Raw genomic sequence first — 41150 nt, 5'->3', positions numbered from 1 at the left:
GCATGGTGGATTTGTATATCCGGGATCTGGCCGTTCTTTAACTTGAGCGTGCAAACGTACTTCCTTTGAGACAGTTGAAGGATCTTTCCCGATTATCCTTGCTATCTCAGCAAAGGACTTGTTTTCGGTCAATCCTTTTTCAATCTCTACACGTTGTTCAAATGTTATATGTTTCTGATTGCCTTTATTCATAATAAATCTCCAATCTGCACAGGCAGGCAATCAGCTGCCCGAACATTATATAGAGATCTATATGTGAATATCAATATGGCAAGTATATATGTGTAAGAGTAACTTCCATAACCCTAGAATTTACTCTTGCAAACTGGAATTAAAAATTACATTTAAGTTAGTCACGATAATTATATGTAATCGTGACAAAAAAACGAACACTCGTGCGGCTATAAGAGAGGATTATTGGACTTCATTTTCGATAGAATTGAAGATGAGGAGGAGCCCAATAATCCTTTTTGGTTTAGAAAAATAAGGTGGGTTATTTGGCTACATGTGACATATATTTTCAGCATGTAATGCACTATTATAATCTTATCTTAACAACATCGAACAGTGCAGAAAAATTAGAAGCGAGCATAGAACCGGTCATGGACGGGGGACCAGTAAAGCGCGTTCTACTCCGCTGATACATGCGATCACAGAGATTACTTTTAACAACGAGATTGCAAAGACGGAGGTATTGATTATGCAGGAATTCATGATTGACAATGGTATAGTTATCGACGATATCGAAGGTGTGATGGAGGGTATTGCGAAGCTTAGCGGCAAACAGATGCCAAGTCCTCAGACTATCAAGAAATTTATCACAAATGAAAAATCTACAAAATTTTATATAGACGATAAGTGTTCATGCAAAATGCAGCCGGACCGGGATACAGTTTATCTGTGGCTGGACAGTGGCTTTACCAGCAGCTATGGGGATCCGATAATGATATCCCTTTTAAATAAGGGTGCCGGCGGATACACAGGTCATTTTTACGGAACAATGGATTCTCTGGCAGGAAGTATTGGCAACTTTTTCCCGCAAAACAGAAGGAACATAAACAAGAACCTTGGATCACTGAGGATTAAGTATGACAACAAGATATCCGGAAGAGATCACGCACATATAAATGACGAGCAGGAATATCTCATTAAGACAAGAGCTATGACTACTACGGAGTTCATAACTACAAATCCGCGCAGGATTTTGCGGACGATAAGTATGAGGAGTTCTACGACTACGAGGATGATTACGACGATGAGGACGAAGCATACGATGCAGCGGAAGATTACTGGAATGATAATTATTGATGGAATTTATGATATAGATAATTTGTGAGAAAGCTCTTACCGGTGCAGAATTGGTAATTGTGATTCATAAATAAGGAGATTTACTATGGGATTATTCGGATTGTTTTCAAGTGATGAGCATGATGTAAGGCTTACAGATAAGGAAATGGAGAAGCTTACCAAGAATATGTCCAGGTCAGAGAAAAAGGAATTCTATCGAAGGCAGGAAGAGCTGGAGAAGGATCGCGCTGATAAAGAGGCATGGCTCTGGGCTATGAGCGATGATGATGATTTTTGATGACTGATGTAAAATATAGAAAAGGAGGTCAGCTATGAGAAATATTCGTAAGTCTAATTTCATATGGATACTGGTTCTTGTGGCTGTCATCTTTGTAGTCAACATGATGGGCAGCAGGGTCTATGCGGATAAAAAAGAGCCCGAGATCCCTGCTTATAGTGGCAGTCCGTCAGTAGAGATAAATGATAATAAGCCCGAGTTTTCAAAGAGCGAGATTACGAAGGTATCCTTTGAGAGTTATGGTGAGTTTGACGATCTTGGCAGATGCACTCCGGCTACAGCCAGCATTGGCAAGGATCTTATGCCTACAAAGGATCGCGAGTCCATAAGCATGGTAAAGCCTACAGGCTGGGAGCAGGAGAAATATCCGGGACTTGTTGATTCGGATCCGCCTTTTCTCTACAACAGATGTCATATGATAGGCTTCCAGCTCACCGGTGAGAATGCCAATGAGCAGAACCTGATAACCGGCACCAGATACATGAATGTGGAAGGCATGCTGCCTTATGAGAATGAGGTTGCTGATTATGTAAAAAGCACCGGCAACCACGTAATGTATAGGGTTACTCCCGTATTTGAAGGCAATAATCTTCTTTGCGATGGCGTGAAAATCGAGGCGTTGTCAGTTGAGGATGATGGCAAGGGCGTAAGCTTCAATGTGTTCTGCTACAACGTTCAGCCCGGGGTAATCATAGATTATTCTGATGGCTCCAATAAGCTGGATAAGAATTATAAGGAAGGTCAAAGTAATAAGCCCGATAAGACTTATTCATATATCGGGAACAGGAATTCTCATGTGTTCCACTATCCTGATTGTGACAGTGTGTCGGATATGAAGGAGAAGAATAAGGTCTATTTTGAGGATTCTACCAGAGATGAAGTTATGGAGCAGGGCTATAGGCCTTGCGGAAGGTGTAAACCTTAATAGCATAAATACAATGTGTATGACACGAAAAAGCCGGTTTCAAACCGGCTTTTTTCGTAGTGTCGTCCTTTCGCGTGGAGAAAACTCCTTTGCAGTGGATGATTGTTTATATGATATTTTTGGGTGAAGCATCGCCGCCCTTAATATCTTTCCACTCAATAATGAACCGCAGGCTTTATTCCTTGGCTCCGGTAAAGCATCGCTACCTTTGCTGGAATTATATCCTTTAAGACTTTCGACTCCACCTTGGTGAAGCATCGCTACCGTGGCTGTCCTTGTCTTATGTTCTGAGTTAATAATACTCCTACGATTATCACAAAAGTGTCACACAGGCTGAGATAAAGAAATTTGGCAAAGAGATTTCTGATGACTTGACAAAATTACTTGCGTGGAGTAAATTGATTGTACGCAATCTAATAATGATAAATGAAACGTGTATATAGAGAGGAGACCCCGACATGACTTACGCAGTAAGATATTATACAAAGACAGGTAACACAAAGAGACTTGCTAAAGCAATTGCAAAGGAACTTGGAGTAGAAGCGCTTCCCATAAGTGAAGCTATTGAAGAGCCTGTTGATATTCTTTTCCTTGGTAATTCTTATTATGCATTCAACATAGATCCTGAGGTTAAAGCTTTTGTGGGATCACTTGATAAGAACAAGGTTGGCAAGATAGTTAACTTTGGATCCGCAGCTATGCTTAACTCAACATACAAGAAGGTTAAGGCTGAGGCAGATAAGGTTGGCATTCCCATGGATGAGAAGGAATTCCACTGCAAGGGCGAGTTCAAGGGTATCCACAAGGGCAGACCTAACCAGGATGACATTGACGCAGCAGTACAGTTTGTAAAACAGTATAAATAAATTCAATGTACCCATACATATATGACATGAAAAAGTCGGTTTCAAACCGGCTTTTTTGCGTAGTCTCGCCCTTTCGCGTGGAGAGAAACTCATGAATCCTCTGCGTAGTCTTTCGTCATGCCAATATTCTTGTGACATTGTAATAACGTTTGATATAATAATTGTCTGGGGGGATGCTGCAATATTGCAGAATGAATTAAAGTTGGGGGTATTTTGTAATGAAGAAGTATTTGGGGAATCTATTAGTAGTCATCGCATCTGTGATGTGCATGACAGTCTTGTTTTGGAGTTCATCCATCAGCTCTGAGGCCGCAGCAGCAAAAGGCGCCAAGGATATAAAACTTGTGGAAAATTATTGCCAGTTTACAGCTGCTTCTGACGGATATTATTCCTTGTGGATTCAATTTGGAGACGACAAATCCGATAAGTGGATGGATTTGGAAACAAACAAGAAACTCTCTGCCAATGAAACCTATAAAGAACAGTTTTGGTTAACTAATGGATATAATCCCGGAAAAGTAACGGTTTATGTCGTATGGAGAGCTGAGAAAAAGGGTATTATCGTATTTGATATTGAAAGATATAAGAAAGACCCAAATTACGTAGTAAAATCATACTCTACAACAATCAGCAAAAGGGAAGCACAGCCCCAGGACGTAAAAGTGGAAGTTTCCAATGATCGTACTTACATTTACAGATATATGATCAGTTGGAAGGATGATGGCTTAAGCCATACGTTTTGTTATCCCGACCCCAAAGGAACAAGTGGCGGTTTAATAAGTAAAGGGAGTAACTATGTATTAATAGCAATGGACGACTATGAGAAGAAGGTAGAACTCAGAACTCTATCCCGTGATTATAGTACTTACGCAGATTCAGAACCTGTGAGCGTTACACTTCCTGCAGTTGATACCAAGGCATTATTCGACAAAGGTGAGTTAACAATAGATCTGTCAGAAGGTTCTACTGAAGTATCAGATCCTATGGATATGATCAGGCGTTCATTTTATGGATATGATTCCTTAGATTTTCTTAAAGTTAAGGTAGTAGCATCTCCTGATAGAAATGGAAGAAGACAAATTGATTTAGACCTTGACGGAGAAATGGACATTGAAATAGTTGACAGACAGGAGACTGATACATATAAAGTACTGTCGACCAATTCTGTTAAGGATGAAGTTACCTTCACTTTAAGTGATGAAATAAAAACTCAATTCATCAAAGAAAGAATACCGTTTTACTCACCTATGACTATTATCCTTCCAAAGGAATCTACGCAGGGTTCTGGAGGCATGACAGAAGAAGAGTTGTATAAGAAGTATGCAGGCAAGTCACAGGCTCCTGTTGCCAACGACAATGCAACTGATACTGCAAGCGCTCCGAAGAAGGTAATCGTAGATGACATCACCTATTTAATTGATGTTAACGGAAAAGCTACCGCATTAAAAATTGATTCCAAAAAGAAGGCAGGCCTTAACACAGTAACTGTAGCGGGAAAAACATATCCTGTTGTAGCTATCGCAAATAATGCCTGCAAAAATAACAGGAAAATCAATACAGTCACTATCGGCTCAAATGTCGAGTCAATCGGAAATAAAGCATTTTTTAAATGTAAAAAGCTTGGTAAAGTAACTATCCAGGCAAACAAATCCTTGAAAATCGGTAAAGGCGCTTTCAAGAAGATTGGCAAGGACGCTACCATCAAGGTAAAGGGTGTGAAAGGTAGCACCAGGAAAAAGCTTATAAGAGCTATAAATAAGTGATTACATAAAAAACTCCTTTGAATTGGAATGGTCAACTCCGGGTTGACCATTTTTATTTGCCTTTTTTGTAACATGACATTGTAAAGAAAATGATTGTTGCAAAGGAGGTAGCAAAATGAGTAAAGGTTATACAGAGATCGTTTATATACTGGACAGATCAGGATCAATGGGAGGGCTGGAGCTGGATACGATAGGCGGCTTTAACTCCATGATAAAGAAGCAGCGACAGACCGGTGAAAAGGCATATGTATCAACTATACTGTTTGATGATGTAACTGAGGTTTTGCATAACAGAGTAGATATCAGAGAGGTTAAGGATATTACGCCAGAAGAGTATTATGTGAGAGGGTGCACAGCTCTCCTTGATGCAGTTGGCGGAGCTATCAAGCACACGGCAAACGCCCACAAGCATGCACCAAAGGACAAGAGACCTGATAAGACTATTTTCGTAATAACAACCGATGGAATGGAAAATGCCAGCTGCAGATATTCATATGACCAGATAAAGAAGATGATACAGCATGAGCAGAAGAAATATGGATGGCAGTTCATTTTCATAGGTGCGAATATTGATTCTTATGCTGAGGCGAAGCGTTTCGGCATTAAAAAGGAAAGAGCGGTCAACTATATGCACGATTCTGTTGGAACAGCAAATCTTTACGCCGGAGTTTCAAAGGCCGTCTGCTCAGTAATGATGGCAGAAAGCGCAATGGATGCCGAGGAAGAGCTCAACTGCTGTGACTGGGACGAAGATATCAGAGAGGATTACGAAAGACGCAGTGGTCAGCGTAGATAATTATTTCCATGCCGGATAAAAAATTTAAGCGTCAGAATCTTTTTGTTGAAGATTCCGGCGCTTTTGTTTCGTTATCTATAATAGAGGATTAGAAATGGTTATTTTGCGTCATTCGATATACATAATATCGTAAATTTGAAATATTATTTCATTATAAGGAGGCTTAAAACCGCATGAATTATGGATTTAAGACATTTGTTGGACAGAGAGTGATAAAACTGTGATAGAAGGATTGATAATATGATTTCATCACAAGAAAACAACGAAACAAAACATAAATATGAGAGAGGGATTTGAAATGAAAAAGGGGAACATGATGTTAAAGGAAATAGTAATGATAGTTACAGCAGTAGCAATTGTTTTAGGCTCAGGCTTAAACAAGCATATGACAGCAGAAGCAGCAAAGACACAGATGATGGAAATCAGCTGCCCTCACTGCCAGGAGTTAACAACAGTAGATGTTATGCAGGATGATGTGGAGTGCACACATTGCGGAGAACACATTCACATTGATGGCTGATAAAAATTGAAGGTTTATGGTTTTGTATTGGAGGTAAAAGATTATGCTTAGATTATTTGAGAGTTTCATGGAAGAATTTGGTTTCATTGATGCATCAGCTACATACAGAAAGCCCTTTGGCAGACTGGATGCTTCAGACTACAGCAGAATCGAGAGTGAGCTTATAAGATTCGCTGACAGCCTTGCTGCTGCAAAATAATGAAAAGGAAATGAGATACTAAAATGAAAATATGGATGTACTAAACGCCGGGATTGTTTACAAAAATCCCGGCGTTTTCTATTATGGATTAGGGGGATAAGATTATGCCGTTTTCAATAATCAGAAATGATATTACAAAAGTAAAAGCAGATGCCATTGTAGATACTGCCAATCCGGAAGTAGCTATAGGCGATGGCGTTGATGCCGCAATATATAAGGCTGCCGGTGAGGAGAAGCTTCTTGCTGCCCGCAGTGAAATTGGCGTGCTTGAGCCCGGTGAAGTTGGGATTACTCCGGCCTTTGATCTGGATGCGAAGTATATTATCCATGCCAGCGGTCCCTGGTGGGAAGGGGGAGATCATGGTGAAGAACAGCTTCTTAGGCAGTGCTATGATAAGTCCCTTGCGCTTGCTGCAGAGAATGGCTGTAAGTCAATTGCTTTTCCGCTTCTGGCGACAGGAACCTATGGATTTCCCAAGGAGCTTGGAATTCAGATTGCTATAGATTCTTTTACTCAGTTCCTTATGGATTATGAGATGGAGATTACGCTGGTTGTTTTCGGCGAATATGCATATCATGTATCAGGAAAAATCTTTGATGATATAAAGAGTTTCATTGATGAAGAATATGTAAGCTCTGCTCTTAAGGCTGAGTATTATTATGGCATACCTGAAGCGTTCGGAATGGAGGCGATGCTTGGGGCGAGAGCTGAAAAGACACAGGTTCCGAATGAAGATTTCGAAGATGAGGCGGAAGAAGCTCAGGATGAAGATTTCGAAGCTGAGGCGGAAGATGCTCAGGATGAAGATTTCGAATGCGAGATGATGTTTCTTGCGGACGATGAGGAGCCCCAGTCCCTTGATGATGCCCTTAAGGAGATGTACACGGATTCCTTTGAGAAGCATCTGCAGCAGCTTATTAACAAGAAGGGCCTAAAGAATTCCGAAGTTTACACGACTGCAAATATATCAAAGCAGTATTTTTCAAAGCTCTTAAAGGGTCAGGTTAAGCCATCCAAGGAAAAAATGCTGGCACTGGCTGTGGGACTTAGGTTAAATCTGGATGAGACGGTGGACTTTTTGGGGCTTGCGGGATACGCTTTGTCGCCCATTTCACAGACGGATATTGTGGTCAGATATTTCATTAGCCGCGGGGACTACAGCGTTATTAAAATTGATATAGCGCTGTTTGATTACGGCCTTGATCCGTTATCTAATAAGTAGAGTAATTTTATTGAATTAATCTCTGAAAAATGTAAAACTTACATATGGAAGTTTAAATAAAGGAAATTTTACTGAATGAAAATATACGTTGATTTTGATGATTGTCTTTGCGAGACAGCAAAGAGCTTTTCCAATCTTGTGATAGGGCTTTTTGGAATTCATGTACCCTATGAAAACATGAAATATTTTAATCTCCAAAAGACCTTTTCTCTTACAGATGAGCAGTATGAATACATGATGATAGAGGGGCATAAGCCGGAGGTTTTGCTTTCTTATGATGAGACCCCGGGTGCTTCAAAGACCATAAACAGCTGGATAGATAAGGGCATAGATGTATCTATAATAACCGGGCGGCCCGCAAGTGCTTATGAGCCTTCAAGACAGTGGCTTGATGAGCACGATCTGGACAGGGTTAAGCTTTTTTGTCTTGATAAATACGGACGGGATAACTTCATAAAAGGCAGCTCCTTTACTCTTAAGCTTGAGGATTATTACAAGATGCATTTTGATTATGCAGTAGAGGATTCGCCCATGGCCTTTGGCTTTTTCAGCCATCTGCCGGAATTAAAGGTGCTTGTTTACGACAGACCCTGGAACCGCGATTGTGAGTTCCCTGAGGGTGATTTCAGACGTTGTTATGATTGGGAGTCGATAAGAAATATAGTGGGGTAAAGGAAATCTAATATGCGCGGAAGAGGATTTGACTGGAGAGATTTTCTTAAGAAGGTTGCAGTGATAGCAATACCTGTTGCACTGCAGAATTTACTTACTACCACCGGATCTATGGTGGATACAATGATGATCGCATCGCTGGGGCAGATGGAAGTCGGTGCGGTGGGACTTTGTGCGCAGTTTTCATCACTTATGTTCAGTGGCTACTGGGGCTTTGTAGGCGGAGGAATGCTTTTCATATCCCAGTACTGGGGAGCGGGGGACGAGGATGGAATTAACAGATCCTACGGTCTTACGCTGACCTGTATGATGACTGTTGCTGCGCTGTTTTGTTTTATGGGGACTTGTTTTCCGCAGCTTGTCATGAAGTTGTACACGGACAAGGAGTCCATTCAGCAGATAGGTATCTCATATCTTAGAATTGCAGGATTTTCATATCCGCTTATGGTATTATCCATGGCCATGGCAGTTATGCTAAGGTGCACTGAGAGGGTGAGGATACCGCTGTATAGTTCTATAGCGTCAGTTCTGACAAATGTATTCCTTAACTGGGTTTTGATATTTGGACATTTAGGCTTTAAGCCCATGGGCGTTCGCGGAGCAGCTCTTGCAACGGTGATCGCACAGCTTGTAAGCGTGGCTGTTTTGACTGTTCTTGGAATTTGGAATAAGCACCCTTATCTTCTTGCGGTTAACAGGCATTTTGGATGGAAGGGTTCATTTATCGGAGAGTATTTTAAAAAGTGTGCGCCGATCATTGCCAACGAGGTTTTAATTGGCCTTGGAAACATGGTGATAAATATAGTCCTTGGAAGACAGCCGGAGGAAGCTATTGCGGCCATCGCTGTTTTCAGAACTCTTGAGGGACTTGTAATTGGATTCTTTGCAGGCTTTTCCAATGCATCCTCCATTCTTGTGGGAAAAGAGGTTGGAAGCGGCAATATCGATACAGCCTATGCAAGGGCGTGGAGGCTTATCTATCTGTGCCAGTCTGTAATCGGACTTGTTGTACTGTCGCTGGTGGTTCTGCATACACCTATTTTGACGCTGATGGGAATGAGCGGAGAAAGCTTCAGAATTGCCTTTGGTTTCCTGTGCATTTACGCTGTTGCAGCCTTTATCAGAATGGGTAACTGGACTCAGAACGATACCTTCAGGGCAGCAGGGGATGCCTCCTACGGAACAATCCTGGAAATCGCTTTCATGTGGGCAATGGTAGTACCACTTGTCTGGTCCACGGGTATGATTTTTAAGCTTCCTACACTTTTTGTATTTGCCTGCTGCTACATGGATGAGCCCATCAGATATGTCCTTATGCAGGTTCATCTCTATAGGGGTAAGTGGATTAAGCCCGTTACACCTGAGGGTATAGCAGCCATGAAGGGCTGGAAACCGAAGAGAGGCTGAATTCTTTTATGAAAAATCCGGCAGTGGCCGGTAGAAATAGCTTACATAACACATATTTTTCTTAATAAGGAGGGACTATGGATAAAAAGTGGTGGAAAAATGCTGTGGTATATCAGATATACCCCAGGAGTTTTAAAGACAGTAACGGTGATGGAATCGGCGATCTTAAAGGCATAACGGAAAAACTTGATTATCTTAAGAATCTTGGCGTGACTATAATCTGGCTTTCTCCGATTTATAAGTCCCCCAACAAGGATAACGGATATGACATCAGCGATTATCGCGACATCATGGCTGAATTCGGAACCATGGCTGATTTTGATGAAATGCTTTCCGAGGCCCACAAGAGAGGTCTTAAGATCGTTATGGACCTTGTTGTAAATCATTCCTCGGACCAGCACAAGTGGTTTTTGGAGAGTAAAAAATCAAAGGACAATCCCTACAGAGATTATTACATCTGGAAGGATCCCGTAGATGGTCATGAGCCCACCAACTGGGGTGCATTTTTCAGCGGCTCCGCATGGCAGTTTGATGAGACCACAGGACAGTACTATCTGCATCAGTTTGTTCCGGAGCAGCCTGACCTTAACTGGGAAAATCCCAAGGTAAGAGATGGCGTTTTCGACATGATGAACTGGTGGTGCGAAAAGGGAATCGACGGCTTTAGAATGGACGTTATCAGTCTGATTTCAAAGCCCGAAGTTTATGAGGACGGTCCCGTAAGACCCGGAGAAAAGTACGCATTTTGCGGAAACATCACAGCAAACGGCCCTCACGTTCATGAGTATTTAAAGGAGATGAACCAGAAGGTTTTAAGTAAGTATGACCTTGTTACTGTAGGTGAGGCAGCAGGCGTAACCATTGAAGAAGCTAAAAAGTATGCGGGCTTTGATTCAAAAGAACTGAACATGGTATTCCAGTTTGAGCATATGGATCTTGATTCCGATGAGCACGGTAAGTGGACCATGAAGAAGCTGTATCTGCCTGACTTAAAGGTGAATCTCACAAAGTGGCAGAAGGAGCTTGCAGGCGTAGCATGGAACAGTCTTTTCTGGGATAACCACGACCAGCCGAGAATCGTATCAAGATGGGGCAATGATTCCGATGAGTACAGAGAAATATCTGCCAAGATGCTGGCTACATGCCTTCACATGATGCAGGGAACTCCTTATGTATATCAGGGCGAAGAGTTTGGAATGACTAACTATACATTCAAGGAAATTTCCGATTGTGATGATGTAGAGGAGATAAACATCTACAAGGATCTTGTTACGGATGCAAAGGTTTACACCCATGAAGAGATGATGAATGTCATCAGCGCAAAGGGCCGTGACAACGCAAGAACCCCCATGCAGTGGGATGATTCTGAAAACGGCGGATTTACCACAGGTAAGCCCTGGCTTAAGGTTAATCCCAACTATAAGACCATCAATGCCGCAGCAGAGGTGGATGATCCTGATTCAGTATATAATTACTATAAGAAGCTTATCGGTCTCCGTAAGGAAAACGACATTATAGTTGATGGTACTTACGAGCTCTTAGAGGCTGAGGATGAGAATCTTTTCATTTATACAAGAAGTCTTAACGGCAGAAAGCTTCTTGTTGTATGTAACTTCACGGATAAGACTCTTGATGTTCCAAAGAGCATCGAGGCTATGACCGGAGGAGATATTCTCATCAGTAATTACAAGGAAAAAGCTTCCTCTATCAGACCTTACGAGGCAACGGTTTTTGATCTGAAGGATTAAGTATTGCCCGTTTGGAAAAATGAATATTTACTATCCGAGGAACAAAGGCGTTTCGGTAAACTACCGAAGCGTCTTTTTTTTATCAGAATTTGGAACACAATACCATCGATGGGAAACTTGATTTTTTTTATTAAAAAACTTGATGAATTTTATTGTGATATAGGAAACCATCTGATATAATCCATTTAATCGAATTAACGCTTTAAAACGTCAAAACGTCAAAGGAGGAAAGTAAATGAGAAAGTTTATTAGCGTAATGACCGCTACAGTTATGCTTTCTACAATGCTTGCAGCATGTGGAAACACTGGCGGCGCAACTATCGAAACTGTTGAGGAAGATACTGCAGCAGTTGAGACCAGCACTGAAGAAGCTGCTGATACTGCAAGCGAAGAGCCCGCAGCAGAAGAGGCTGCTGAGGAAGTAACTGAGGCAGCAGGCGATTACCACATCGGTATCGTAACAGGTTCTGTATCACAGTCTGAGGACGACAGAAGAGGAGCTGAGGCTTTCCAGGCTAAGTATGGTGAGGACAGAGTTATCCTTGCAACATATCCTGATAACTTCACAGAAGAGCTTGAGACAACAATTCAGACTATCGTAAATCTTTCTGATGATGCTGACATGAAGGCAATCATCGTAAACCAGGCAATTCCCGGAACAACAGAAGCATTCCGTCAGATTAAAGAGAGAAGACCTGACATCATCTGTATCGCAGGTGAGTCACACGAGGATCTTCCTGAAATCGGAAGCGCAGCTGACCTTGTTTGTAACAACGACTTCGTAGCACGTGGATACCTTATCATCCGTACAGCTCACGAGCTTGGATGTGACACATTCGTACACATTTCATTCCCTCGTCACCTCTCTTATGAGACAATGAGCCGTCGTGTAGCTATCATGAAGGCTGCTTGCGAAGAGTTCGGTATGGAATTCGTTATGGAGTCAGCTCCCGATCCGACAACTGACGTAGGCGTTCCCGGAGCACAGGCTTACATCGCTGAGCACGTTCCGGAGTGGGTTGAGAAGTACGGTCAGAACTCTGCATACTTCTGTACAAACGACGCTCACACAGAGCCCCTTCTTCGTGGACTTCTTGAGAACGGCGGATACTTCATCGAAGCTGACCTTCCTTCACCTCTTATGGGATATCCCGGAGCACTTGGTCTTGACCTCACAGAAGAGGCCGGTGACTTCTCCAAGATCCTTGCAAAGGTTGAGAGCGCAGTTGTAGAAAAAGGCGGCGCAGGCAGATTTGGTACATGGGCATACTCATACGGCTACACAGTTTCTGCAGGTCTTGCACAGCACGCTATGAACGTTATCGACGGAACAAGTGAGCTTACAAATATCGATGATATTTCAAAGGCTTACGAGGTATTCTCACCCGGCGCAGCATGGAACGGTTCCAACTACACAAATGCTGACACAGGTGTTAAGGCTGACAACACATTCCTTATTTATCAGGATACATACATCATGGGTGATCCCGGTAAGTACATGGGTTCAACAGAAATCGAAGTTCCTGAGAAGTACTTCACAACAAAATAAGTCATACCTTAGTGGGGAGATTCTTATCTCCCCACATTTTGAGAAAGAAAGGTTTTAGTAAAAAATGGGTAAAGCACCACTATTAGAAATGAAAAACATAAAAAAGGACTTTTTCGGAAATCAGGTCCTTACCGATATAAACCTTACTCTTAATGAGGGCGAGGTTATTGGTCTTTGCGGAGAAAACGGTGCAGGCAAATCCACACTGATGAAGATTCTTTTCGGAGCAGACGACATTCGTGAAACAGGGGGATACGAAGGTGAGATTCTGCTTAATTCTGAAAAGGTTTCTTTCCAGTCACCCTTTGATGCAATCGCTAAGGGAATAGGAATGGTTCACCAGGAGTTTTCTCTTATTCCGGGATTTACAGCAACAGAAAACATTCTTTTAAACCGCGAATCTAAGAAAAAAAGTGTACTTTCAGAACTTTTCAGCGACCGTATGGATACGCTGGATCGTAAGGATATGGACAAACGCGCCGAAGAAGCAATTAAGAAAATGGGCGTTAATATAGATCAGAATATGCTTACCTCAAATATGCCGGTAGGTCATAAGCAGTTTACAGAGATAGCAAGAGAGCTTTCAAAGGAGCAGCTTAAGCTCCTGATTCTTGATGAGCCTACAGCTGTTTTGACAGAAAAAGAAGCAGAAGCTCTTCTTGATTCAATCAGAGGAATGTCAAAGCGCGGCATCGCCGTTATTTTCATAACACACAGACTTGGTGAGATTCTTTCTGTATGTGACAGAGTTATCACCATGAGAGACGGTTATGTTGTAAATGAATCAAAAACCGAGGACACCAGCGTTCAGGATATCACAAAGTGGATGGTAGGACGTGATGTTAAGGGTTCCGATGCAACTTATGTTACTGAGGACACAGGGGCAGATAAAAAGACAATCCTTTCTATCAGAAAGCTTTGGGTTGATATGCCCGGTGAAACAGTCCGCAACGTAAACCTCGATGTCAGAGAGGGAGAGATCCTTGGTATCGGTGGTCTTGCAGGACAGGGTAAGCTTGGAATCCCCAATGGTGTCATGGGACTTTATCAGGCAGGCGGAACAGTTACCTTTGAAGGAAAGGATATTCCTCTTAACAATCCAAGAAGATGCCTTGATTCATCCTTTGCTTTCGTATCAGAGGACAGAAGAGGCGTGGGACTTCTTCTTGATGAATCTCTTGAGTGGAATGTATCATTCCCTGCAATGCAGATTCAGAATAAGTTCCTTAAGAAATATCTTGGCGGTCTTATCAAGTGGAGAGATGATGCCGCAATCAAGGAAGTAACCAAGAAATATATCGATGAGCTAAAGATTAAATGTACAAGTTCAACCCAGAAGGCAAAAGAGCTTTCAGGTGGTAACCAGCAGAAGATTTGTCTTGCAAAGGCCTTCGCTCTTGAGCCGAAGCTCCTGTTTGTAAGTGAGCCTACAAGAGGTATTGACGTAGGTGCTAAGGCACTGGTACTTGATGCACTTAAGCAGTTCAATAAGGAAAGCGGCGTAACAATCGTCATGGTTTCATCAGAGCTTGAAGAGCTGAGAAGAACCTGCGATAGAATCGCAATTATTTCCGGTGGTAAGGTTGCGGGAATTCTTCCTGCCGGCGAACAGCTTGAGAAATTTGGCGAATTAATGCTGCAAAACTGTTAAGGAGTTATTAGTGATGAGTGAACAAACAGCGACAATCACATTTAAAGACAGGGTGAAGGACATAGCTCAGGATTTCGGGCTTCCAAGACTTATTATTACAGGCTTCCTGGTGCTGCTCCTTGTAGTATCACCCTTTGTGGGAGCGGATCTTCCCACTCAGATTTCAAATATTATAAATCGTTTCAGTTGGAACGGAATTCTCGTTCTTGCTATGGTACCTATGGTACATTCCGGATGCGGACTGAACTTTGGTCTGCCCCTTGGAATTATCTCAGGTCTTCTTGGAGCCACACTTTCAATCGAGCTTGGCTTCACAGGAACAATGTCATTTTTCATGGCAGCACTTTTGGCAACACCCTTTGCTCTTGTTTTCGGAAGCGTATATGGATGGCTTCTTAATAAGATCAAGGGCGGCGAGATGATGATCGCAACCTACGTTGGATTTTCATCTGTATCACTTATGTGTATGATGTGGCTTCTTCTTCCTTACCACAGCCCGAATATGGTATGGGGTATGGCAGGAAAAGGTCTCAGAACAACAATCTCCCTTGAGGGATATTACACACAGGCACTTGCAAAGATTCTTCAGATCAACATCGGCAATCTTTCAATTCCTACAGGCGCGCTTTTATTCTTCGCGCTCCTTGCATTTTTGATGTGGGCTTTCCTTCACACCAAGACAGGAACTGCTATGACCGCCGTTGGATCAAACCCTGAATTTGCAAGATCTGCAGGTATCAATGTAAACAAGATCAGACTTATCTCAGTAGTAATGTCCACATGGCTTGCTGCTATCGGAATCCTTGTTTACGAGCAGGGCTTCGGATTTATACAGCTTTACATGGCGCCTTTCTACATGGCACTTCCTGCTGTATCAGCAATCCTTATCGGTGGTGCTTCAGTTAATAAGGCATCCATCATGAACGTTATCATCGGAACAATTCTTTTCCAGGGAATTGTTACAATGACACCTACAGTAATGAACAACATGATTCATCTTGATATGAGTGAGGTTATCAGAATAATTGTTTCCAACGGTATGATTCTGTATGCACTTACAAGAAAAACGGAGGGAACGAAATGAGTAATAAAAATATAGGCGATTACCTTAGAAGATTTTCTGTTCCCCTTATGTTCGTGATCATTTGTGCGGTGTGTGCGCCGATTTCAGGCCTGTCACCCAGCTATCTTGCAAATGAGATCGTAACAAGAATGGGAAGAAATGCCTTCCTTATTCTCAGCCTTCTTATTCCTATCATGGCAGGTATGGGTCTTAACTTTTCAATGACTCTCGGTGCTATGGCAGGTGAGATTGGCCTTATTCTGGTTTGCGACTGGCAGATAGTTGGCATTCCCGGAATGGTACTTGCGATGATTATCTCTGTACCGATCTCAGCTCTTCTTGGTCTTTTTTGCGGAAAAGTCCTGAACATGGCTAAGGGTCGTGAGATGATCACAAGTTACATCATAAGCTTTTTCATAAACGGTATTTATCAGCTGGTAGTGCTTTACCTCATGGGACCTGTTATTCCCATCAAGCACAGCACAATCAAGCTTCCCCGCGGATATGGTGTAAGAAATACGGTTTCACTTCTTTCCATGAGACAGAAGCTTGATAACCTTATTCCCTGTTCAATCGCAGGCGTTAAGATTCCTGTTGCAACATTCATCATCGTGTTCCTTCTTTGCCTTGTTATCATCTGGTTCAGAAAGACAAAGCTCGGTCAGGACATGAGAGCGGTTGGCCAGGATATAGGCGTTGCAAGAGACGCAGGAATCGATGTTGAGCGCACAAGAATTATTTCTATGGTGCTTTCAACAGTATTTGCAGGCATCGGTATGATCATCTACCTCCAGAATATGGGTAACATTGCAACCTACAGCTCACACTCACAGATTGGTATGTTCTGTATCGCAGCCCTTCTTGTAGGTGGTGCATCAGTAGATAAGGCGTCCATCGGAAATGTTTTCCTTGGTATCGTTCTTTTCCACACAATGTTCATCGTAGCACCTAAGGCAGGAACAGTCATTACCGGCGATTCAATGATCGGTGAGTATTTCCGCGTATTTGTATCCTATGCGGTTATCACGGTTGCTCTTATCATGTATGAGACCAACAAGAGAAAAAATAAGTCCAGAGCCAGTGAACAGCTTGCTCTTGAACAGGAGGAGGAAGTAAATGGCTGATTCTAAGAAAAGAATTTGGATATTCAGAATAGTAGCGATTGTAGTCCTCGTTCTGATAGCTGTAGCAATGTTCATCATCGGCAGAGGCCATACGGTTTATTTTGATAATAAATCCCTTGAGTATGGCGGACAGACTGTTGATAATGTTCCTTACAAAATTGATGTTGTGATAAATGGTGAGAAGGTAGCATCCCTTAAGGCAGGGGAGCGCGGCATGGTTGATACCATGGGTCAGAGCTTCAATATGCAGCTCCTTGTTACCAACGAGAAGGATGGAAAGACCTCCAAGGTTCAGGTAGGACTTCCCCTTCCCTATAGCATGGATGGTATTATCCTGAACCTTCCTGCAATGCTTGCAGGTCTTCCTCAGGATGCATATCTTACAGAATTTATTCCTACACCTTCCGCAGCTGAGCTTGAAGATGAGGAAGTAGTAACTGATGAGACCGAAGGACTTATGGACTTTGGTGAATAAAAAACTAAATATTTTTATGTGATAATACTGTGACATATGAGATAATGAAAGAGCAGGAAAGATTACGCCTTCGCAGACCCATGGAGAGACCCATGACAGCAGGAGGCATGGCTATGTAAAGAAAGGCATCGGAATATGGAGACATGGTATTACGTAGTTGAAAGTATCGACGGCGACTATGCGAATTTAAGGAGAACGGATATCGAGTCCGATGACCTTAAGCTGGTGGCACGAGCTCTTTTACCGGACGGAATAGCAGAGGGAACTCAGCTTAAGTACGAACTAATGCAATATACAATCATATGAGAAGGATGGTCATCTGACGGATGACCATCCTTTGCTGCATAAAAAGGAGAAAATGCATGGAAACAGCTATTGGAATCATGATACCCTTTGTTGGAACTGCCCTTGGATCATTTCTTGTTTTTTTTATGAAAAAGGAACTGGATACCCAGGTTCAGCGCGCGCTTACAGGCTTTGCCAGCGGAGTAATGGTGGCGGCTTCGATATGGAGCCTTATTATTCCGGCTCTTGATCAGTCGGTGGGAATGGGGAAGCTTTCGTTTTTACCGGCAGCCATTGGCTTCTGGCTTGGAATATTGTTCCTGTTATTGCTTGACTGCGTGATACCTCACCTTCACATGAATGCGGAAAAAGCAGAAGGACCAAAGTCAAAGCTGCAAAAGACAACCATGATGGTACTGGCTGTTGCTCTTCACAACATTCCCGAGGGAATGGCGGTAGGTGTGGTTTATGCGGGATATCTTGCAGGGAACTCGGTAGTTACGGCAGGCGGAGCTCTGGCACTGGCAATCGGTATCGCAATTCAGAATTTCCCTGAAGGAGCCATTATTTCAATGCCCCTTCATGCCAATGGAAAAAGTAAATTATGGGCATTTCTGGCCGGTGTATTATCCGGTGCAGTAGAGCCTCTTGGAGCACTTTTGACCATAGTTGCGGCGGGGCTTATTGTTCCGGCAATGCCATATCTTCTGAGCTTTGCGGCCGGTGCCATGATGTATGTGGTAGTGGAGGAGCTGATTCCGGAGATGTCGGAGGGTGAGCACTCAAATATCGGTGTTCTTATGTTTGCTCTTGGATTCACAGTCATGATGGCCCTTGATGTAGCTCTTGGATAATTTATAATGCAGTGTAAAACAGACCATAATCCGTGCAGGATGGGTCTGTTTTTTATTTGTCGTTATAGTTAATGTCAGAGTACTGTGAAAGGAAAACACGCCCTAAAAGACGATAACTGTTAATGACATGATGTAAAAGATTAAGGGGGATTTTGAGATGTTAGAGATAAAACATTTAACCAAAACCTATGGTGATAAAAAAGCCGTGGATGATCTTAGCCTTGAGATTAAGGAAGGAGAAATCTTCGGATTTATAGGACATAACGGTGCAGGAAAAAGTACTACACTTAAGAGCGCCGTCGGCATCCTGAATTTTGATGAAGGCGACATATTGATAGATGGGATTTCCATGAAAACGGATCCCATTCGTTGCAAGAAGGATCTTGCTTACATTCCGGACAATCCGGATCTGTACGATTTTATGAGCGGAATCAAATATCTGAATTTTGTAGGAGATATATTTGAGATACCCTCAGAGCTTAGAAATGACAGAATCGGAAAATATGCTGATTTATTTGAGATCACTGATGATCTGGCACTTCCTATCGCAGCTTACTCACACGGAATGAAACAGAAGCTTGCACTTATTTCTGCATGGATGCACGACCCTAAGCTCATTATTATGGACGAGCCCTTTGTTGGACTTGATCCCAAGTCATCACATCTTTTGAAGGAAATGATGCGTTTGCACTGCGATAAGGGCGGAGCGATTTTCTTTTCAACGCATGTACTTGAGGTGGCTGAGAAGCTTTGTGACAAGGTTGCGATAATCAATCATGGCAAACTGGTAAAGGTTGGAACCATGGATGAAGTCAAAGGCGATGATACGTTAGAAGAAGTTTTCCTTGAACTGGAGGCGGTCTAAATGCTTAGGACACTACTTAAAAAGCAGCTATTTGAGGTTTTCAAAGGATATTTTTATGACGCTAAGAAAAACAAGATGCGCTCGCCCCTTGCTATTGGAGCGTGGATTGTATTTTTCTTTGTGATTATGGTGGGACTCCTTGGTGGAATGTTCCTTGGATTATCATTTACTTTGTGCGGCCCGCTCGTAGCGGCGGATATGGACTGGATGTATTTTCTTATGATGGGCGGAATCTCGATTCTGCTTGGCTGCTTTGGAAGCGTGTATAACACCTATACTGCTTTGTATCTTGCAAAGGACAATGACCTTCTTCTTTCAATGCCAATTCCTGTTCGCAAGATTGTCGGGGCAAGACTCCTTAATGTTTACCTGATGGGAACCATGTATCTGCTGACGGTTATGATCCCCATGGATATTGTGTATCTGATGGTATCAGGGGTATCAGCCCTGAAGCTGGTATGTTTGTTTTTGCTGTTCTTTATCCTGTCATTTTTCGTACTTGCCCTTTCATGTCTGCTTGGACTTTTTGTGGCAAAGATTAGTCTTAAGATAAAGAATAAGAGCTTTGTGACTGTGGCTGTTACACTGCTTTTTATAGCCGGCTATTATTTCTTCTATTTCAAGGCAGGATTCTTTATCAGAGATCTGCTGCTTCATGCGCAGGAATACGGCGAAAAGATCAAAGGTGCGGCTTATGTGCTTTATCTCTTTGGCCTTATAGGAACAGGTAACATTGTCTGTGCAATCGGCTTTACAGTGGCAGTTTCTGTATTGGTTGGATTTATCTGGATGAGGATGCTTAAGAGCTTTTCGGCTATTGCCACGGCAACAGGAAGGGTTAAGACTGAGCACTATGTGGAGAAAAAGGTAAAAGAAAAGAGCATTTTTGGAGCAATGCTTTCAAAGGAGCTTGCAAGATTTACATCAAGTCCCAACTATATGCTGAACTGTGGCCTTGGAATACTGCTAATTCCTGCTTCGGGAGTTTATTTCCTGCTGGAAGCCGGAGAATTTATGCCTCTTATAAACGAAGCTATTGGTGAGCGCCCCCAGTGCGCAACGATTCTTGTATGCATGGCGCTGTGCCTGTTATCTTCCATGAATGGTATGGCAGCTCCATCGGTTTCTCTGGAGGGAAAGAATCTTTGGATAAGTCAGTCACTTCCTGTTAAGCCCTGGACTGCGCTTTCTGCAAAGGCAGGACTACAGATTATTCTTACGGGAATACCAATGCTGCTTGGAAGCGTGATGACGGCTATCGGCGCGGATGCATCTTTAGGAGAGAGAGTTTTACTGGTGCTTATGCCCATGGTATATGTTCTGTTTTCGGGAATACTTGATACAGTAATAGCAGTGAAGATGCCGCTTCTTAACTGGACTAACGAGATTGAACCCATAAAGCACAGCGGAGGTGTATTCCTTGCAATGTTCGGAGGCTGGGCGATTTGCGTGATATTTGCAGCCTGCTATATGTTTTTTGGATACTTGGTAGGAAACGTGATTTATATGCTGATCTGGACGGTGATTTTTGCGGTGCTTTCAATTGCTTTGGCATTCTGGTTAAAGAGCAAAGGGACAAAGGAATTCGCAGCACTTTAATTTAATTATATATGCGAAGAATACTTCTGAAATTCTCCATCTTTTGATATCATAAATATGTATGACTAAAAGAGATGGAGATTTTTTTATATATGGGCTGTTGTCGCAAATATAGAAGTTTTTTTGCAAATATCGGAAAGCGTATTTTCAGTCTTTCCTTTTTGATAATTCTTATAACTGTTTTCATGTATCCCGTAAACGTTAGGGCTGAGGATGGTTCCGGGGCGGAGGCTCAGGATAGGACCGTAAAGGTTGGATACTATGAGAACGAGGTTTTTGAAGAGGGTGCTGCAATCGGTGCCGTTAAAACAGGATATGCATACGAATATTATCGTAAGCTTTCGGAGTACACAGGCTGGAAATATGAATATGTCTACGGAAGCTTTCAGGAGCTCTATGACATGCTGGTTGCAGGAGAGATTGATCTCATGGCGGGACTTGCTTATAAGGAGGAGAGAACATCTCTTATAGCATATCCGGATGAGCCAATGGGAAATGAGACCTATACGCTGGTAAAGCATGACAGAGACGGGACGGTATCAAGAAATCCAAAGACTCTCAGGGGTAAAAAGATCGGCGTTTTGCGAAGCGCCATGGTGGATGAGCTTGAGAAGTATCTTACTGCCAACGGAACCACGGCAAAGGTAGTTATCTTCGAGGATTATGATTCTCTTTTCAAGGCCTTTGATACCAAGGAGATAGATATTCTTGCAGCCGAGGGCTATGGTACCAGGGAGAGAGAGCATGCAGAGGTTATCAGTAATTTCGGTGCAAATGACTATTATCTTTGCGTGAATAATAAAAGAAAAGATCTTCTCGATGAGCTCAATTATGCGCAGATGCAGCTTTCTGTAGAGGAGCCCAGCTATTTAAACACCCTTAGAAGTAAATATTACGCATCAACAATCTCAAGTAGATCTTTTTCCGAATCAGAAAGAGAGTGGATGAGCAGTCATTCAACTCTTGAGGTTGGATATCTTGAGAATTATCTGCCTTACAGCGATACCGATGAAGAGGGCAATGTTACAGGTGTAATTAAGAATCTTATTCCTGAGATTTTAGATGGTTTGGATATTTCCGGAATTAATGTAAGTTATGTGGGGTATCGCAGCTATGATGACATGATTTATGATGTCACAAGAGGAGATATCGATGTAGCTTTTCCTGTGGGAGGCGGACTTTATTATTCCGAGGAAAACGGAATCTATCAGTCAAATCCTGTGATATCGGCATCCAGTGATCTGGTTTACCTTGGAGAATATAATGATGATGTGGTTACTCATTTTGCTGTTAATGAAAACAATAAAATGCAGTACTATTATATCAAGACCAATTTTCCCGGGGCGGAGGTAAGCCTTTATACTTCAATCGAGGAATGCCTTGATGCGGTGCTTGCAGGAAAGGCAAATGCCACGACTCTTAACGGGCTTCGTGCAAATGATATTTTAAGGAACAGAAAGTATTCGGGGCTTTCCTTTAAGCAGCTTAGCATGGCTGATGACAGGTGCTTTGGAGTAAAGATAGGAAATGAGGGACTTCTAAAGCTCCTAAACCGCGGAGTTAATATTATTGGTCCTGAATATGTGCAGAATATGGCATATCGTTATGCGGGACTTCTTTATTCATATTCGAACATGGACATGTTTAAGGATAATATTTGGCTGTTCCTGTCGGTGATTTTGATTATTTTTGTATTTGTAATTTTAGTCAGATTATTCAGGGCAAGAGCGCAGTTTTTCCGAATGATCTGATGGCTTTACACAGTGGAGGAGAACTATTATGGAAACAATTTATTTTGCGGGAGGGTGCTTCTGGGGCACTCAGAGATTTTTTGATCAGTTTGACGGAGTTATCAGTACAGATACAGGCTATGCCAACGGTCCTACTGAGAATCCCACGTACGAGGAGGTTTGCAATGATTCCGGTCATGCAGAGACAGTTAAGGTGGAGTTCGACAGCAGCGTGATCACATTGGATGAACTGATCGGATATTATTTTAAGGTCATCGATCCTACATCAATTAACAAGCAGGGCGGAGATGAGGGAATCCAGTACCGCACAGGAATTTACTACACGGATGCTTCTCAGCTTCCCGTAATTGAGAAAAGGATGGCCGTTCTTGAAGAGGAGCTTGGACAAAAGAGCGCAATAGAGGTTAAGCCTCTTGAGAATTTTTATAAGGCAGAAGAGTATCACCAGAAATATCTTGTGAAAAATCCCCAGGGCTACTGCCACATTCCTGCCATTATGTTTGAGATTGGTAAGAAAAAATCCTGATCAGCTTTAGGTAATGACCGGTAGCTTTGATTATACAGGAGGATGATATGGGAAGTGAGAATGATTATCCCTTAAGCAGGCTGCATAATCCTTTCATGGAGTATAACAACATAGAGATTGTGGAGATTTCTCCGGAAAAAAGTGTTCTTAAGGCCACCATCACAGAGAACTCCTGTAATCCTTATGGGATGATTCACGGCGGGCTTTTGTATACGCTTATGGACTGCGTGGCGGGAATTACCGCAAGAGCCGATAATCACAACTACGTTACGCAGAATGTCTATGTAAACTACCTTGCCAACACCAAGGATGCAAAAGAGGTTTTTGCACAGAGCAGTGTTATTAAGCGGGGAAAAAGCGTGGTGGTGATCCATGCATCTGTCACAACCCCTGATGGGAAGCTGCTTTCAGATGGCAATGTAGATATGTTCAGGTTACCGGATAAAGACTGAGTAGGGAGATATGCCATGCATGGCACAAAGCCTTGGGATATTGATACAGGCGCACCGGCTCTTTCCTTTGCTTATATGTTCGCAGAGGATGGGAAGAAGTATAAGACGGGAAAGGATGTCTTTATCTATGTGGGCATCAATGCCTACTGGGAAGAGCAGACCTTTGAGCTTCCGGTTTTGCCTGAGAAATATAAGTGGTATCTGGCCTTTGAGGCCTACGGCTTTAGCGCAGATGTGGGTAAGGAAGAGAAGCTTGGAAATCAGAGTTCAATAACTTTAGGGCCTAGATCCAGTATGATACTTGTGGGAAAGAAGTGAAAAGAATTTAATTATAAAGGGCGTCACTTTGCTGTGACGCCCTCATTTCGTTTTATAGACGCAAGACGCTACGTCAGGTTTTGGATCAAGCTTTAAAGAACACCTGCAGTGCATGGTACATATGAAGCTGCCATGCCTTCATGTCGTGAACACCGCCGGGGATGATGAAGAAATCGTAGTTTTCTCCCTGGTTGAGCAGGTCACTCTCTGTAACTGCCCTTTCCATGATATCGATGTGCTCCTCGAAGGCAATGTCCTTATCGCCGTTGCAGCAAAGCATGAATTTAAGATCATAGCCCTTCTCTTTTCCCTTGGAAAGAGTTTCGCAGATTCTCTTAACCTCCAAATCATGGTCACCGAAGGGACCGCAGCATCCTGAGAAAGGACCATACCATGCAAACAGATCGAAGTTATTATAGAAAGCGGCTCTGTAGGTAGTCATAGAACCAAGTGAAAGTCCAGCAAAAGCGCGGTGATCTCTTGTCTTGATGAGGTTTTCTTCTGAGACATCTTTTCCTGAAAAGCCTGAATATTTGCTCTCAGCTGCAGGAATCAGATCATTTCTAAGCTCATGCCGGAAGTTTTCACATCTTGACTCATCCTTTGTGTGCTTGTCATCCTCATCGTGGTAGAAAGTAGGTGTAACAACGATGCAGGGATCGCAAAGCTTTTTCTCTATCATGTTATCAAGTATTGTCACGGTGTCAGGGAAAAGCTTAAGCCACCAGTCCTGTGTGAATCCGCCGCCATGCAGCAGGTAGAGAATGTTGTAGTTTTTTGTTTCGTCATAATCGCAGGGAAGATATACCCATGCTTTCTTGTGAAGAGTTCTGTTCTCTTCATCATAAGTGTTTGAATCATACTCAAGCAGCTCGACGCGGCCCTTCTTTTCCGCTTCTATGAGCATTTCCCCGGGCATTTCAAAAACGTATTCCATTGTTTTTTGCTCCTCCTTTGGTTCAGGCCCTTCTGATTATTCATAACAGCATATGGTATTTTTTTATGGCTGTTTATGGATAACCCCTGAACTATAGTATTATCATATACCCTCGAGAAGACCGATTCTTTCCAAATATTGCTTAATTTTTCGGAAATTGTTATGATGTACGGATTTTTAATACTTTTTTAGCGATATTTAACTTTCTTTTTCAGGAGTCTGTGTCATAATTAAAGTAGGTTAATGTTTTTGATTTCCAAAAAAGGAGAGCGCTATGGAACAGACCTATCTGGCAGCGGAAAATTTGCTTCGTTACGTGGTTGAGTTTTCTACACTTTTACTGGAATTCTTTGGCATTTGCATTCTGGTATATACCGGTGTGAAGAGCTTCATTTACTGGATCAAAAAAAATGATGCCATCAGATTGGAGCTTGCCCAGGGTATCGCCCTTGCTCTGGAATTTAAGCTTGGTGGCGAGGTTCTTAGAACCGTTGTTGTTCGAGAATGGGCTGAGCTTGGAATTCTTGGAGCTATCATAACCCTGCGAGCTGCCCTTACGTTCCTGATCCATTGGGAAATTAAAAATGAGGAAAAGGCGTTGGAAAAATAACACCTGAATTTATACATAGTACGTAAATCAAAACAGCTCAAGACCAAAAGTCCTGAGCTGTTTTTTCATGATATCAAGCAAAAATGATGCGATCCCGTGACAGTAAAGAAGGGGGCGAGCCAAAGGATTACATAATGAGTAGGATATGTCGCCTAGTATTACTCATCTAACATAAAAAATAACATTTAGGAGGCCCTTGCACTACTTAAAATTTGAAATGGTACCTCTCAAAATTTGTCATAGAGCGGGTTTGCGGGATTGGCGCCAAAAATGAGTTTCCATTTAACTTCGTATTGCAGGGCAGGAAAATAGCATATTTTTAATGGAGTCGGGCATAAGAAACAGGCGTTATATTTAATGCACCGGATGCGGATTACGAAAAAGGAAAAAGGGGGCAGGAGTTGTTCATTGCACCCTATGACCCCAATGCAATTTTGAAGGAAGGCATTCCGCAGCCCGCATCAGCTAAGAATCCCCTTGGAACAGACTATCTTGGAAGAGATCTGTTGTCCCGTATCGTATACGGAGCAAGGGCTTCATTGCTAACGTGTGTTATTGCAACAATGGCTGCCACCGCTATAGGAATACTGCTTGGTATGATAGCTGCATATTATTACATAACAGCTGCTAAGTTATCCGGTGAAAACAAGCTAAAGCTCATGTACAAGCACGTTTTCCCTAATGCAATATCACCTATTATTGTACAGGCAACCCAGAGTGTAGGCGGAACCATAATGATGGAAGCAGGTTTTAGCTTCCTTGGAGTAGGTATTAAAATACCAACTGCTTCTTGGGGATCAATCATCAGCGAAGCAAGACCCTATCTCATGGTTTATCCCTCATACGTTATGATACCATGCGTTTGCCTTGCAATATTGATAATAAGCCTGAACCTGCTGGGAGACGGCATCCGCGATGCATTGGATCCGTCACTTCGCGGTGAGAAATAATGGAGGGCTAATAATGAATTCAAATACAAATATAACGGATGATATCCTTGTGAAATGTGAGAATATCGTCACAACCTTCCCTTTTGATAAGACTAGAAGAATAAAAGCAGTGGATGGCGTATCCTTAGAACTCAAAAAGGGTGAGATCGTAGGTCTCGTTGGAGAATCCGGCTCAGGTAAGTCCGTAACCTCCATGAGTATGCTGCAGCTCATCATGTCTCCCGGACAGGTAGAGGGAGATGTTCGTATAAACGGTATGGAAGGTAACATGCTGGATTACGGAATGTTCAGTAAGGAAGCAAGGAGTGTCAGAGGCGGCAAGATTGGAATGATTTTCCAGGAGCCCATGACTTCCCTTAATCACATAATTAAAGTCGGAGAGCAGATAAAGGAAAACATCAAGACACATCTTAATCTGGATGATGCTGCGGCCAAGAAAAAGGCCATCGAAATGATGGAAAAGGTTGGTATCGCCAATCCCGATATAAGATACAATCAGTATCCTGCAGAGTTTTCAGGCGGTATGAGGCAGAGAGTCATGATAGCCATGGTTCTTGCTGCGGATCCTGAGGTGCTTATAGCAGATGAAGCAACCACAGCTCTTGATGTTACAACCCAGGCCCAGATTCTGGACCTTATAAAGAACCTCAGCGTTGAGAGAAATGTCTCTGTAATAATCATTACCCACAACCTGAGACTTGTTGCCAGATATGCGGATCGAATTTATGTAATGTACGGCGGCAATATCGTTGAGTCGGCAGATAAATACACACTTTTTGATAAGCCGGTTCATCCATACACCCACGGTCTTCTGGCTGCAGTTCCGAGGCTTACGGACAGAAAGGACAGACGTCTTATCCCCATCGAGGGACTTCCGCCTGTACCTGCAAAGATGCCTCCTTACTGCAAGTTTTATGACAGATGTAAATACAGAGATGAGCGCTGCAAGGAAGGAATGGCTCAGCTTAAGGAGATAGGAGAAGGTCATTTTGTTCGCTGCGTGTTCTCGGAGGAAGAGCTTAAGGAAAAGATGAAACAGCTTGACGGTGAGCTGGAGAAGACTCCTGAGAAGCTCATTTCCGATGAGGTTTCCCTGGAAGTTAAGGACCTTAGAATGTACTTCCCTATTCTGAAGGGAATGATGAAGAGAAAAGTCGGTGAGGTTCATGCAGTTGAGGATGTTTCCTTTACAGTCCACAGAGGTGAGACAATCGGAATCGTTGGAGAGTCCGGCTGCGGAAAATCCACACTTGCCAAGTGCATAATGCGTGCCCTTGAGCCTCAGCACGGCGAGATTAAGATTAACGGCACAGATGTTCCTATGCGAGTTCCCCAAAGAAATACTTCTGCATAATTCATTGTTCATCACCCCACTTAAACTCAACTGTATTTTTGGTAGTTTTTTTGTGAGCTCTTTGCTTAGTTCTGTTTTTCTGTTTATCTACATAAGCTGAAGGTCTGTTATCAAGATCCGGAATAGCGTTATCAACCAGATCAGCAAGATCTAGTGCAATAAGAATTTTTATAAGATTTCCGGCGGAAATATCATTTCCGTTTTCAAATCGTTTTATTGAGCGAAGTGACAAGCCTGTTGCAGATGCAAGTTCCTCCTGTGTCATTGCAGACTCGATTCTATATCTTTTAAGTTTTCTTTGTATTTTCTCCAGATAAGCTTGCGAAGTCATAGCGGCACCTCTCTTGTAATTCATATATACATAGTACCACGTATACGAGAAACGAGTCAAAATAAAGTGTAAAATAATGCACTTTATACGGTGCACAGGCACATATAGTGCAATATATTGCACTATAATATAGCCACTCTGACTGTGCGATTCAGCAGAGCATGTAGGAAGTAGACAGACAAAATAAAAAATGCAAAGATGATATTACTGTCAGGAACAGTACAAAACAAGGGAAAAATGGAGTATCATAGAATACGCTGATTAAGTATTTTTGGGGAAGGTATTTGGGGAAATGTCAGTACTTCTTTTAGGAATTTTCGATTTTATAGGCACAGTTGCCTTTGCTATATCCGGTGCAATTACAGGAATCCAGAAGAGAATGGATATATTCGGAGTTAATATTCTTGCCATTCTGACGGCCTGCGGAGGCGGTCTTATGCGAGATATTGTCATGGGCAATTTTCCGCCGCAGATGTTTCTTAATCCCTTTTATGTTTTGGTGGCAGCCGTTGTTGCCAACATTGTTTTTTGCATAATGTATTTCCATAAGGGCGTACCTGAGAAGTTTACAGGTCTCTATGACAGAGGGCTTTTCGTATCTGACACCCTTGGCCTTGCGGCATTTATGGTAGACGGCGTCATGATAGGAGCAAATTTCGGTTATGCCGACGATCTGTTTCTTCTTGTTTTTCTTGGCTTTATCACAGGAGTTGGCGGAGGCGTGCTTAGGGACGTTCTTTCCAATCAGATGCCTGCAATTTTTGTTAAGCATGTCTATGCGCTGCCTGTAATAATTGGCGGAATTCTTATGGTTTTCATGCACGAGCTTTTCCAAGCCTGGAATGCCGCGATGGTATGCAGCTTTGCCCTTGTGATTTTGCTGAGAGTCCTGGCAAGACATTTCCTTTGGAATCTGCCAAAAGTTAATCTTTAATGGACCCGGGAACGGGGTTAGTGTGCCATTGGGGACGGTTCTTTTTGGCACAGAGTTTTTTGAGGTGCGAAAAATGGGGATTGTTGGAGGCTTATTATGAAAGTGTGGAAAAATGTTTTGAGTCTGTTTGTGGCGTTCGCCGTTTTGTTTTCATCATCACAGACAGTATTAGCGCAGGTGGGGTCAATTTACGTAGATACCAAGATGTATTGGTGGCCTGATGGAACGGTCTATCAATCTAGCTATAAGCTTGTGCGGTGACAGTATAAAGAAGATTGATAAGAACACATTTAAGAAAATAAAGAAGAAGGCGAAATTCACCATCTTTGCAGGAAAGAAAAAAGCCGCCGAAAAGCTTCTTAAAAAGATAAACAAGACAGGCGGCGCCAAGGACGCTAAGCTTAAGTATAAAAAGGCGATATCGAGGGATTATAAATAAATCCATTTTATTGATTATTAGGAGAACCGGCGTTGGCAGGGATACTGAAAAATTGGGATCTTGATAATCCGCATATTGAAGAACAGCTAAAGGAAGATATAAAAAGACCTGTTTACAAAATAAAAACGAATTCTGGATTTTATATTTTAAAGGGATTTTCTTGCGAAATGCCTGAAGCCGTTATATCGAGTAATGTTCAGGCACACTTGTTTTTAGGAAATGAAAAGGGCGTAGCACCAAGAATTATCCCTACGAAAACAGGTAGATTCTATATATGCGATAGCGATTTTTGGTTTTATCTAATGGAGTTTATTGAGGGTAGGCAAATGCAAGAGACTCCCGACGATGAATACATGATCGGTAAAGCATTGAGGCAGTTGCATAAGCTGGAAGGATATAGCATTAAGTCTCCTTTTATCCAGAGCAAAATGCGTTTTTATGAATGGTTCAGAGATCGCAGCTTTGTTAAAGAATTCGATGCAATTCTGGACAATATTCCTGATTTTGAACAATTGGATCAATGCTTTGTTCACACCGACATAGGCCCGCATAATGTAATGCTAAGCGAGGATGGCAAGGTGATGTTCGTCGATCTGGATGACGCCGGAATTGGTAGTAAGTATCTTGATCTTGGGTGGCCTTTCATCATGCAGTTTGTAGACTTTAATCATGATACCGAGCAGATGAACTATCGATTTGATTTGGCTAAAAGCTTCCTTAGAGGATATTACGGCGAAGAAGAATTGACGAAAGAAGAATACGATCTGCTCTTTTTTGGCGCAGAACAGATGCACATTTCATATATGCAGACTTATGGTCCATATGCTGTGGATTCTTTATGGAAGATACTAAATTTTGGCATAGATCAAAAAGAAACCTTGTGGGATATGATTGCTTGTAAGTAGCAATATCAGGAGGAAAGATGCTGATGAATATTGTGGTATATTGCGGGTCAACAAGTGGGAATAATGAGAAGTTCACAGAGTCAGCAAGGACACTGGGCAAATGGATTGGCGAAAACGGACACACTCTTGTTTACGGCGGGGCTAGCAAAGGCCTCATGGGAGCTGTAAGTGACAGTACTTTGGAAGCAGGCGGCAAAGTTATCGGAGTTCTCCCCGACGTTCTGCAGATTCAGGAGAGGAAACATCAGGGCCTTACTGAGTACATCGAGACTGCCACCATGGCTGAGCGAAAAGCCAAAATGATCGAACTGGCAGATGCTTTTGTGGCTCTCCCCGGCGGCATTGGAACCTTAGATGAAATCACAGAAGTAATGGCTCTTGGGAGTCTTGATATTACTACCTGTCCCATCGTCTTTTTCAATACAGACGGATATTATCAGCCATTTAAGGGCGTCATTGATAATGTCATAAATAACGGCCTTGGACAGAAGGAGTACTTTAGAAGGGTTCTCTTTTCTGAGGATATGGAAGAGATAGCGGAGTTTATCGGCAGAAAGTGATATCATGTGCCACTGGTGCATGCCACTGGGGACGGTTCTCTTTGGCACGCCTTTCTTGTGTACTGTGTGCCAAGTAGAACCGTCTCCAATGGCACGCTAGGGAGTTTTGGGGGAGTTTGTCATGAAAAACATCAGACATCAAGTGGAAGAGGATTATTTTACGCAGACATATTTTGGCGTCGAAGACGGGAGAGACTACATAACAGTCTCAGTCAGGTGCCCATTGGAGTTGGCGAAAGACTACGCGGCAGCAGTATTGAAATGCAAGGCTGAAGATATCAAGGTCATTTCCGGTTTCTGGTATGCAGACGACGAAGATCTGTACGATAAAGACCCAAAGATCCCTTGCAGCAGAGTCCAGGTGTTTTATAGGGGATGAAGAAAATATTGAAGAGATATTATAAAAGAGTATAAATAAGTGAATAATAATATGTGGTTTATCAAGGCGGGAAGAAATTCCTGCCTTTTTCAATGGAAAAATATTGCAGAAAAATAACGCAGGAAAAGAAACTAAAAATCCATTTAATTATCCTTTAAGCCGCAGTTTACGAGGGTTTTAGATATGTGAGGGATAATAAATATATATCATGGAATAGTATGTGTTTATGGAGTTGGATTGGCAGAAAGGCAGGTGTTTATATGAATTGTCCTAATTGTGGTCTTGATTTAAATGGTCATGAGAGATTTTGCCCTAACTGCGGATATGGCCTGAAAGGTGAACAGTACAGAGCGCAGGTTCCTACGCAGGCGCCTGCGCCGGATAATAGTGAAATATTGGCAGAGCTTAAGCGAATCAACATGCAGCTGGAAGACGGAAACAGGCAGAGAGCTAAGCTTGCGGATGCACTTGGACAGCTTATTTCCAGCGGAGCATTGTTGAACTTTTTGAAGAGATGACTAATTCCAAGGAATTTAGTTATTGAATCAAAATGGACCACCAACCTCGTCCCCCCAGGTCCAAAATAATGTAGTATGATATTTATAGAAAAAAGCGAAATGGGGGGGTCAATATGCATTCTGATTCTAAAAAGAGTACAGTATCGTTCTGGTCATTCGTGTGGCTACTGGGACTTGCCGGACAGCTTTGCTGGAATATGGAAAACCAGTGGTTTAACACCTTCGTGTATGCAAAAATCGCAAAGGATCCGACTATTATCTCGTGGATGCTGGCAATATCTGCCATGGCAACAACGGTGTCCACATTTTTATTCGGATGCATATCCGACAGAAAAGGAACCCGAAAAACGCTTATATCAGTTGGGTATATTTTGTGGGGAATCTTTACAATTCTTTTTGGAACAACGGAATTTCTGAGGAATCAGGAAAATCAAAATGCTTCCATCATAGGTGTTGCATTTGCTGTCATTGCAGCTGACGCAATCATGAGTTTCTTTGGTTCCATGGGAAATGATATAGGTTTTAACGCCTGGATCAACGACTACATGACTCCGGAAAACTCAGGAGCATTGGGTGCTGCTCTTGCAGTTCAGCCTGTCATCGGAACGATCGCAGGAACAATTCTTGGCGGTCTTCTTGTAGGTGCAGATGACAATTACATGCGACTTTTTGTGGTAATTGGTGGAAGCGTGATATTGCTCGGATTGTATTCTCTTTTTGGAATGAAGGATGCCGAGTCTCTTCGCTCTTCTGTTAAGGGAAGCTTTTCACAGCAGTTTTTCTCTATTTTCAATATAAAAGAATATTTAAAGCACAGGGAGCTTATCTTCGTAAACTTGATGCTGGCAGTTTACTTTATTTCTTTCAATGTTTATTTTTCACATCTTGGAAACTTCATGATTTATTATCTTGGATTTACGGCTGATACCATGGGCCTGATCGAGGGCGTGGGGCTTCTTATCGCCATGTTTACGACCATTCCTGCAATTAAGCTTATTCAAAAAGGAAAATCAGCGCTGATAATTTTGGTAGCTATCATTATCAATTCCATAGGCCTTTTAATAATCGGCCTGCTTGTATCACCCACTAACGTGGATCCTTCCACTATCTGGAATCCGCATCTTTTGGCAGGTGTGCTGTTTGTAGGCATCGGATACATGCTGTTTTTGCAAACCATCACCGTTTGGTCAAAGCGCCTGTATCCTGAGGATTCAAGGGGCCAGTTTGAAGGTATACGTATTATTTTCTACGTCCTTATACCCATGGTGGTTGCTCCGCTTATCTCGAATCCCATCATAAAAAGAAGCGGCGAGTTTGTGGATGAGTACGGCTTTACAGAGTATCTTCCTACAAACGCAGTGTTTATTGCAGGATTTGTCGTAGTTCTGTTAACCATCATTCCGCTGTATTTTGCACAAAGAAAGAGTATGGAAAAATCATGAAAAAACTCACAGACTATGGAAAAATCGTTGCTTCTGCAATGGTGAAAGAAACGCTTCGAAGAGGAAAAACACCTTCATGGGGCTGCGATACGAGGAATGAAGCATCCATGAAAATAGCCTGCTCTGTCGGATTTGAAATAATCGGAACACATCCATGGTACAAATATGAAGGTTGATAACATAAAAAATTCCCTCCGCTATTCATCTACTTCTTCCAGTCTCGCATTGATGTGAGTTCATTAACAATAGATGTGATCTTACTGCTAATACGAATGATACTAATAATTATTCCGATTATTATTGCTATGATAAAAATAGTTCCACAAGTAGTAGTTTTTGTAATAACGGATGAATATGTTTTACTTAAGTTATCCCTAAGGCCATCTTTTATATTGATTCTTATCGCGAACCAGAAGTTTTTCTGCGACCATATCGCGACGAAGCGTACAGAAATCGTCGTGAAAATCAGCGATGATGATATTTACCTCGCGCTCAGTGTAACTGCGATCTGGTTCAAAAGCTTTAGCGATTTCCTCAAGAACAATGCGTTCTTTTTTCCGCTGGGTAGGAATACTTTTAAGCTTGCCATATTCAAAGAAGCTGTCTATTACCTTTTTTCTGTAGTTTTCGTCTCGCTCTGCATGCAGATCTTTTTCCTCAGACTCTTCTCTTAGAATGTCCAGAATTGATACATTAAAGACATCGTCATTGATGGAGTAAATGGTATAGTACTGTTCTTTTCGCGATTTCACGGCTCCGACATCCACAAGCTTTTTCAGGTGAAAAGAGATGGTGGCGGGGGTGAGGCTTAATCGCTCGGAGAGGCGCTCTACGTACATTTCTTCCTCAATGAGAGACTTTAAAATCTGTATTCTTGATTTGTCTGCAAGACATTTGAAAAGAGCAATTGCCTGTGATTCAGTCATGTTGCCTCCTTAAAAGAGATCTTCAGTCTTTTCCAGAATCTCGGAAACTGCAGAAAGCTTGGCTTCTTCGATCAGGATTTTGTAACTGTCATCATGCGCTTTGGCCTGCTCAAGGGATTTTTGCCACTGGCCTGTTATGTTTCCAAATGTTGATAAAAAGGTATCTTTAACATTGCCGTCAGAAGCTTTCTTGGTCGCTGCGCCAAATACGGCCTTGCAGATGTCATAGATATTGGACTTGGCTTTTAAGATGTTGCTCTCGTCCATTCTGTCCTGAGAGGCCAGTTCCTTAACCTCTGCCAGCACTAAAGCCTTTTCCTCATCAAGAAAATCAAATAATTCTTTTTCGTTCATCAGATAATTCCTTTACTCTTTCCAAATATATTCTCCGTGGCCGATAAGATCGTTGTGGAAGTCGGCCTCGTTTGTTCCGCCAAACATTGTGTTATCGCCAATTCCAAGATGGAATGTACCTATCATTTTTTCATCAAGAACAGCGCAGCCGCAAAGGCTTGTAACACCGGGATTCATACCAAATCCAAGCTCGCAGACAGTGACGTTTTCAGGACCGTATTTTTCTATAAGAGAATTAAGCGCCTCGTTGTTTGAGCTAGTAATAATTCCCTCATTAACGGAGAGCACAACCTTGTCAAAATCATGTCTGGCTCTGGGATTCTCCGGATCAGGGAGGTATATCTTTTCAAAAAAGATTTTCCCGTTTGTCAGATTCTCTATGGGTGCGATGTTGATCTCGCCGCAGGGAATGTCACCATCTCCGGCATCAATATCCCAGGACCTGTCTCCAAATGAAATGTCCAGACTGTAATTGTCACCGGTTTTAATTGTAACACCGCTGAAACGGCTGTTGGCTTCTCGTAGATTTTCACATTCCTGTCTAAGGGAATTATAATCTATATCCATTGCAGCTTCCATGCGGTTTTTGTAATCTACCGGGTCAAGACCCTCTTTTGAAGCCATAACCTCAGTGGGAACACGAAGCTGAAGCATCTTCTTTTTGGATGCGCATGTCTGGAAAAGCCTACCCATATATCCGCCGAGAAGTCCCATTTTTTCAGGATCAAGCGGCTTGGTAAGAACGCCCACAGGCCTCTCCATAAGGTCGATGATCACATCAGCATCTTCGTACAATTTGAAAAACTTGTCGCCATAGGTATGTTCTGTGGCATTTTCATTGATAAGCTGGCTTATCATAAGGTTCTGAACCACCATTACCGGGGTTGCACCGGCAGCAGCTATCTCAGCCTGGAGAAAAGCTATATCCTCGCTGAAGCTGTCATTCATCCAGTACTGTATAAGTACAAGATCTCCGGTTTCTATGCCTGATGCAGCGACTATTTTTTTATATGTATCTCTTTTCATAATATCCTCCTCACAATTTTTGATTAGATGTTTATCTAAATGTAAATGCATCTATTATTTTTGTCAACATAATATTAGTGAGGAGAGGTTTTTTATTTACTATATTCTCTGAGGGCATAGTAATAGTATTTGCGAAGATTTTCTTTAAGGGAAGCCGGTTCTAATACTATGGCATCCCTTCCAAAACGGTTGAAGTATTCTTCAAGCTGTAACTCAGGCCAGTCAAAGTAGTAAAGGTCGCCTTCTATCTTTGACACAATTGGCCTGTTTTTAGTGACAACTTTAAATTTTCTGATTCCATATTTATTTAATTTAATGACAGCCGGTACTGTCTTTGATACTGATTGAGGGCTTCGGATAGCTTTTTCCTGGAGCTCTTTTTGCAGCTCTGAATCAATTTCAAATTTATCTGATGTTACGAAGGCGCTCCTGATTCTTGAGATTCTGAAGGTATGCGGAGTGCGAGTACGGGCATCGCAGCACAGAAGGTAGTTGCACTGTTCTTCTTTAGAAGGCGCAATAAAGTAAGGCTCCACAGCAAAGGATTTGTCATACTCAGAAGATGTTGTAGTGAAGGTGAGCACACGACCTTGCTTAAGCGCTTTTTCTATATCTTCGTAGGTGTCCTTAAAAATGATGGCTTCTCTCTGGCTCCTTGGAATGGACAGATATGAATTGAACATGTCCTTAAGATACTGCGAGAGGGAAGTATCACGTAGCATGTTGTTTTCTATAATTCGGATTATGTCATAGGATGATCCGCTGACTGTCAACGTAACAGCTATATTTTTGGAACTGGATATCCTATCGTTCTTTATGTATGTGCTGACAATTTTGTCTGCTAGATGGGCAGCATCTGCATCAGATATGGATGTCATCTCTGTGAGATCGCTCATTATGTTGTTTAACAGAGCCTCGCTGTCATGTCTGTATTGATCGAAGTAGTTGACGATTAGGATTTTCAGGAAGGCATTGAGATTTACAGTTTCATCTTTCTTAGTGAATTCAAAAAGCTCTGCATCGTTAATAAGTCTTGATCTTGTATCCTCGGATAAATAAATTTGTATTTCTCAGTCATGTCGCGCCTCTTAAATGGGGTTGTAAAAATAATAAATATCTATGTGTTTTATGCATATATTGTATCATATTGGGGTTGCGATATGTATACTAACTGCATCTTTTTATATCCAATTAACTGGGCTAAGATAAAATCACAGAAAGTCAAAAGACACATACAGCAATTTGGTTGGCACAGCCGGATTTCGGTCCGGCTTTGTGGGTTCAAATCCCACCCTTCCCTTTTGGGGAAGTGTGTCTTGTAAGGCTGAAATACAGTAATCAAATAGATACGAACAGCAATAATTCCAATGGTTAGCTCCATGGGAGCACCTGGCTTATAACCAGGCATTCGGTGGGTTCGAATCCCATCACCTATTTAAAGGTTGTATCTAGTGGATTAGGAGGAAAAGAAAATGTTAGAGTTTTTGAAGAAGGAAGCAAATAAAACATATACAGAAAACGGCGCAGTTACTTATGCATCCACTCAGTCTGAGTGCCTTGATATGTTTGCGACAATCGGTGCCCTTAGAAATGCTTCTGAGGATGATATAGTTGGCAGATTTGTTAAGGCTTACGCAGAGGATGCTGACCTTGCGATGAAGATGCTCTTTTTCGCAAGAGATATCAGAGGCGGCCTTGGTGAGAGAAGAGTATTCAGAGTAATACTTGAGTATCTGGCAGCAGCTGAGCCTGAATCTGTAAAAAAGAATATTGAGAACGTGGCTGAATACGGCAGATTCGATGACCTTCTTGCTCTAATCGGCACTCCGGTAGAGAAGGAAGTAATGGCTTACATTGGTAAGACTTTAAAGAAGGACATCGAGATCATGAACGGTTTTAATGAAGAAAATGAAACTGTTTCACTTCTTGCAAAGTGGCTTCCTTCCGTTAATACAAGCAATTTGGAAGCTGTAAAAAATGCAAGAAAGATCGCAAGAGCCATGGGTATGACTGATACCGAGTACAGAAAAACATTGTCTGCGCTCAGAGCACAGATCAGAATCATAGAGAATAATTTAAGAGAAAAGGATTACACCTTCGATTATGAAAAGCAGCCTTCCAAGGCTCTCTATAAGTATAGACAGGCTTTTCTTAGAAACGATCAGGAAAGATATACAGCTTTCATAACAAAGGCAGAGGAAAATCCTTCCGTCATGCACACAGGGACACTTACACCTTATGATGTTATAGCGCCTGTAATAAACAGGGCTAGATTTTCAGAGGACGAAAGACGTGCCATGAATGCCACATGGAATGCCCTGGAGAATTTTGCAGGAGCAGAAAATTCACTGGTTGTAGTTGATGGTTCAGGCTCTATGTACTGTAGCGAAAATCCGGTTCCGGCAGCAGTTGCGCAGTCACTTGGCATATATTTTGCTGAGAGAAATACTGGCGCTTTTCATAACCATTTCATAACCTTTTCCACCAATCCCAGATTAGTGGAGATAAAGGGAAGAGATATTGTGGAAAAAGTGCGTTATTGTATGCGTTTCAATGAATGCAGCAATACGGATATAGCCAGAACTTTTGCGCTTATTCTCAGAACTGCTGTAAAGAATAACCTTACACAGGCAGATATGCCGGAAAAGCTCTACATCATCTCTGACATGGAATTCGATTACTGTGCAGGTAATGCGAATATGACCAATTTCGAATATGCCAAGGCTGAGTTTGAGAGATATGGTTATAAACTTCCTCAGATAGTGTTCTGGAACGTGGAGAGTCGTAACAGTCAGCAGCCTGTGAAGGTGAACGATAGAGGAGTGGCGCTGGTTTCAGGCTGCAGCCCTCAGATTTTCTCCATGTTAAAAGAGGGTGATCTTGAGCCATATAGATTTATGATGAGCGTCCTTTTATCAGAAAGATATGATAGGATCGCGGCATAAAGAATAATAAAAAGGTGCATACAGCAATTAACTACATCGACACTGATGAGATGATCCTTAGAAAAGGCTCAATAGCTGCCCACAAGGGAGAGAAGGTTCTGATTCCCATAAATATGAGAGATGGATCTGTGCTTGCTGTGGGCAAGGGCAATCCTGAGTGGAACTATTCTGCGCCACACGGAGCCGGAAGAATAATGTCCAGAACCGCCGCAAAGAACAATCTTTCCATGGAAGAGTACAAGGAGTCCATGAAGGGAATCTTCACATCATCTGTCTGCGAGGCCACAATCGACGAGGCGCCTATGGCTTACAAGTCACTTGATGACATCATCGATGTGATAAAGGAGTCAGTGGAGATAATAGATGTGATGAAGCCTATCTACAACTTTAAGGCAGCGGGATGAGACGTGGCTTTGCCGGTAAGAAACGACAAATTAAGGCTAAAATTGGGGGCATATTTTTCAGAAATGGATGGTATGCCCCTTTTTTGTTGGGATATAATGAGTACAGTGATGAACCGGTAAAGAGGGGAAATAGTATGGAAAATGTGAACGGAACCTGGATAATGTACGGTGTGGACTGGGACGACCCGGAGTGTCTGCGCACGGTTCAGGATGCAATAAACTACATAAATGAAGTAGGATTTCTGCCACTTTTCAAAAATGATATTCCGGGATTTTCATTGGAGGAACGCACGGTTCCGGGCTACTGGTGGTGCGGAGATCCCAAGGTTGATCCCTGGGAGTGGCGAGAGATCATCGCCAGAAGCGGCGAAATTGCCTATGGCAAATTTTTTGAAAAAAAGGCAGGCTTTATCTCCAAGGAATGGCTTCCTTATTTTGCCAATTTCAGGCGGGATGGCTATGACTTTGATGCCCTTTGGGATGATGAGAAGGCATCAAGAAAACAGAAAAAGATAATGGACCTCTTTGAAGCAGAGGATGAGATATATTCCAACGAAGTCAAGTTAAGGGCAGGTTTTGGCAAAGGCGGAGAGAAGGGGTTCGAAGGAGTAGTCACCGACCTTCAGGCAAAAACATACCTCTGCGTAAAGGATTTCAGACAGAGGAAAAACAAAAAGGGCGAGTTCTACGGCTGGCCCATTGCTGTGTACGCAAAGCCTGAAACCATCTGGGGATATGATTTTGTCACGTCCAGATATAGCGAGACGTCCGAAGAATCAGGGAAGGCCATCGAAGCGCACATTAAAGAAATATACCCCATTGCATCCAAAAGTCAGATAGCAAAACTTCTGGCTGGATCAGGATCATTGACTAAAAGCAGGAAGACAAGAGCGCCTAAGGAATGGATCATTCCTGCCAATCCCAAGTACTATGACATAGTTCACGCATTTGATAATGCTGAGGAGATAGACTGGAAGCAGGGAGCAGGAATCATAACCGGAGATACAGTTTTCGTGTATGTGGGAGCCCCCGTGTCTGCGGTAATGTATAAGTGCACGGTCACTGAAACGGATATCCCATATGACTACTCGGATAAAAATCTGACCATAACGGCACTTATGAAGATCAGACTGGAAAAGAGGTATCCGGAGGATAGTTTTACTTTTCAAATCCTCAAGGATAAGTACGGAATAAATGCAATCAGAGGGCCAAGGGGAATAATCGATAGTCTGAGTGACGCGTTAAAATAATGGTCCCCCGGGACCAAAAGCTATCAATGACTAAAGAGTGTTTTTCTCATTAGTCACACCACTCATCCAGTGTCTTCTTATAGTCAATTTTCTTAGCGACTTTTTTGTATACATAGATAAAGCATAGCAACTCAATAACTAACTGAATTACATAGACAATTGTTGTAGATACATCACCGGTGATATACGCTTCAGAATCATCCTGACTTTTATACTCAAATATGTGATTCAAAAAATCCGGAAGGAAGTCATTTAATCCATGTACAATCGCAAGACCAAGCAGATTCCTCGTCTTCCAATATAAGATCATGTACGTAGCTCCGGTAATTAACAAATTTGCTATTTTCAGAAAAAACTGTAACGTTTGCTGAAGATCTGTAAAGTCAAAGGATACCACATGAACATAACCGAATAGAAGTCCGGAAATTAGAGCTGTCCAAAAGAAAGGGTGTTTTGTTTTCTTTAAAATCGGCAAAAGCGCATCACAAGCACATGCTCTAAAGCAACCCTCTTCATAGACTCCAACTAAGAACATGGAGATGGCAGATATGATGAGTCCCAGTACCCAATTATCCTTGAAAGGGGGCTTATCAATAAAGTAGGCCAGTACTCCAAACAAAGCGAAAATACCGGAAAAAATCAGGGTTGGCCACAGCATTTTAACCGTGTA

Annotated in this window: 47 protein-coding genes, 1 tRNA gene and 1 pseudogene (1 of these 49 only partly in view); 41 read left to right on the top strand and 8 right to left on the bottom strand. The window is 42.3% G+C overall.

What is annotated here, in order from left to right; translation table 11 throughout:
• On the bottom strand, window positions 1-192 hold a 192-nt coding region (locus tag G608_RS0111715; RefSeq protein ID WP_026496188.1), incomplete at its 3' end, for a helix-turn-helix domain-containing protein.
• A 508-nt stretch (window positions 193-700) separates the two neighbouring features.
• Between G608_RS0111715 and G608_RS0111710 the strand changes: the two genes are divergently transcribed.
• The 25 genes from G608_RS0111710 (at window position 701) to G608_RS0111590 (ending at window position 24216) form a co-directional block, all read left to right on the top strand.
• Entirely contained in the window at window positions 701-1336 is a 636-nt protein-coding gene (locus G608_RS0111710; protein WP_026496187.1) for a hypothetical protein, read from the top strand.
• Between the two features lie 57 nt (window positions 1337-1393).
• On the top strand, window positions 1394-1585 hold the full coding sequence (locus G608_RS0111705) for a hypothetical protein (protein WP_026496186.1): 192 nt from the start codon (window positions 1394-1396) through the stop codon (window positions 1583-1585).
• Window positions 1586-1619: 34 nt separating this feature from the next.
• Window positions 1620-2510, top strand: a complete 891-nt coding sequence (locus G608_RS0111700) for a DNA/RNA non-specific endonuclease (RefSeq protein WP_026496185.1) — start codon at window positions 1620-1622, stop codon at window positions 2508-2510.
• A gap of 458 nt (window positions 2511-2968) precedes the next feature.
• Complete coding sequence (locus G608_RS0111695; protein WP_026496184.1) at window positions 2969-3376, top strand: flavodoxin family protein; 408 nt, start codon at window positions 2969-2971, stop codon at window positions 3374-3376.
• A 218-nt stretch (window positions 3377-3594) separates the two neighbouring features.
• The gene (locus G608_RS0111690) at window positions 3595-5139 is read left to right on the top strand and encodes a leucine-rich repeat protein (RefSeq protein ID WP_026496183.1); all 1545 of its coding nucleotides are present in this window, start codon (window positions 3595-3597) and stop codon (window positions 5137-5139) included.
• Between the two features lie 115 nt (window positions 5140-5254).
• Window positions 5255-5935: a vWA domain-containing protein gene (locus tag G608_RS0111685; RefSeq protein WP_026496182.1), complete on the top strand. Its 681-nt coding sequence runs from the start codon at window positions 5255-5257 to the stop codon at window positions 5933-5935.
• A gap of 298 nt (window positions 5936-6233) precedes the next feature.
• Window positions 6234-6455 carry a hypothetical protein gene (locus G608_RS0111680; protein WP_026496181.1) on the top strand — a complete coding sequence of 74 codons (222 nt, stop codon included), beginning with the start codon at window positions 6234-6236 and terminating at the stop codon, window positions 6453-6455.
• A gap of 43 nt (window positions 6456-6498) precedes the next feature.
• Window positions 6499-6654 carry a hypothetical protein gene (locus G608_RS23265; RefSeq protein ID WP_155833279.1) on the top strand — a complete coding sequence of 52 codons (156 nt, stop codon included), beginning with the start codon at window positions 6499-6501 and terminating at the stop codon, window positions 6652-6654.
• A gap of 104 nt (window positions 6655-6758) precedes the next feature.
• Window positions 6759-7877, top strand: a complete 1119-nt coding sequence (locus G608_RS0111670) for a macro domain-containing protein (RefSeq protein WP_026496180.1) — start codon at window positions 6759-6761, stop codon at window positions 7875-7877.
• A gap of 75 nt (window positions 7878-7952) precedes the next feature.
• The gene (locus G608_RS0111665) at window positions 7953-8549 is read left to right on the top strand and encodes a 2-dehydropantoate 2-reductase (RefSeq protein ID WP_026496179.1); all 597 of its coding nucleotides are present in this window, start codon (window positions 7953-7955) and stop codon (window positions 8547-8549) included.
• Window positions 8550-8561: 12 nt separating this feature from the next.
• Window positions 8562-9956: an MATE family efflux transporter gene (locus G608_RS0111660; protein WP_026496178.1), complete on the top strand. Its 1395-nt coding sequence runs from the start codon at window positions 8562-8564 to the stop codon at window positions 9954-9956.
• A gap of 77 nt (window positions 9957-10033) precedes the next feature.
• Complete coding sequence (locus G608_RS0111655) at window positions 10034-11704, top strand: glycoside hydrolase family 13 protein (protein ID WP_026496177.1); 1671 nt, start codon at window positions 10034-10036, stop codon at window positions 11702-11704.
• Between the two features lie 235 nt (window positions 11705-11939).
• Window positions 11940-13253, top strand: a complete 1314-nt coding sequence (locus tag G608_RS0111650; protein ID WP_026496176.1) for a DUF3798 domain-containing protein — start codon at window positions 11940-11942, stop codon at window positions 13251-13253.
• A gap of 64 nt (window positions 13254-13317) precedes the next feature.
• Complete coding sequence (locus G608_RS0111645) at window positions 13318-14904, top strand: sugar ABC transporter ATP-binding protein (RefSeq protein ID WP_026496175.1); 1587 nt, start codon at window positions 13318-13320, stop codon at window positions 14902-14904.
• Window positions 14905-14917: 13 nt separating this feature from the next.
• Window positions 14918-15988 (top strand): ABC transporter permease subunit, encoded by a 1071-nt coding sequence (locus G608_RS0111640; protein ID WP_026496174.1) that lies wholly within the window; start codon window positions 14918-14920, stop codon window positions 15986-15988.
• The gene (locus tag G608_RS0111635; protein ID WP_026496173.1) at window positions 15985-17091 is read left to right on the top strand and encodes an ABC transporter permease; all 1107 of its coding nucleotides are present in this window, start codon (window positions 15985-15987) and stop codon (window positions 17089-17091) included. Before G608_RS0111640 ends, G608_RS0111635 begins: the two co-directional genes overlap by 4 nt.
• Window positions 17084-17566, top strand: a complete 483-nt coding sequence (locus G608_RS0111630; RefSeq protein ID WP_026496172.1) for a DUF6672 family protein — start codon at window positions 17084-17086, stop codon at window positions 17564-17566. Before G608_RS0111635 ends, G608_RS0111630 begins: the two co-directional genes overlap by 8 nt.
• Before the next feature lie 135 nt (window positions 17567-17701).
• Window positions 17702-17872 carry a hypothetical protein gene (locus tag G608_RS0111625; protein WP_026496171.1) on the top strand — a complete coding sequence of 57 codons (171 nt, stop codon included), beginning with the start codon at window positions 17702-17704 and terminating at the stop codon, window positions 17870-17872.
• 56 nt (window positions 17873-17928) lie between these two features.
• Window positions 17929-18705, top strand: a complete 777-nt coding sequence (locus G608_RS0111620) for a ZIP family metal transporter (protein WP_026496170.1) — start codon at window positions 17929-17931, stop codon at window positions 18703-18705.
• Between the two features lie 157 nt (window positions 18706-18862).
• Window positions 18863-19570 (top strand): ABC transporter ATP-binding protein, encoded by a 708-nt coding sequence (locus G608_RS0111615; protein ID WP_026496169.1) that lies wholly within the window; start codon window positions 18863-18865, stop codon window positions 19568-19570.
• Window positions 19571-21169: a hypothetical protein gene (locus G608_RS0111610; protein ID WP_026496168.1), complete on the top strand. Its 1599-nt coding sequence runs from the start codon at window positions 19571-19573 to the stop codon at window positions 21167-21169. It begins immediately after the preceding gene.
• 161 nt (window positions 21170-21330) lie between these two features.
• Window positions 21331-22920 (top strand): transporter substrate-binding domain-containing protein, encoded by a 1590-nt coding sequence (locus G608_RS0111605; RefSeq protein ID WP_207637692.1) that lies wholly within the window; start codon window positions 21331-21333, stop codon window positions 22918-22920.
• A 28-nt stretch (window positions 22921-22948) separates the two neighbouring features.
• Complete coding sequence (gene msrA / locus G608_RS21005) at window positions 22949-23446, top strand: peptide-methionine (S)-S-oxide reductase MsrA (RefSeq protein WP_035795429.1); 498 nt, start codon at window positions 22949-22951, stop codon at window positions 23444-23446.
• A 47-nt stretch (window positions 23447-23493) separates the two neighbouring features.
• On the top strand, window positions 23494-23898 hold the full coding sequence (locus G608_RS0111595; protein ID WP_051209240.1) for a PaaI family thioesterase: 405 nt from the start codon (window positions 23494-23496) through the stop codon (window positions 23896-23898).
• Window positions 23899-23913: 15 nt separating this feature from the next.
• On the top strand, window positions 23914-24216 hold the full coding sequence (locus G608_RS0111590) for a hypothetical protein (RefSeq protein ID WP_026496165.1): 303 nt from the start codon (window positions 23914-23916) through the stop codon (window positions 24214-24216).
• A gap of 85 nt (window positions 24217-24301) precedes the next feature.
• On the opposite strand, the gene G608_RS0111585 is transcribed toward G608_RS0111590, so the two are convergent.
• Entirely contained in the window at window positions 24302-25153 is an 852-nt protein-coding gene (locus G608_RS0111585; protein WP_026496164.1) for an alpha/beta hydrolase, read from the bottom strand.
• Between the two features lie 274 nt (window positions 25154-25427).
• Between G608_RS0111585 and G608_RS0111580 the strand changes: the two genes are divergently transcribed.
• From G608_RS0111580 to G608_RS20995, 3 genes are all read left to right on the top strand, one after another.
• Window positions 25428-25763 (top strand): DUF1622 domain-containing protein, encoded by a 336-nt coding sequence (locus tag G608_RS0111580; protein ID WP_026496163.1) that lies wholly within the window; start codon window positions 25428-25430, stop codon window positions 25761-25763.
• Between the two features lie 401 nt (window positions 25764-26164).
• Window positions 26165-26713, top strand: coding sequence for an ABC transporter permease (locus G608_RS21000; protein ID WP_051209238.1), 549 nt, complete (start codon window positions 26165-26167; stop codon window positions 26711-26713).
• A gap of 13 nt (window positions 26714-26726) precedes the next feature.
• Window positions 26727-28067: an oligopeptide/dipeptide ABC transporter ATP-binding protein gene (locus G608_RS20995; protein ID WP_051209235.1), complete on the top strand. Its 1341-nt coding sequence runs from the start codon at window positions 26727-26729 to the stop codon at window positions 28065-28067.
• Window position 28068: 1 nt separating this feature from the next.
• Here the strand turns inward: G608_RS20995 and G608_RS20990 are convergent, their stop codons facing one another.
• Window positions 28069-28398 carry a helix-turn-helix domain-containing protein gene (locus tag G608_RS20990; protein WP_035795427.1) on the bottom strand — a complete coding sequence of 110 codons (330 nt, stop codon included), beginning with the start codon at window positions 28396-28398 and terminating at the stop codon, window positions 28069-28071.
• A gap of 292 nt (window positions 28399-28690) precedes the next feature.
• On the opposite strand from G608_RS20990, the gene G608_RS0111560 reads away from it, so the two are divergent.
• The 8 genes from G608_RS0111560 (at window position 28691) to G608_RS0111520 (ending at window position 33751) form a co-directional block, all read left to right on the top strand.
• Window positions 28691-29332: a trimeric intracellular cation channel family protein gene (locus G608_RS0111560; RefSeq protein WP_026496162.1), complete on the top strand. Its 642-nt coding sequence runs from the start codon at window positions 28691-28693 to the stop codon at window positions 29330-29332.
• Window positions 29333-29552: 220 nt separating this feature from the next.
• Complete coding sequence (locus G608_RS0111550; protein WP_155833278.1) at window positions 29553-29771, top strand: hypothetical protein; 219 nt, start codon at window positions 29553-29555, stop codon at window positions 29769-29771.
• A gap of 32 nt (window positions 29772-29803) precedes the next feature.
• Window positions 29804-30676, top strand: coding sequence for a phosphotransferase (locus G608_RS0111545; protein WP_026496160.1), 873 nt, complete (start codon window positions 29804-29806; stop codon window positions 30674-30676).
• A 23-nt stretch (window positions 30677-30699) separates the two neighbouring features.
• Complete coding sequence (locus G608_RS0111540; protein WP_026496159.1) at window positions 30700-31236, top strand: TIGR00730 family Rossman fold protein; 537 nt, start codon at window positions 30700-30702, stop codon at window positions 31234-31236.
• Window positions 31237-31357: 121 nt separating this feature from the next.
• Complete coding sequence (locus tag G608_RS0111535; RefSeq protein ID WP_026496158.1) at window positions 31358-31615, top strand: hypothetical protein; 258 nt, start codon at window positions 31358-31360, stop codon at window positions 31613-31615.
• A gap of 218 nt (window positions 31616-31833) precedes the next feature.
• On the top strand, window positions 31834-32133 hold the full coding sequence (locus G608_RS0111530) for a zinc-ribbon domain-containing protein (RefSeq protein ID WP_196810189.1): 300 nt from the start codon (window positions 31834-31836) through the stop codon (window positions 32131-32133).
• A 113-nt stretch (window positions 32134-32246) separates the two neighbouring features.
• A complete protein-coding gene (locus tag G608_RS0111525; RefSeq protein ID WP_026496156.1) occupies window positions 32247-33575 on the top strand; it encodes an MFS transporter in 1329 nt (442 codons plus the stop codon).
• The gene (locus tag G608_RS0111520; RefSeq protein ID WP_026496155.1) at window positions 33572-33751 is read left to right on the top strand and encodes a GNAT family N-acetyltransferase; all 180 of its coding nucleotides are present in this window, start codon (window positions 33572-33574) and stop codon (window positions 33749-33751) included. The genes G608_RS0111525 and G608_RS0111520 overlap by 4 nt, the downstream gene beginning before the upstream one ends.
• Before the next feature lie 198 nt (window positions 33752-33949).
• Here the strand turns inward: G608_RS0111520 and G608_RS0111515 are convergent, their stop codons facing one another.
• From G608_RS0111515 to G608_RS0111505, 3 genes are read right to left on the bottom strand one after another with little or no spacing between them, the layout of a single operon-like run.
• Entirely contained in the window at window positions 33950-34501 is a 552-nt protein-coding gene (locus tag G608_RS0111515) for a DUF2087 domain-containing protein (RefSeq protein WP_026496154.1), read from the bottom strand.
• A 9-nt stretch (window positions 34502-34510) separates the two neighbouring features.
• A complete protein-coding gene (locus G608_RS0111510; protein WP_026496153.1) occupies window positions 34511-34855 on the bottom strand; it encodes a hypothetical protein in 345 nt (114 codons plus the stop codon).
• A gap of 12 nt (window positions 34856-34867) precedes the next feature.
• A complete protein-coding gene (locus tag G608_RS0111505; protein WP_026496152.1) occupies window positions 34868-35881 on the bottom strand; it encodes an aminopeptidase in 1014 nt (337 codons plus the stop codon).
• Between G608_RS0111505 and G608_RS24565 the strand changes: the two genes are divergently transcribed.
• Window positions 35838-35993, top strand: coding sequence for a sortase B protein-sorting domain-containing protein (locus G608_RS24565; protein WP_155833277.1), 156 nt, complete (start codon window positions 35838-35840; stop codon window positions 35991-35993). The two genes, G608_RS0111505 and G608_RS24565, sit on opposite strands and share 44 nt — an antisense overlap.
• On the opposite strand, the gene G608_RS20985 is transcribed toward G608_RS24565, so the two are convergent.
• Window positions 35974-36777, bottom strand: a complete 804-nt coding sequence (locus G608_RS20985) for a WYL domain-containing protein (protein WP_242829382.1) — start codon at window positions 36775-36777, stop codon at window positions 35974-35976. The two genes, G608_RS24565 and G608_RS20985, sit on opposite strands and share 20 nt — an antisense overlap.
• A gap of 469 nt (window positions 36778-37246) precedes the next feature.
• Between G608_RS20985 and G608_RS0111495 the strand changes: the two genes are divergently transcribed.
• From G608_RS0111495 to G608_RS24295, 4 genes and pseudogenes are all read left to right on the top strand, one after another.
• Window positions 37247-37319, top strand: a tRNA-Ile gene (locus tag G608_RS0111495).
• 34 nt (window positions 37320-37353) lie between these two features.
• A complete protein-coding gene (locus G608_RS0111490; RefSeq protein ID WP_026496151.1) occupies window positions 37354-38826 on the top strand; it encodes a DUF2828 family protein in 1473 nt (490 codons plus the stop codon).
• 17 nt (window positions 38827-38843) lie between these two features.
• Window positions 38844-39230, top strand: a pseudogene (locus G608_RS0111485) (RtcB family protein); the annotation flags it as partial.
• Between the two features lie 134 nt (window positions 39231-39364).
• On the top strand, window positions 39365-40480 hold the full coding sequence (locus G608_RS24295) for an AlkZ-related protein (protein WP_330366990.1): 1116 nt from the start codon (window positions 39365-39367) through the stop codon (window positions 40478-40480).
• Window positions 40481-40529: 49 nt separating this feature from the next.
• On the opposite strand, the gene G608_RS0111475 is transcribed toward G608_RS24295, so the two are convergent.
• Window positions 40530-41150: the 3' portion of a CPBP family intramembrane glutamic endopeptidase gene (locus G608_RS0111475; RefSeq protein WP_026496149.1), read on the bottom strand. The gene runs 219 nt beyond the window's last position; only the last 621 of its 840 coding nucleotides appear in the window; its start codon lies beyond the right edge, outside the window; its stop codon occupies window positions 40530-40532.

The sequence above is a fragment of the Butyrivibrio sp. WCD3002 genome, assembly GCF_000424265.1.
In the GTDB taxonomy this organism is placed as follows: Bacteria; Bacillota; Clostridia; order Lachnospirales; family Lachnospiraceae; genus Butyrivibrio.
The sequence above is the reverse complement of the archived record's forward strand: the minus strand, read 5'-3'. Positions and strand labels throughout refer to the sequence as shown.

Excerpts from the sequence above, each read along its gene's own strand:
- G608_RS0111710 (WP_026496187.1), top strand. The coding sequence starts at position 701 with ATGCAGGAATTCATGATTGACAATGGTATAGTTATCGACGATATCGAA.
- G608_RS0111705 (WP_026496186.1), top strand. The coding sequence starts at position 1,394 with ATGGGATTATTCGGATTGTTTTCAAGTGATGAGCATGATGTAAGGCTT.
- G608_RS0111700 (WP_026496185.1), top strand. The coding sequence starts at position 1,620 with ATGAGAAATATTCGTAAGTCTAATTTCATATGGATACTGGTTCTTGTG.
- G608_RS0111695 (WP_026496184.1), top strand. The coding sequence starts at position 2,969 with ATGACTTACGCAGTAAGATATTATACAAAGACAGGTAACACAAAGAGA.
- G608_RS0111690 (WP_026496183.1), top strand. The coding sequence starts at position 3,595 with ATGAAGAAGTATTTGGGGAATCTATTAGTAGTCATCGCATCTGTGATG.
- G608_RS0111685 (WP_026496182.1), top strand. The coding sequence starts at position 5,255 with ATGAGTAAAGGTTATACAGAGATCGTTTATATACTGGACAGATCAGGA.
- G608_RS0111680 (WP_026496181.1), top strand. The coding sequence starts at position 6,234 with ATGAAAAAGGGGAACATGATGTTAAAGGAAATAGTAATGATAGTTACA.
- G608_RS23265 (WP_155833279.1), top strand. The coding sequence starts at position 6,499 with ATGCTTAGATTATTTGAGAGTTTCATGGAAGAATTTGGTTTCATTGAT.
- G608_RS0111670 (WP_026496180.1), top strand. The coding sequence starts at position 6,759 with ATGCCGTTTTCAATAATCAGAAATGATATTACAAAAGTAAAAGCAGAT.
- G608_RS0111665 (WP_026496179.1), top strand. The coding sequence starts at position 7,953 with ATGAAAATATACGTTGATTTTGATGATTGTCTTTGCGAGACAGCAAAG.
- G608_RS0111660 (WP_026496178.1), top strand. The coding sequence starts at position 8,562 with ATGCGCGGAAGAGGATTTGACTGGAGAGATTTTCTTAAGAAGGTTGCA.
- G608_RS0111655 (WP_026496177.1), top strand. The coding sequence starts at position 10,034 with ATGGATAAAAAGTGGTGGAAAAATGCTGTGGTATATCAGATATACCCC.
- G608_RS0111650 (WP_026496176.1), top strand. The coding sequence starts at position 11,940 with ATGAGAAAGTTTATTAGCGTAATGACCGCTACAGTTATGCTTTCTACA.
- G608_RS0111645 (WP_026496175.1), top strand. The coding sequence starts at position 13,318 with ATGGGTAAAGCACCACTATTAGAAATGAAAAACATAAAAAAGGACTTT.
- G608_RS0111640 (WP_026496174.1), top strand. The coding sequence starts at position 14,918 with ATGAGTGAACAAACAGCGACAATCACATTTAAAGACAGGGTGAAGGAC.
- G608_RS0111635 (WP_026496173.1), top strand. The coding sequence starts at position 15,985 with ATGAGTAATAAAAATATAGGCGATTACCTTAGAAGATTTTCTGTTCCC.
- G608_RS0111630 (WP_026496172.1), top strand. The coding sequence starts at position 17,084 with ATGGCTGATTCTAAGAAAAGAATTTGGATATTCAGAATAGTAGCGATT.
- G608_RS0111625 (WP_026496171.1), top strand. The coding sequence starts at position 17,702 with ATGGAGACATGGTATTACGTAGTTGAAAGTATCGACGGCGACTATGCG.
- G608_RS0111620 (WP_026496170.1), top strand. The coding sequence starts at position 17,929 with ATGGAAACAGCTATTGGAATCATGATACCCTTTGTTGGAACTGCCCTT.
- G608_RS0111615 (WP_026496169.1), top strand. The coding sequence starts at position 18,863 with ATGTTAGAGATAAAACATTTAACCAAAACCTATGGTGATAAAAAAGCC.
- G608_RS0111610 (WP_026496168.1), top strand. The coding sequence starts at position 19,571 with ATGCTTAGGACACTACTTAAAAAGCAGCTATTTGAGGTTTTCAAAGGA.
- msrA (WP_035795429.1), top strand. The coding sequence starts at position 22,949 with ATGGAAACAATTTATTTTGCGGGAGGGTGCTTCTGGGGCACTCAGAGA.
- G608_RS0111595 (WP_051209240.1), top strand. The coding sequence starts at position 23,494 with ATGGGAAGTGAGAATGATTATCCCTTAAGCAGGCTGCATAATCCTTTC.
- G608_RS0111590 (WP_026496165.1), top strand. The coding sequence starts at position 23,914 with ATGCATGGCACAAAGCCTTGGGATATTGATACAGGCGCACCGGCTCTT.
- G608_RS0111585 (WP_026496164.1), bottom strand. The coding sequence starts at position 25,153 with ATGGAATACGTTTTTGAAATGCCCGGGGAAATGCTCATAGAAGCGGAA.
- G608_RS0111580 (WP_026496163.1), top strand. The coding sequence starts at position 25,428 with ATGGAACAGACCTATCTGGCAGCGGAAAATTTGCTTCGTTACGTGGTT.
- G608_RS20995 (WP_051209235.1), top strand. The coding sequence starts at position 26,727 with ATGAATTCAAATACAAATATAACGGATGATATCCTTGTGAAATGTGAG.
- G608_RS20990 (WP_035795427.1), bottom strand. The coding sequence starts at position 28,398 with ATGACTTCGCAAGCTTATCTGGAGAAAATACAAAGAAAACTTAAAAGA.
- G608_RS0111560 (WP_026496162.1), top strand. The coding sequence starts at position 28,691 with ATGTCAGTACTTCTTTTAGGAATTTTCGATTTTATAGGCACAGTTGCC.
- G608_RS0111550 (WP_155833278.1), top strand. The coding sequence starts at position 29,553 with ATGGAACGGTCTATCAATCTAGCTATAAGCTTGTGCGGTGACAGTATA.
- G608_RS0111540 (WP_026496159.1), top strand. The coding sequence starts at position 30,700 with ATGAATATTGTGGTATATTGCGGGTCAACAAGTGGGAATAATGAGAAG.
- G608_RS0111535 (WP_026496158.1), top strand. The coding sequence starts at position 31,358 with ATGAAAAACATCAGACATCAAGTGGAAGAGGATTATTTTACGCAGACA.
- G608_RS0111530 (WP_196810189.1), top strand. The coding sequence starts at position 31,834 with ATGTGTTTATGGAGTTGGATTGGCAGAAAGGCAGGTGTTTATATGAAT.
- G608_RS0111525 (WP_026496156.1), top strand. The coding sequence starts at position 32,247 with ATGCATTCTGATTCTAAAAAGAGTACAGTATCGTTCTGGTCATTCGTG.
- G608_RS0111520 (WP_026496155.1), top strand. The coding sequence starts at position 33,572 with ATGAAAAAACTCACAGACTATGGAAAAATCGTTGCTTCTGCAATGGTG.
- G608_RS0111515 (WP_026496154.1), bottom strand. The coding sequence starts at position 34,501 with ATGACTGAATCACAGGCAATTGCTCTTTTCAAATGTCTTGCAGACAAA.
- G608_RS0111510 (WP_026496153.1), bottom strand. The coding sequence starts at position 34,855 with ATGAACGAAAAAGAATTATTTGATTTTCTTGATGAGGAAAAGGCTTTA.
- G608_RS24565 (WP_155833277.1), top strand. The coding sequence starts at position 35,838 with ATGCCTGATGCAGCGACTATTTTTTTATATGTATCTCTTTTCATAATA.
- G608_RS0111505 (WP_026496152.1), bottom strand. The coding sequence starts at position 35,881 with ATGAAAAGAGATACATATAAAAAAATAGTCGCTGCATCAGGCATAGAA.
- G608_RS20985 (WP_242829382.1), bottom strand. The coding sequence starts at position 36,777 with ATGAGCGATCTCACAGAGATGACATCCATATCTGATGCAGATGCTGCC.
- G608_RS0111490 (WP_026496151.1), top strand. The coding sequence starts at position 37,354 with ATGTTAGAGTTTTTGAAGAAGGAAGCAAATAAAACATATACAGAAAAC.
- G608_RS24295 (WP_330366990.1), top strand. The coding sequence starts at position 39,365 with ATGGAAAATGTGAACGGAACCTGGATAATGTACGGTGTGGACTGGGAC.